Annotated in this window: 46 protein-coding genes (2 of these 46 only partly in view); 35 read left to right on the plus strand and 11 right to left on the minus strand. The window is 72.7% G+C overall.

The features are described from left to right. The 4 genes from ACFZCF_RS15435 to ACFZCF_RS15450 form a co-directional block, all read left to right on the plus strand. A protein-coding gene (locus ACFZCF_RS15435) for an ATP-binding cassette domain-containing protein (RefSeq protein WP_391286852.1) crosses the window boundary here: on the plus strand, positions 1-856 show its 3' portion. Its footprint begins 707 nt before the window's first position; only the last 856 of its 1,563 coding nucleotides appear in the window; its start codon lies off the left edge, out of view; the stop codon is at positions 854-856. Next, entirely contained in the window at positions 853-1,968 is a 1,116-nt protein-coding gene (locus tag ACFZCF_RS15440; RefSeq protein WP_391286853.1) for an ABC transporter permease, read from the plus strand. Before ACFZCF_RS15435 ends, ACFZCF_RS15440 begins: the two co-directional genes overlap by 4 nt. Next, complete coding sequence (yjfF, locus tag ACFZCF_RS15445) at positions 1,965-2,963, plus strand: galactofuranose ABC transporter, permease protein YjfF (protein WP_388447702.1); 999 nt, start codon at positions 1,965-1,967, stop codon at positions 2,961-2,963. Before ACFZCF_RS15440 ends, yjfF begins: the two co-directional genes overlap by 4 nt. A gap of 79 nt (positions 2,964-3,042) precedes the next feature. After that, positions 3,043-4,113, plus strand: a complete 1,071-nt coding sequence (locus ACFZCF_RS15450; protein WP_391286854.1) for a galactose-1-epimerase — start codon at positions 3,043-3,045, stop codon at positions 4,111-4,113. A 70-nt stretch (positions 4,114-4,183) separates the two neighbouring features. On the opposite strand, the gene mmsB is transcribed toward ACFZCF_RS15450, so the two are convergent. From mmsB to chvE, 3 genes are read right to left on the minus strand one after another with little or no spacing between them, the layout of a single operon-like run. Further along, a complete protein-coding gene (gene mmsB / locus ACFZCF_RS15455; protein ID WP_391286855.1) occupies positions 4,184-5,428 on the minus strand; it encodes a multiple monosaccharide ABC transporter permease in 1,245 nt (414 codons plus the stop codon). Next, positions 5,425-6,996, minus strand: coding sequence for a multiple monosaccharide ABC transporter ATP-binding protein (gene mmsA, locus ACFZCF_RS15460; protein ID WP_388448172.1), 1,572 nt, complete (start codon positions 6,994-6,996; stop codon positions 5,425-5,427). Before mmsA ends, mmsB begins: the two co-directional genes overlap by 4 nt. A gap of 14 nt (positions 6,997-7,010) precedes the next feature. Further along, positions 7,011-8,120 (minus strand): multiple monosaccharide ABC transporter substrate-binding protein, encoded by a 1,110-nt coding sequence (gene chvE / locus ACFZCF_RS15465; protein WP_391286856.1) that lies wholly within the window; start codon positions 8,118-8,120, stop codon positions 7,011-7,013. A gap of 220 nt (positions 8,121-8,340) precedes the next feature. Between chvE and ACFZCF_RS15470 the strand changes: the two genes are divergently transcribed. From ACFZCF_RS15470 to araD, 4 genes are all read left to right on the plus strand, one after another. Continuing rightward, positions 8,341-9,387: a LacI family DNA-binding transcriptional regulator gene (locus tag ACFZCF_RS15470; RefSeq protein ID WP_388447694.1), complete on the plus strand. Its 1,047-nt coding sequence runs from the start codon at positions 8,341-8,343 to the stop codon at positions 9,385-9,387. 1,362 nt (positions 9,388-10,749) lie between these two features. Next, positions 10,750-12,456, plus strand: coding sequence for a ribulokinase (gene araB, locus ACFZCF_RS15475; protein WP_391286857.1), 1,707 nt, complete (start codon positions 10,750-10,752; stop codon positions 12,454-12,456). Between the two features lie 45 nt (positions 12,457-12,501). Next, positions 12,502-14,010 (plus strand): L-arabinose isomerase, encoded by a 1,509-nt coding sequence (araA, locus tag ACFZCF_RS15480; RefSeq protein WP_391286858.1) that lies wholly within the window; start codon positions 12,502-12,504, stop codon positions 14,008-14,010. Positions 14,011-14,045: 35 nt separating this feature from the next. After that, positions 14,046-14,759: an L-ribulose-5-phosphate 4-epimerase AraD gene (gene araD / locus ACFZCF_RS15485; protein WP_391286859.1), complete on the plus strand. Its 714-nt coding sequence runs from the start codon at positions 14,046-14,048 to the stop codon at positions 14,757-14,759. A 64-nt stretch (positions 14,760-14,823) separates the two neighbouring features. Here the strand turns inward: araD and ACFZCF_RS15490 are convergent, their stop codons facing one another. From ACFZCF_RS15490 to ACFZCF_RS15500, 3 genes are all read right to left on the minus strand, one after another. Further along, a complete protein-coding gene (locus ACFZCF_RS15490) occupies positions 14,824-16,284 on the minus strand; it encodes an endo-1,4-beta-xylanase (RefSeq protein ID WP_391286860.1) in 1,461 nt (486 codons plus the stop codon). Between the two features lie 326 nt (positions 16,285-16,610). Next, complete coding sequence (locus tag ACFZCF_RS15495) at positions 16,611-18,125, minus strand: family 43 glycosylhydrolase (RefSeq protein ID WP_391286861.1); 1,515 nt, start codon at positions 18,123-18,125, stop codon at positions 16,611-16,613. A 425-nt stretch (positions 18,126-18,550) separates the two neighbouring features. After that, the gene (locus ACFZCF_RS15500) at positions 18,551-19,564 is read right to left on the minus strand and encodes a LacI family DNA-binding transcriptional regulator (RefSeq protein ID WP_388447683.1); all 1,014 of its coding nucleotides are present in this window, start codon (positions 19,562-19,564) and stop codon (positions 18,551-18,553) included. Between the two features lie 232 nt (positions 19,565-19,796). Here ACFZCF_RS15500 and ACFZCF_RS15505 point away from each other — a divergent pair, with 232 nt between their 5' ends. From ACFZCF_RS15505 to ACFZCF_RS15560, 12 genes are all read left to right on the plus strand, one after another. Continuing rightward, positions 19,797-21,086, plus strand: coding sequence for an extracellular solute-binding protein (locus ACFZCF_RS15505; protein ID WP_391286862.1), 1,290 nt, complete (start codon positions 19,797-19,799; stop codon positions 21,084-21,086). Between the two features lie 4 nt (positions 21,087-21,090). Then, the gene (locus ACFZCF_RS15510) at positions 21,091-22,071 is read left to right on the plus strand and encodes a carbohydrate ABC transporter permease (RefSeq protein WP_388447680.1); all 981 of its coding nucleotides are present in this window, start codon (positions 21,091-21,093) and stop codon (positions 22,069-22,071) included. Then, a complete protein-coding gene (locus ACFZCF_RS15515) occupies positions 22,068-22,898 on the plus strand; it encodes a carbohydrate ABC transporter permease (RefSeq protein WP_388447678.1) in 831 nt (276 codons plus the stop codon). Before ACFZCF_RS15510 ends, ACFZCF_RS15515 begins: the two co-directional genes overlap by 4 nt. 32 nt (positions 22,899-22,930) lie before the next feature. Then, positions 22,931-24,337 (plus strand): glycoside hydrolase, encoded by a 1,407-nt coding sequence (locus tag ACFZCF_RS15520; RefSeq protein ID WP_391286863.1) that lies wholly within the window; start codon positions 22,931-22,933, stop codon positions 24,335-24,337. 23 nt (positions 24,338-24,360) lie between these two features. Continuing rightward, positions 24,361-25,401, plus strand: a complete 1,041-nt coding sequence (locus ACFZCF_RS15525; RefSeq protein ID WP_391286864.1) for an endo-1,4-beta-xylanase — start codon at positions 24,361-24,363, stop codon at positions 25,399-25,401. Beyond that, positions 25,398-26,444 carry a Gfo/Idh/MocA family oxidoreductase gene (locus tag ACFZCF_RS15530; protein WP_391286865.1) on the plus strand — a complete coding sequence of 349 codons (1,047 nt, stop codon included), beginning with the start codon at positions 25,398-25,400 and terminating at the stop codon, positions 26,442-26,444. Before ACFZCF_RS15525 ends, ACFZCF_RS15530 begins: the two co-directional genes overlap by 4 nt. Next, positions 26,441-27,301: a DUF6807 family protein gene (locus ACFZCF_RS15535; RefSeq protein WP_391286866.1), complete on the plus strand. Its 861-nt coding sequence runs from the start codon at positions 26,441-26,443 to the stop codon at positions 27,299-27,301. The genes ACFZCF_RS15530 and ACFZCF_RS15535 overlap by 4 nt, the downstream gene beginning before the upstream one ends. Next, positions 27,298-28,062 carry a cupin domain-containing protein gene (locus ACFZCF_RS15540; RefSeq protein ID WP_391287091.1) on the plus strand — a complete coding sequence of 255 codons (765 nt, stop codon included), beginning with the start codon at positions 27,298-27,300 and terminating at the stop codon, positions 28,060-28,062. The genes ACFZCF_RS15535 and ACFZCF_RS15540 overlap by 4 nt, the downstream gene beginning before the upstream one ends. Beyond that, positions 28,059-29,534 (plus strand): non-reducing end alpha-L-arabinofuranosidase family hydrolase, encoded by a 1,476-nt coding sequence (locus tag ACFZCF_RS15545; RefSeq protein WP_391286867.1) that lies wholly within the window; start codon positions 28,059-28,061, stop codon positions 29,532-29,534. Before ACFZCF_RS15540 ends, ACFZCF_RS15545 begins: the two co-directional genes overlap by 4 nt. 197 nt (positions 29,535-29,731) lie before the next feature. Next, the gene (locus ACFZCF_RS15550; RefSeq protein WP_391286868.1) at positions 29,732-31,360 is read left to right on the plus strand and encodes a sigma-70 family RNA polymerase sigma factor; all 1,629 of its coding nucleotides are present in this window, start codon (positions 29,732-29,734) and stop codon (positions 31,358-31,360) included. Positions 31,361-31,576: 216 nt separating this feature from the next. Continuing rightward, positions 31,577-33,946 carry a non-reducing end alpha-L-arabinofuranosidase family hydrolase gene (locus ACFZCF_RS15555; protein ID WP_391286869.1) on the plus strand — a complete coding sequence of 790 codons (2,370 nt, stop codon included), beginning with the start codon at positions 31,577-31,579 and terminating at the stop codon, positions 33,944-33,946. Between the two features lie 38 nt (positions 33,947-33,984). Then, a complete protein-coding gene (locus ACFZCF_RS15560; protein ID WP_391286870.1) occupies positions 33,985-36,615 on the plus strand; it encodes an RICIN domain-containing protein in 2,631 nt (876 codons plus the stop codon). Between the two features lie 70 nt (positions 36,616-36,685). On the opposite strand, the gene ACFZCF_RS15565 is transcribed toward ACFZCF_RS15560, so the two are convergent. After that, positions 36,686-37,633, minus strand: coding sequence for a collagenase (locus ACFZCF_RS15565; protein ID WP_388447658.1), 948 nt, complete (start codon positions 37,631-37,633; stop codon positions 36,686-36,688). 64 nt (positions 37,634-37,697) lie between these two features. Here ACFZCF_RS15565 and ACFZCF_RS15570 point away from each other — a divergent pair, with 64 nt between their 5' ends. From ACFZCF_RS15570 to ACFZCF_RS15580, 3 genes are all read left to right on the plus strand, one after another. Continuing rightward, positions 37,698-37,910: a hypothetical protein gene (locus tag ACFZCF_RS15570; protein WP_388447656.1), complete on the plus strand. Its 213-nt coding sequence runs from the start codon at positions 37,698-37,700 to the stop codon at positions 37,908-37,910. Between the two features lie 121 nt (positions 37,911-38,031). Further along, positions 38,032-38,601: an EF-hand domain-containing protein gene (locus ACFZCF_RS15575; RefSeq protein WP_391286871.1), complete on the plus strand. Its 570-nt coding sequence runs from the start codon at positions 38,032-38,034 to the stop codon at positions 38,599-38,601. Between the two features lie 127 nt (positions 38,602-38,728). Then, on the plus strand, positions 38,729-39,655 hold the full coding sequence (locus ACFZCF_RS15580; protein ID WP_391286872.1) for a TIGR03564 family F420-dependent LLM class oxidoreductase: 927 nt from the start codon (positions 38,729-38,731) through the stop codon (positions 39,653-39,655). Between the two features lie 124 nt (positions 39,656-39,779). Here the strand turns inward: ACFZCF_RS15580 and ACFZCF_RS15585 are convergent, their stop codons facing one another. Both ACFZCF_RS15585 and ACFZCF_RS15590 read right to left on the minus strand, forming a co-directional pair. After that, positions 39,780-40,658 (minus strand): DUF1684 domain-containing protein, encoded by an 879-nt coding sequence (locus ACFZCF_RS15585; RefSeq protein ID WP_391286873.1) that lies wholly within the window; start codon positions 40,656-40,658, stop codon positions 39,780-39,782. 378 nt (positions 40,659-41,036) lie between these two features. Further along, positions 41,037-42,047 (minus strand): ABC transporter permease subunit, encoded by a 1,011-nt coding sequence (locus tag ACFZCF_RS15590; RefSeq protein WP_391286874.1) that lies wholly within the window; start codon positions 42,045-42,047, stop codon positions 41,037-41,039. A gap of 691 nt (positions 42,048-42,738) precedes the next feature. Here ACFZCF_RS15590 and ACFZCF_RS15595 point away from each other — a divergent pair. The 12 genes from ACFZCF_RS15595 to ACFZCF_RS15650 all read left to right on the plus strand — a co-directional run bounded on the left by ACFZCF_RS15595 (position 42,739) and on the right by ACFZCF_RS15650 (position 55,330). Further along, entirely contained in the window at positions 42,739-43,854 is a 1,116-nt protein-coding gene (locus ACFZCF_RS15595) for an LLM class flavin-dependent oxidoreductase (protein WP_388447646.1), read from the plus strand. After that, positions 43,854-44,369 carry a GNAT family N-acetyltransferase gene (locus tag ACFZCF_RS15600; RefSeq protein WP_391286875.1) on the plus strand — a complete coding sequence of 172 codons (516 nt, stop codon included), beginning with the start codon at positions 43,854-43,856 and terminating at the stop codon, positions 44,367-44,369. Before ACFZCF_RS15595 ends, ACFZCF_RS15600 begins: the two co-directional genes overlap by 1 nt. 62 nt (positions 44,370-44,431) lie before the next feature. Beyond that, entirely contained in the window at positions 44,432-45,328 is an 897-nt protein-coding gene (locus ACFZCF_RS15605) for a transporter substrate-binding domain-containing protein (protein WP_391287092.1), read from the plus strand. 19 nt (positions 45,329-45,347) lie between these two features. Continuing rightward, positions 45,348-46,409 carry an amino acid ABC transporter permease gene (locus ACFZCF_RS15610; RefSeq protein WP_388447642.1) on the plus strand — a complete coding sequence of 354 codons (1,062 nt, stop codon included), beginning with the start codon at positions 45,348-45,350 and terminating at the stop codon, positions 46,407-46,409. Further along, positions 46,406-47,212, plus strand: a complete 807-nt coding sequence (locus ACFZCF_RS15615) for an ATP-binding cassette domain-containing protein (RefSeq protein WP_391286876.1) — start codon at positions 46,406-46,408, stop codon at positions 47,210-47,212. Before ACFZCF_RS15610 ends, ACFZCF_RS15615 begins: the two co-directional genes overlap by 4 nt. Positions 47,213-47,285: 73 nt before the next feature. After that, positions 47,286-48,272 carry a transporter substrate-binding domain-containing protein gene (locus ACFZCF_RS15620; RefSeq protein WP_391286877.1) on the plus strand — a complete coding sequence of 329 codons (987 nt, stop codon included), beginning with the start codon at positions 47,286-47,288 and terminating at the stop codon, positions 48,270-48,272. Between the two features lie 94 nt (positions 48,273-48,366). After that, positions 48,367-48,933, plus strand: coding sequence for an NADPH-dependent FMN reductase (ssuE, locus tag ACFZCF_RS15625; RefSeq protein ID WP_391286878.1), 567 nt, complete (start codon positions 48,367-48,369; stop codon positions 48,931-48,933). A 121-nt stretch (positions 48,934-49,054) separates the two neighbouring features. Next, positions 49,055-50,173: an LLM class flavin-dependent oxidoreductase gene (locus tag ACFZCF_RS15630; RefSeq protein ID WP_391286879.1), complete on the plus strand. Its 1,119-nt coding sequence runs from the start codon at positions 49,055-49,057 to the stop codon at positions 50,171-50,173. A 265-nt stretch (positions 50,174-50,438) separates the two neighbouring features. Continuing rightward, positions 50,439-51,644, plus strand: coding sequence for an LLM class flavin-dependent oxidoreductase (locus tag ACFZCF_RS15635; RefSeq protein ID WP_391286880.1), 1,206 nt, complete (start codon positions 50,439-50,441; stop codon positions 51,642-51,644). Between the two features lie 20 nt (positions 51,645-51,664). Beyond that, the gene (locus tag ACFZCF_RS15640) at positions 51,665-53,062 is read left to right on the plus strand and encodes an NtaA/DmoA family FMN-dependent monooxygenase (protein ID WP_391286881.1); all 1,398 of its coding nucleotides are present in this window, start codon (positions 51,665-51,667) and stop codon (positions 53,060-53,062) included. After that, on the plus strand, positions 53,059-54,186 hold the full coding sequence (locus ACFZCF_RS15645) for an LLM class flavin-dependent oxidoreductase (protein WP_388447627.1): 1,128 nt from the start codon (positions 53,059-53,061) through the stop codon (positions 54,184-54,186). The genes ACFZCF_RS15640 and ACFZCF_RS15645 overlap by 4 nt, the downstream gene beginning before the upstream one ends. 16 nt (positions 54,187-54,202) lie before the next feature. After that, complete coding sequence (locus ACFZCF_RS15650) at positions 54,203-55,330, plus strand: LLM class flavin-dependent oxidoreductase (RefSeq protein WP_391286882.1); 1,128 nt, start codon at positions 54,203-54,205, stop codon at positions 55,328-55,330. 115 nt (positions 55,331-55,445) lie between these two features. Here the strand turns inward: ACFZCF_RS15650 and ACFZCF_RS15655 are convergent, their stop codons facing one another. Then, positions 55,446-56,357 (minus strand): ion channel, encoded by a 912-nt coding sequence (locus tag ACFZCF_RS15655; protein ID WP_391286883.1) that lies wholly within the window; start codon positions 56,355-56,357, stop codon positions 55,446-55,448. A gap of 15 nt (positions 56,358-56,372) precedes the next feature. After that, a protein-coding gene (locus tag ACFZCF_RS15660; protein ID WP_388447621.1) for a nicotinate phosphoribosyltransferase crosses the window boundary here: on the minus strand, positions 56,373-57,671 show its 3' portion. Its footprint extends 36 nt past the window's final position; the window shows 1,299 of its 1,335 coding nt (coding positions 37-1,335); its start codon lies off the right edge, out of view; the stop codon is at positions 56,373-56,375.

Consider the following 57,671-nt stretch of genomic DNA (forward strand, 5'->3'; position numbering starts at 1 on the left):
GATCGACGAGCTGACCCCCGTCACCCTGGTCCACCACATGGTCGGCAGCGAACTGAGAACCCTCGACGAACTCGCCGGGACCTCCCGCACCGACACCGCCGCCGCCCCCGAGGCCGCCGGAGCGCCCCTCCTCAGCGCCCGCGGACTCACCAGGTCCGGCTCCATCCAGCCGTACGACCTCGACGTCCACCGCGGTGAGGTCATCGGCCTGGCCGGACTCCTCGGATCCGGACGGACCGAGGCCGCCCGACTGCTCTTCGGAGCCGACCACGCCGACGGCGGCGAGCTGCGGATCCACGGGGAACGCGCGGTCCTGCGCTCCCCGCGGGCCGCGATCGCCCGCAAGATCGCCTTCTGCTCGGAGAACCGCAAGGCCGAGGGCCTGATCGGCGAACTCACCGTCCGCGAGAACATCGTGCTCGCCCTCCAGGCCGCACGCGGCTGGACCAGGCCCCTCTCCCGCGCCCGGCAGGACGAGATCGCCGCCCGGTGGACCGAGGTCCTCGACATCCGCCCGGCCGACCCCGAGGCCCAGGTCCGCAACCTCAGCGGCGGCAACCAGCAGAAGGTGCTGCTCGCCCGGTGGCTGCTCACCGACCCCGAACTGCTGATCCTGGACGAACCCACCCGCGGCATCGACATCGGCGCCAAGACGGAGATCCAGAGACTCGTCGGCCGTCTGGCCGCGGAGGGCACGGCGGTCCTCTTCATCTCCGCCGAACTCGAGGAAGTGCTGCGGCTGAGCCACCGGGTCGGCGTCCTGCGCGACCACCGGCTCGTCGCCACCCTCCCCAACGACACGACTCTGACGCCCGACCGGATCCTGGGCGCCATCGCCACCGGAGCCACCTCATGACACCACCTGACGACACCGGCGCCCGGGGGCGCCCCGGCCGGGCGGCCGGGGTCCGGCGGCTGACCGGGCACCGCCTGTTCTGGCCCGCCTCCGTCCTTGCCGCCCTGCTGCTGGGGAACGTCGCGCTCACCCACGACTTCTTCGCCGTCCGCGTCCAGAACGGACACCTGTACGGCAGCCTGATCGACATCCTCCAGTTCGGCGCCCCGCTGATCCTGGTCTCCGTCGGCATGACGCTCGTCATCGCCACCCGGGGCATCGACCTCTCGGTCGGCTCGACGGTCGCCATCGCCGGCGCGCTCGCCTGCGAGCACATCGCCACCGCCGAGAACCCCGGAAGCCTCTCCACCGTCCTGGCGGCGATCGTGCTCGCGGTCGGCGTGGCCGCCGCGATCGGCCTCCTGAACGGCTTCCTCGTCGCCCGGCTCGGAGTCCAGCCCATCGTCGCCACGCTGGTCCTCATGGTCGCCGGCCGCGGCGTGGCCCAGCTGATCACCGACGGCCAGATCATCAGCGTGTCCAGCGGCGCGTACAAGATGATCGGCGGCGGCTACTGGCTCACCCTCCCGTTCGCCGTCCTGCTCGCCGCGGCCCTCGTCGCCGTCGCCTCCCTCGTCACCCGCCGGACCGCGCTCGGCATGCTCATCGAATCGGTGGGCGGCAACCCCGTGGCGAGCCGGCTCGTCGGCATCCGCGCGGCCGGCCTCCTCGTCACGGTCTACGTCGTCTGCGCGGTCTGCGCCGCCGTCGCCGGCCTCATGATCAGCTCCAACGTGTCCAGCGCCGACGGCAACAACGCGGGCCTGTGGATCGAACTGGACGCCATCCTGGCCGTGGTCATCGGCGGGACCGCCCTCACGGGCGGCCGCTTCTCCCTCGGCGGCACGGTCCTCGGCGCGCTCGTCATCCAGACCCTCTCGACCACCATCTACACCCTCGGCGTGCCGCCGGAGACCACCCTCGTCTTCAAGGCCCTCGTCGTCATCGTCGTCTGCCTGGTCCAGTCGCCCGTCTTCCGCGCGCGACTCTCACGCCGTCGCCGTACGGCCGCCCCGGATCCCGCCTCGACCGCGGGCGACCTGACGGCCCGCCGGCAGGAGGTCCACCCGTGAGCACCCCCCTCGCCAAACCGCTCCACCGCTTCTCGGCACGGCACGCCGCCCGCCTGCCGCTGATGGTCACGGCCACCCTGCTGGTCGCGATGTTCTCGATCGGCTCCGTGCAGTACGAGGGCTTCTTCTCCGCGCAGGTCCTGCTCAACGTCCTGATCGACAACAGCTTCCTGCTCGTCGTCGCCATCGGCATGACCTTCGTCCTCCTCACCGGCGGAATCGACCTGTCGGTCGGCTCCATGGTGGCGCTGTCGACCATGCTGACGGCCTGGCTCGTCGAACAGAACGGCCTGCCGCTCGCCCTGGCGGTCCCCCTGGTCCTGCTGGTGGGGGCGGGGGGCGGCGCCCTCATGGGCTGGGTCATCCACACCTTCGAGATCCAGCCCTTCATCGTCACCCTCGCGGGCATGTTCCTCGCCCGCGGCCTCTGCTACACGATCAGCACCGAGTCCCTCTCCGTCACCGACCCGACGACCACCCGGATCGCCCAGACCCGGGTGCTCCTGCCCGGGGGCCTGTTCGTCTCGCCCGCCGTCGTCATCGCCCTGACCGTGCTGGCGCTCGCCTTCGTCGTCCTCCACCACACCCGCTTCGGCCGCACCGTCTACGCCCTGGGCGGCAGCGAGTCCTCCGCCCGCCTCATGGGCCTCCCCGTCGGACGCACCAAGATCGCGGTGTACGCGGTGAGCGGCCTCTGCTCCGCCCTCGGCGGCCTGCTGCTCACCTTCTACATGCTGTCCGGATACGCCCTGCACGCCGTCGGCATGGAACTCGACGCCATCGCCGCCGCCGTCATCGGCGGAACGCTCCTGACCGGTGGCTCCGGCTTCGTCCTGGGCACCGCGCTCGGCGTCACGGTCCTCGGACTCATCCAGACCGTCATCAGCTTCCAGGGCACGCTCAGTTCCTGGTGGACCCGCATCGTCATCGGCGGCCTGCTGTTCGTCTTCATCCTCCTCCAGCGCCTCTTCGGCGGAACCCGCCGGACGGCATAGACCCCGGGCCACGCAGGGGGCGGGGGTCCTCTCCCCGCCCCCTTTCCGGCTGCGCCCACCCCGCGACCAAGGAACCCCCATGAACCCAGCTCCGCCGTCACCCCTCACCGGAGTCCCGCCGGTCCGCCGCCCCGACCCCTACGCCGGAGAACGATGGACCTTCGGCTTCCCCGGCGGACTCACGGCGGAGGTGCACGCCCTCGGCGCCCGCCTCCACGGCCTGTGGGTGCCCGACCGAGACGGCACCGTGGCCGACGTCGTCCTCGCACCCCGCGACCCGCGCCACACGGCCACCACCGCCCGGTACTTCGGTGCCACCGTCGGCCGGTACGCCAACCGCATCGCCCACGGCCGGTTCTCCCTGGACGGGGCGCCGTACCAGCTCACCACGCAGGAGAACGGCCACTGCCTGCACGGCGGAACCGACGGCTTCGACACCCGCCTGTGGGAAGCCGAGAGCGTGCACACCCCGGAGTGGACCGGTGTGCTCCTGCGCCTCCGCAGCCCGGACGGCGACCAGGGCTTCCCGGGCAACCTGGACGCCACCGTCAGCTGCCTCATCGGCCGCGACGACGAACTCGCCTTCACGTACACGGCGTTCACCGACGCGCCCACCCCGGTCAACCTCACCAACCACGCCTACTTCAACCTCGAAGGCGAGGGCGCGGGCGACATCCTCGGCCACGAACTGGCCGTCCACGCCTCCCACTACACGCCGGTCGACGCGGACCTCATCCCCCGCGGGGACCACCGTCCCGTCGCCGGCACCGCCTTCGACCTCCGCAGGCCGCTCCGGATCGCCGACGCCCTGGCCCGCCCCGGCGCGGACGGCGGATACGACCACAACTTCGTGCTCGCACGGCGGCCCGCCGCCACCCCGCGTCGCGCCGCCGTCCTGTACGCGCCGGCCACCGGCCGCCGCATGGAGGTCCTGACCACCGAGCCCGGACTGCAGGTCTACACCGCGGGCCAGTTCGACGGCACGGTCCTCGGCAAGAGCGGTACGCCCTACCGGTCGGGCGCCGGCATCGCGCTGGAGACCCAGCACTTCCCCGACTCCCCGAACCGCCCCGGCGACCCGTCCCCGGTGCTGCGGCCGGGCGAGCGGTACGCGTCGAGGACGGTCCTCCGGTTCGGTACCCGGCACTGACCGCCTGCGTACGGACACGGCTGTGCCCGCCGGTTCCCCGCCGGCGGGCACAGCCGTGTCCCGGACCGCGTCAGGCGCCCGCCCTCCGCTTGTTCCACACGTCGAAGCCGACCGCCGCGAGCAGCACCAGGCCCTTGATGACCTGCTGCCAGTCGGTGCCGACCCCGACGAGGTTCATGCCGTTGTTCAGCACGCCGAGCACCAGGCCGCCGATGATGGCCCCCAGGACGGTCCCGACGCCCCCGCTCATCGACGCCCCGCCGATGAACGCGGCGGCGATGGCCTCCAGTTCGAAGTTCACGCCCGCCTTGGGCGAGGCCGCGTTGAAGCGGGCCGCGAAGACGAGGCCGGCGAGCGCCGCCAGCATCCCCATGTTCAGGAAGACCGCGAACGTCACCTTCCTGTCCTTGACCCCGGAGAGCTTCGCGGCGGGCAGGTTCCCGCCGATCGCGTACACGTGGCGGCCGATCACCGCGTTGCGCATCACGTACCCGAAGCCGACCAGCAGCACGGCCAGGATGAGGAGGACCACGGGTGCGCCCTTGTAGCTGGCCAGGAGAAGCGTGGTGACCAGGACCGCGGCGACCAGCGCGGTCACCTTCAGCGCGAACAGGCCCGCCGGGAGCGTCTCCAGGGCGAACTCCCGCTGACGGCGGCGGTCCCGCACCTCCTGGAGGACCACGTAGGCGATCAGGCCCAGGCCGAGGAGCAGCGTCAGGTTGTGGTAGTCGGTCCGCGGCCCGACCTCCGGCAGGAAGCCGTTCGCGATCTTCTGCAGTCCGTCCGGGAACGGCCCGAGGGTCTGACCCTTGAGGAAGATCTCCGTGAGCCCGCGGAACAGCAGCATCCCGGCGAGGGTGACGATGAACGACGGTATGCCGACGTACGCGATGAAGAAGCCCTGCAGCGCGCCGGCGGCCGCCCCGAGGAGCAGGGTGAGGAGCACCGCGACGGGCCAGGAGACGTGGTGCTCGACCATGAGCACCGCTCCGAGACCGCCCACCAGGGCCATCAGCGAGCCGACCGACAGGTCGATGTGCCCGGAGATGATGACGATCATCATGCCGATGGCCAGGATGAGGATGTAGCTGTTCTGGAGGACGAGGTTGGACACGTTGCGCGGCAGCAGGAGGTCGCCGCCTGTCCAGATCTGGAACAGCAGCACGATCAGGCCGAGCGCGAAGAGCATGCCGTACTGGCGCATGTTCCGGCGGACGCCGTCGAGGAGCACCCGGAGCAGGGGGGTGCCGGTGGACGGGGTCCCGCCGCCCGGGGGCGCGGGGGCGGTCGTCTTCGTGCCGGCTTCGGTGCTCATGCCTGGTGTCCTTCACTGGGGGCGGGGTCTGCGGTGACCGCCGACGGTGCGGGGGAGTCCTGCGTCATGTGCCGCATCAGCACTTCCTGGGTGGCGTCCGCGCGGGCGACCTCGCCGGTCAGCCGCCCGGCGGCCATGGTGTAGACGCGGTCGCACATGCCGAGCAGTTCGGGCAGTTCGGAGGAGATGAGGAGGATCGCCTTGCCTTCGGCGGCGAGCCGGTCGATCACGGTGTAGATCTCGTACTTGGCCCCGACGTCGACCCCGCGGGTGGGCTCGTCGAGGATGAGGACGTCCGGTCCGGCGAGGATCCACTTGCTGAGGACGACCTTCTGCTGGTTGCCGCCGGAGAGGCGGCCGACCGGTTCGAGGACGTTCGGGGCCTTGATGTTCATGGTCCGCCGGTAGCGTTCGGCCACCCTGCGTTCCTCGTGCCCGTCGACGAACCCGCGGCGGGCGAGGGCGCCGAGGGACGCCAGGGAGATGTTCCGGCTCACGGAGTCCCCGAGGTCGAGACCGTAGTGCTTGCGGTCCTCGGTGACGTACGCGATGCCGTGGGCGACCGCCTCGGGCACCGTGCGCGTCCGCACCTCGCGGCCGTCCTTGAGCACGGTGCCCCGCTCGTAGCGGCCGTAGGAACGACCGAAGACGCTCATGGCGAGCTCGGTCCGGCCGGCCCCCATGAGGCCGGCGACGCCGACGATCTCCCCCCGGCGCACCCGGAGCGAGACGCCGTCGACGACCTTGCGGCCGCGGTCGAGCGGGTGACGCACGGTCCAGTCCCGGATCTCCAGGACGGGAGCCGCGTCGGCCGGGCCGTCGTACGGCGTGCGGTCGGGGAAGCGGCTGTCGAGGTCCCGACCCACCATGCCGCGGATGATGCGCTCCTCGGTGGTGGCCGGGTCCCTGACGTCGAGGGTCTCGATGGACCGCCCGTCCCGCAGGACGGTGACGGAGTCGGCGATCCTGGCGATCTCGTTCAGCTTGTGCGAGATGAGGATCGAGGTGATGCCCTGGTCCTTCAGTTCCCCCATGAGCCGCAGCAGCTTCGCGCTGTCCTCGTCGTTGAGGGCGGCGGTGGGCTCGTCGAGGATCAGCAGGCGCACGTCCTTCGCGAGGGCCTTGGCGATCTCCACGAGCTGCTGCTTGCCCACGCCGATGTCGGCGACCCGGGTCTCGGGGTGCTCGTCGAGCCCGACCCGCCGGAGCAGCGCGGACGCGCGCCGCAGCACCTGGTGCCAGTCGACGACCCCGCGCCGGGACGGTTCGTTGCCGAGGAAGATGTTCTCGGCGATCGACAGGTGGGGGACGAGCGCCAGCTCCTGGTGGATGATGACGATGCCGCGGCGCTCGCTGGCCCTGATGTCCTTGAAACGGCACGGCTCGCCGTCGAAGAGGATCTCGCCCTCGTAGCTGCCGTGCGGGTGGACGCCGGAGAGGACCTTCATGAGGGTCGACTTCCCGGCGCCGTTCTCTCCGCACAGCGCGTGCACCTCGCCGCGCTCCACGGTCAGGGTCACCTCGGAGAGCGCCCGGACGCCGGGGAAGGTCTTGACGATGGACCGCATCTGGAGGAGGGCGGTCACTTCAGGGCCCCGGCGTTGATGTAGCCGGAGTCGACCAGCACCTTCCGGTAGTTCGACTTGTCGACGCTGACCGGTTCGAGGAGGCGGGCCGGAACCACCTTCTTGCCGTTGTCGTAGCTGGTCTCGTCGTTGACCTCGGGCTTCTTGCCGTCGAGGACGGCGGCCACCATGTCCGAGGCGACCTGCGCCAGCGCGCGGGTGTCCTTGTAGACGGTCTGCGTCTGCTCGCCCGCGATGATCGACTTCACGGAGGCGACCTCCGCGTCCTGGCCGGTGACGACCGGCAGCGGCTTGGCGGCGCTCCCGTAGTCGTCCGACTTCAGGGCGGACAGGATGCCGATGGAGATGCCGTCGTACGGGGAGAGGACGGCGTCGACGCGGGCCGTGGAGTACGCGGAGGTGAGCAGGTCGTCCATGCGCTTCTGCGCCGTCCCGCCGTCCCAGCGCAGGGTGGTGACCTGGTTGAGCTGGGTCTGCCGGGAGCGCACGACCAGCTGCTTCTTGTCGAGGTAGGGCTTCAGCACCTTCATGGCGCCGTTGAAGAAGTACTTGGTGTTGTTGTCGTCGTTGGAGCCGGCGAAGAGCTCGATGTTGAACGGGCCCTTCTTGGCGCCGGACGCGAGCCCCAGCTTGTCGACGATGTACGTGGCCTGGAGCTCGCCGACCTTCTCGTTGTCGAAGGAGGCGTAGTAGTCGATGTGGGGGGAACCCAGGATGAGCCGGTCGTAGGAGATCACCGGGATGTCGGCGTCCGCGGCCTGTTGCAGCACGTTGGACAGGGCCTCGCCGTTGATGGCGGCCACGACCAGGGCGTCGACCCCCTGGGTGATCATGTTCTCGATCTGGGCGACCTGCTGGTCGGGGTCGTCCTCGCCGTACTGCAGGGTCGTGGCGAAGCCGGCCTTCTTCAGGCTCTCCGTCATGTTGCGGCCGTCGGCGATCCACCGCTCGGAGGACTTGGTCGGCATGGCGATGCCGATGGTGCGCTCCTTCTTGTCCTTGGCCTCCTGGCTGCCGCCCTCGCCGGACTGCCCGCAGGCGGTCAGCAGCAGGGCGCAGCCGGTGGTCACGGCCAGGAGAGCGGATGCGGATCGGAACTTCTTCATGGGCGTACCCATCCCGTCGTCGAGGCGGCTCCGACCGGGGACGGGCTCGCCGGCAGCGCGGTCCCCGCACCACCGGGACGGCTCCGTTCCGGCTGGGTGGCCGGGGCGTCGGCGCCCCGGTCGAGACAGATTGTTAGCGCTCACAAAGGCGTGATACAAGAGGCGCTAAGGTTTTTCCCGTATCGATACACAGCCGTGAGCACCGAGAAGGGAGGCGAACGTGGCGCACCCCGCGGAAGACGTCCGCCCGCCGACGATGGCCGACGTCGCACGGGAGGCGGGGGTCTCCCACCAGACCGTCTCCCGGGTGCTGAGCGGCCACCCCAACGTGCGCGCGGCCACCCGCGAGCAGGTCACCGTGGCCATCGAGCGGCTCGGCTACCGCCGCAACTCCGCCGCGCGCGCCCTGGTCACGCGCCGCACCAGGACGCTCGGCGTCATCGCCGTCAACACCGCCCTGTACGGCCCCGCCAGCACCCTGACCGGCCTGGAGGAGGCAGCCCGCGAGGAGGGCTACCTCGTCTCGACCGTCAGCCTGCGCAGCGGAGGGGGACAGGGGCTCAGGGACGCCATCGACCACCTCGCCGCCTGGGGCGTCGAAGGCGTCGTCGCCATCACCCCGCAGCGCTCCCACGTGCAGGCCCTCGCCGAACTGGACGCGCCCTTCCCCGTGGTGACCGTGGAGGGCGGGCACCAGCTCGACCTGCCCGGCGTCTCCCTCGACCAGGAACTCGGCGCCCGCATGGTCACCGAGCACCTGCTCGCCGCCGGCCACGCCAACGTCTGGCACGTGGCGGGCCCCGGCGACTGGCTGGAGAGCGAGGCCCGCACCGCCGGCTGGCGCGCCGTCCTGGAGGAGAGCGGCATCCGCCCGCCGCGCGTCCTGACCGGCGACTGGAGCCCCCTGTCCGGGTACCGCGCCGGGCAGGAACTCGCGGGACTCGCCATGGCCCGCCGCGGGGCGACCCCGGTCACGGCCGTCTTCGTCGCCAACGACCAGATGGCGCTCGGCGTCCTGCGGGCCCTGCGCGAGGGCGGGATCCGCACCCCCGCCCAGGTGGCCGTCGCCGGCTTCGACGACATCCCCGAGGCCGAGTACTTCCCCCCGCCGCTGACGACGGTCCGGCAGGACTTCGCCGCCATCGGCCGCCGGAGCATCGGCCTCCTGGTCGACCACATCGAGGGACGCGCCACGAAGACCGAGCACCTCCTGGTGGAACCGCAGCTCATCATGCGCGCGAGCACGCGCCCACCGCACGAGGCCTGACACCGGCCACGGGTTCCCGCCGCCGCGCGGTGCCACGCCGCGCCGCCCGTGCTGCCGCACGCCCGCACGCGCGGTGGGTGGCGGGGCGGGTCGGGGCCCGTGCGGACGGACGGCGACGGCGCCCTTCGGGCGGAGGCGGTGCGGCCGGTGTCAGTGGCGGTGGCCGCTGGAGGCGGCGCGGCCGGTGTCGGTGACTGCTGGAGGCCGGCTGGCCGGTGTCGGTGCCCGCCCTGCGGGCTGTAGGGCGGGTGACGTCGGTCTGCTGCGGGCCGTGCGGCCGACGGCGGCGACGGCGCCCTTCGGGCGAAGGCGGTGCGGCCGGTGTCGGTAGCCGCTGGAGACCGGCTGGCCGGTGGCGGTGACCGCTGCGGGCCGTAGGGCGGGTGACGTCGGTCTGCTGCGGGCCGTGCGGCCGACGGCGCCCTTCCGGCGCAGGCGCTGCGGGCCGTGCGGCCGACGGCGGTGCCCGCCGAAGGCAGTGCGACCAGTCTCGGGCGTCCGCCGAAGGCCGTATGGCCAGTGGGCGGCGACCATCAGAGGTCGTACGACCGGTTGCGGCGGCCACCGAAGGCCGTGTGGTCAGTGGCGCGTGCACCAGGCGCGCGAACAGTGTCCGCGTCCATCAGAGGCGGTGCGGTCGGTGTCGGTGACTGCTGGAGACCGTGTGGTCAGTGGCGCGTGCACCAGGCGCGCGAACAGTGTCCGCGTCCATCAGAGGCTGTACGACCAGCGGCGGCGACCGCCGGAGGCCCTATGGCCAGTGGGTGGCCGCCAGAGGCCATGCGACCGGCGGCGCGTTCACCGGGCGTGCGACCGGTGCCCGTGTCCACTGGAGGCCGTGCCTCCGCGGTCCGCGTCAGCTGGAGGCCGTGCCTCCCTTGGTCCGCGTCGGCTGGAGGCCCTACGGCCAGTGGCGGCGGCCCCAGACGCCGTACAGGCGGTTTCGGCGACGCCGGAGTTCTCACGGCGGCCGGTCCCGTCCCCCGACGGCGGGCCGTACGGCCTCCGGCGTCCCGGGCCTGCGACGGGGCGCCGTGCGGCGGCCGCCCCGCGCCTCCGCACGCGCCCCCATCCCCTCGCCCGGCACCCCCGCCCCCTCGCCTCACCCACCTCTCCCTTGCCTCAGCCCGCCCCTTGCGTCACCCCGTCCCCCTCGCCTCATGCCCCCCCCCGCCCCCGGAACGCCGTTCGCGGCCCGTCGCCCTGCCGCGCCCAGCCGAGTGAGCGCTCACTTCCGGACCGGCCTTTCGCGCTCGATGTTCGACAGAACCGCTCCCACCCCTTGTTCAACTCAATTGTGAGCGTTAACAATCTGAGGGCTCCCCCCACTCGCCCCGCTCCCGACGAGAGAGACCCCGCATCGTGAGCTCACCCGTACTTCCCGGTCCCGTGGCCCGCCACCACCCCGAGGCATGCACCATCGGCGTCGACTTCGGCACGCTCTCCGGCCGCGCCGTCGTGGTGAGAGTCCGGGACGGCGCCGAACTCGGTGCGTCGGTCCACGAGTACCGCCACGCCGTCATCGAGGACCGCCTGCCCACCACGGGTGCCCCCCTGCCCCCCGACTGGGCCCTGCAGCACCCCGAGGACTGGCGCGACGTCCTGCGCACCGCCGTCCCCGCGGCGCTCGCCGACGCCGGAGTCGACCCCGCCGACGTCATCGGCATCGCCACCGACTTCACCGCCTGCACCGTCCTGCCCACCACCCAGGACGGCACCCCCCTCGCCCTGACGCCCGCCTGGGCCGACCGCCCGCACGCCTGGCCCAAACTGTGGAAGCACCACGCGGCCCAGGACCAGGCCGACCGCATCAACGCCCTCGCGCACGCCCGGGGCGAGAAGTGGATCGCACGGTACGGCGGGAAGATCTCCGCCGAGTGGCAGTACGCGAAGGCCCTGCAGGTCCTGGAGGAGGACCCCGCCGTCTACGCCGCTTGCGCCCGCTGGATCGAGGCGGCCGACTGGATCGTCTGGCAGCTCACCGGCAGCGAGTCCCGCAACACCTGCACCGCCGGCTACAAGGGCATCCACCAGGACGGCACGTACCCCTCGCCCGACTTCCTCGCCGGACTCCATCCGGACTTCGCCGACTTCCCCGCCACCCGCCTGGAGCACCCGCTCTCGCCGCTGGGCTCCCGCGTCGGTGGACTGAGCGCCACGGCCGCCCGCTGGACGGGCCTGCCCGAGGGCATCGCCGTCGCCGCCGGCAACGTCGACGCCCACGTCGCCGCACCCGCCGCGGGCGCCGTCGAGAACGGCCGGATGCTCGCCATCATGGGCACCTCCACCTGCCACGTCCTCAACGGCGCCACCCTCGCCGAGGTCCCCGGCATCTGCGGGGTCGTCGACGGCGGCATCGTGACGGGCGCCTACGGCTACGAGGCCGGTCAGAGCGCCGTCGGCGACATCTTCGCCTGGTGGCTCCGCCAGGGCGTCCCCGACCACTACCGCGCCGAGGCCGAGGCGGCCGGTGAGGACCTCCACCGGTTCCTCACCCGCAAGGCCGCCGCACAGCCGGTCGGCGCGCACGGCCTGGTCGCCCTGGACTGGATGAACGGCAACCGCTCCGTCCTGGTCGACCACCACCTCTCCGGCGTCATCGCCGGCCTCACCCTGGACACCCGGCCCGAGGACGTCTACCGGGCCCTGCTCGAAGCCACCGCCTACGGCACCCGGCTGATCGTCGAGACCTTCGAGAACGCCGGGATCCCCGTCGAGGAGTTCATCGTCACCGGAGGCCTGAGGAAGAACGCGCTGCTCATGCAGATCCACGCCGACGTCCTCCGCCGTCCCGTCTCCCTCGGCACCTCCGAACAGGGACCGGCGCTCGGCTCGGCCATCCACGCCGCCGTCGCCGCGGGCGCCCACCCCGACGTCCGCTCCGCCGCCTCCGCCATGGGCAGCGTCCAGCGCCACGCCTATCTGCCCGACCCCGCCAGGGCGGACGCCTACGACGCCCTGTTCCACGAGTACCGCGCCCTGCACGACCACTTCGGCACCGGCACGCACCTCCTCCACCGCCTGCGGCGGATCCGCAACGCCGCACGCGCCGCCGGCCCGACCGGCTGACCGCCCCGACCTCCCCGCCCCGCACCTCCGAGGAGCACACCCGACATGACGCCCGCCCAGCCCGACCGTGAGATCTGGTTCCTCACCGGCAGCCAGTCCCTCTACGGCGACGACACCCTCGCCCAGGTCGCCGACCAGTCCCGCGCCATCCGCGACACCCTCGCCGCCCAGCCGCAGCTGACCGTCCGCCTGGTGTGGAAACCGGTCCTCACCGACGCGGCCGCCATCCGCGCGATCTGCCTGGAGGCCGAGGCCGACGACCGCTGCATCGGCCTGATCGCCTGGATGCACACCTTCTCCCCGGCCAAGATGTGGATCGCCGGCCTCGACGCCCTGCGCAAGCCCCTGCTCCACCTGCACACCCAGGCCAACCGCCGGCTGCCCTGGTCCACCATCGACATGGACTTCATGAACCTGAACCAGGCCGCCCACGGCGACCGAGAGTTCGGTTTCGTCCAGACCCGCCTCGGTGTCCCGCGCAAGACCGTCGCCGGCCACGTCTCCACTCCCGAGGTCGTCGACCGCATCGCCGGCTGGGCCCGCGCCGCCGTCGGCCGCGCCGAACTCACCACCCTCAAGCTCGCCCGCTTCGGCGACAACATGCGGGACGTCGCCGTCACCGAGGGCGACAAGGTCGAGGCACAACTGCGGTTCGGCGTCTCGGTCAACACGTACGGCGTCAACGACCTCGTCGCGGCGGTCGACGCGGCCGACGAGTCCACCGTCACCGCCCTCGTCAAGGAGTACCAGGACCTCTACGCCCTCGCTCCCGAGCTGCGGCCCGGCGGCGAGCGCCACGCCTCCCTGCGCTACGCCGCCCGCATCGAGGCAGGCCTGCGCACCTTCCTCACCGACGGCGGGTTCCGCGCCTTCACCACCAACTTCGAGGACCTCGGCGGCCTGCGGCAGCTCCCCGGCCTCGCCGTGCAGCGCCTGATGGCGGACGGGTACGGCTTCGGCGGCGAAGGGGACTGGAAGACCTCCACCCTGCTGCGCACCCTCAAGGCGATGGCGCACGGCCTGCCCGGCGGCACCTCCTTCATGGAGGACTACACCTACGACCTCACGCCCGGCCAGGAGCTCATCCTCGGCGCCCACATGCTGGAGGTCTGCCCCTCCCTCACCACGGCGCGGCCCTCCTGCGAGATCCACCCGCTCGGCATCGGCGGACGCGAGGACCCGGTCCGTCTCGTCTTCGACGCGGACCCCGGACCGGCCGTCGTGGTCGGCCTCGCCGACATGGGCGACCGGTTCCGCCTCGTCGCCAACCACATCGACGTCGTCGCCCCGCCCGAGCCGCTGCCCCGGCTCCCCGTCGCCCGGGCCGTCTGGCGGCCGCGGCCCGACCTGCGTACCTCCACCGAGGCGTGGCTGACGGCCGGCGCGCCCCACCACACCGTCCTCACCACCGCCCTCGGCGGCGAGGAGCTCGACGACCTCGCCGAGATGCTGCGCACCGAACTCGCCGTCATCGACGAGGACACCACCGTCCGCCGCTTCGCCCGCGAGCTGCGCTGGAACCAGGCCTACCACCGTCTGGCGCAGAGCCTGTGACCGCGCCCACCGCCCCCGACAGGAGGGAGCCGACCGTGAGCACCGCCGTCTCCGAGGAGCTGCGCCGGGAGGTGCTGGAGGCCAACCTCCGCATCCCGCGGTCCGGTCTCGCCACCCTCACCTGGGGCAACGTGAGCGGAGTGGACCGGGGGGCCGGCGTCTTCGTCATCAAGCCCTCGGGCGTGTCCTACGACGTCCTGACCGCCGACGACCTGGTCGTCGTCTCGCTCGCCGACGGGAGCGTCGTGGAGGGCCGCCTGCGCCCGTCCACGGACACGGAGACCCACCGGAGCCTCTACCTGGCCTTCCCCTCCATCGGAGGCGTGACCCACACGCACTCCACCCACGCCGTCGCCTTCGCCCAGGCCCGGCGCTCGATTCCGGTGCTCGGCACGACCCACGCGGACACCTTCAACGGGCCCGTCCCCGTCACCGCGCCCCTCACCCCGGAGCAGTGCGCCACGGACTACGAGTACAACACCGGCCAGGTCATCGTGGACCTGCTCGACCGCGACGACACGAGGGCCCGCGAGGTCCCCGGCGCCCTGGTGGCCCACCACGGCCCCTTCACCTGGGGCGCCGACGCCACCGCGTCCCTGGAGCACGCCGTCATCTGCGAGGCGGTGGCCGAGATGGCCCTCCGCACGATGGCCCTGGGCACGGTCGAGCCCCCGCGGCACCTCCTGGACCGCCACTTCACGCGCAAGCACGGCCCGGATGCGTACTACGGCAACCCTTCCCCCGCCTGAACGCGCCGAGGGGAGCCAGGAACGTCCTGGCTCCCCTCCGTGGTGCGGGTGTCAGCGGATCCGGTCAGGCGCGGGTCCAGCGCTGGTTGGTGCCGTTCCAGCAGGAGTAGAGTTGGATCTGCGTGCCGTTGGCGGTGCCGCTCGCGGCTGCGTCGAGGCAGCGTCCGGACTGCACGCCGACGATGGAGCCGTCGGAGCCGAGACGCCACTTCTGGTTGTCACCGCCCCAGCAGGAGTAGATCTGCACCTTGGCGCCGTTGGCGGTGCCGGCGGCGTCCAGGCACTTGTCGCCGTAGACCCTGAGCTCGCCCGCGGCGGTGAGGGTCCACTGCTGGTTGGTCCGGCCGTTGCAGTCCCACAGCTGGACCTGGGTGCCGTCGGTGGTGACGGCGCCGGGCACGTCCACGCAACGGCCCGAGGCGACGCCCTTGATCGGACCGGAGCCGGGAGAGGGGGTGGGGGTCGGCGTCGGCGTCGGGTTCGGCGTGGAGGAGCCCGCGTTGAGGGCGTTGAGGACCGAGGTGTACGCGGGCTTCTTGCTGCCGTCGCCGTTGAAGAGCAGGGGCGTGTGCTCCGCCCGCCAGGAGTCGGTGTCGCGCACGCCCCAGACGGTGATGCCGAGGCAGCGCGGCACCGCCAGACAGTCGTTGGTCACGTTGGCGTACGTCGTGCCCGAGGCGCCCTGGATGTCGAGCTCGGTGATGGCGACGTCGACGCCGAGGGCGGCGAAGTTCTGCAGGGTGGTGCGGAAGTTGCTGTTGTACGGGCTGTCGTTGTTGAAGTGCGACTGGAAGCCGACGCAGTCGATGGGGACGCCGCGCTGCTTGAAGTCCCGGACCATGGAGTACATCGCCTGGGTCTTGGCCCAGGTCCAGTTCTCCACGTTGTAGTCGTTGTAGCAGAGCTTGGCGGCCGGGTCGGCCGCGCGGGCGGTGCGGAAGGCGACCTCGATCCAGTCGTTGCCGCTGCGCTGGAGGTTGGAGTCGCGCCGGGCGCCGGAAGTGCCGTCGGCGAAGGCCTCGTTGACGACGTCCCACTGGGTGATCTTGCCCTTGTAGTGGGTCATGACGCCGGTGATGTGGTTGTTCATGGCCTGGCGCAGCGCGCTGCCGCTCAGGTTCTGCATCCAGCCGGGCTGCTGGGAGTGCCAGGCCAGGGTGTGCCCGCGGACCTGCTTGCCGTTCTGCACCGCCCAGTTGTAGACGCGGTCGCCGGCGGTGAAGTCGAACCGGCCCTGCTGCGGTTCGGTGGCGTCGATCTTCATCTCGTTCTCGGCGGTCACCGAGTTGAACTCGCGGTTCGCGATCGTCGTGTACGTGGCGTCGCCGAGCCGCCCCGACGCGATGGCGGTTCCGAAGTACCGACCGCTCTGCGCCGCCGCGCTGCCCAGGGTGCTCTCGGCGGCCTGCGAGGGCTGCGGCGCGACCAGGACGGCGGCGGAACCGAGGACGCCGACGATGAGCGCCGCGCCCAGGCCGCCGATTCTCCGGCGGACCCCGGACGCGAGAAGAGTGGGTGAACGCATGTGCTGGACCTCCTGGGGGGAATGCGCGGAATGGTGCGAGCACGGCGCAGAGAATCCCCGTCCGCGCGTCCGCGCCCCTGCGAAAAGGGCGTGTGTCGACAGGACGCGGGATTCGAGGAACGACACCGTGGTGGCGGCGAAGAAAGTCGAGCCGCCTCGGAAATCAGTCTGGAAATACGGCAGGGGCATGTCAACGGTTTCGAGGATGTTTCGGAATTCCTGTGACGAAAGATTTCGCCGCACAGGACACGCGGAATCCTGGAGCGCGCCGAATGCTCACGGTCGGTGGGGAGAAATGCCCGCGAATGCGCCGACCGTCGGCGCCGCTACCGACCCGAAGAATTCCGCGGATGCGGATAGCTGAGGTCGAACCACGCGAAACGGGCGTCGCGGGTGGAAGGGCGCCCGTGCGACGTGGCGTAGAGACCGACCTGGACGCCGGTGAACAGCGGGATGAGGAAGTCGGCTTCGACCGTGGCCAGGTCCCGCCAGGCGCCGTCCGGTCCCGCGTGGGCGAAGGTGTGGGTGAGACCGCGGACCCGGACCCCCAGACGCACGGGGCCGGGGGACAGCCCGGTCCGGGCCAGGACGCCGGGGCCGCGCCGCAGGAGGAGGCCCTCCGCCGTGCGCACCAGGAGGAGGTGGGCGTCGTCGTCCAGGACGACGGCGAGGCCGGCCTCCTCGTGCGGCGCCGCGGGGGCGAAGTGCAGCTCGGTGGACGCGTCGCAGTCGGGCTGCTCCTGTGGCCGGACCAGGAGGGACGGGGTGCCGCGTTCGCCGAGGCGTTCCGGCCGGAGCCGGAGCCGGAGTCCGTCGCCGGTGGTCCAGAACGGCGTGCGCGGGGTGCGCAGGCAGCTCCAGTCCGCGGAGAGGACAGAGAAGTCGTCGTGGAGGGGAGGACGGGGAGGGACGTCTTCCAGGGTGACGGGGGAGAAGACCGGCCGGCCGTCGCGCCAGGTCACCTCGGCGAGGAAGGTCTCGCGTCCGAGGGCGGAGCCCGGGCGGACGCCGAGGAGGACGGCCCGCCAGTCGCCTTCGGGGGTCCGCACGAGGTCGGCGTGACCGGTGCAGGTGACCGGGCCCGCGGCGGGGGGCAGCACGGGATTGCCGGGGGCGCCCGCGTACGGGCCCGTGACGCGGGGAGCGCGGGCGGCGACGACGCTGTGGTCGGCCTCGGTGCCGCCTTCCGCGGTGAGGAGGAGGTAGGAGCCGTCGATCCGGTAGAGGTGCGGTGCCTCCGGCCATCGGGCGTCCGCCCGGCTTCCCGACCAGAGGACGTGTTCGGGGCCGGTGAGCCGCCGTTCGCGGGGGAGGTACTCGCGCATCCAGATCTCGGTGCGGCCGGCGGCCTCGTCCAGGACGCGGGCGGCGGTGAACCAGGCGCGGCCGCGGCCCTCGCCCTCTCCGCCCGTGCCCGCGCGGTCGCGGCGCGTGCCGTGGTCGCCGTCATCGCCGTCGTCGAAGAAGAGCGACGGGTCGAAGCCGTCCCCCTCCAGCCACCTCGGCTCCGACCACGGCCCCGCCGGGTCGGTCGCCGTGACGACGAAGTGGCCGGGGCCGTCCATCAGCGTGCAGACGAGGTGGAACTCCCCGTCGTGGTGGCGGATCGTGGGCGCGAACAGGCCGCGCGAGGGTCCGCACCCGTCGAGGTCGAGCTGGGACGGACGGTCGAGCGCGGAGCCGACGCGGCGCCAGTGCACGAGATCACGGCTGTGGAAGACGGGAAGGCCCGGGAACCACTCGAAGCTGGACGTCACCAGGTAGTAGTCCGACCCCACCCGGCAGACGGACGGGTCGGGCCGGAACCCCGGCAGCACGGGCTCGCCGAAGGACGCGCTCACGGGACGGGAACGACATCGGCCTTTGGGTGGCCGACCGGAGGGCCCGGGGGGACCGGCGGGTGATCGACCAGGGGCGGTGCGCAGGCCGGTCCGGGGCCGAGTCGGGGCCGGGCGGCGGAGCCCCGCGCGGGGCCGGGCCTGGAGGGTGCGCCGGCCGGTGCCGGGCCGAGCCGGGGCCGAACGGAGCCCCGCGCAGGGCCGGGCCTGGAGGGTGCGCAGTCCGGCGCGGGGCCGGGCCGGGGCCGAACGGAGCCTCGCGCGGGGCCGGGTCGGGGGCGGACGGGTGTCGGTGCGGGGCCGAACGCCGGTCGTACGGAGCCCGGCGTGGGGTCGGCCGGGGTGTCCGTGAGGGTGTGCGGAGCGAAGGCGCCACGCCCGGGCGGGGGCGGGAGGGGGGTGCGCCGGTGCTCGTTCAAGGGATGCTCCTAGGGACGAGGCGGGGCGGTGGAGAGCCGGACCTTGAGTTCGGTCGAGAGCTCCATCCGGGGGCTGACCAGGGGCTGGCCGTCCATGAGCTGGAAGAGGGTGCGGGCGGCGACCCGACCCATCTCCTCCAGCGGCTGACGCACCGTCGTCAGCGGCGGCGACAGCCAGTCGCACATCGGCAGGTCGTCGAAGCCGATCACACTGAGGTCCCGGGGGATGCTCAGTCCGCCCTGCCTCGCGGCCTCGTAGACGCCCATCGCCTGCTGGTCGCTGCCGGCGAAGACGGCGGTCGGCGGCTCGGGGAGGGCGAGCAGCTCCTGGGCGCACCGGAAGCCGCCCTCGTGCTGGAAGTCGCCGAAGCGGATCAGGTCGCGGTCGACGTCGACGCCGGCCCGCTCCAGAGCCGCCCGGTACCCGTCGATCCGGGCCTGGCTGCAGAGCATCTCCTTGCGTCCGCCGATCGCGGCGATCCGGCGGTGCCCGAGCTCCAGCAGGTGTTCGGTGGCGGCGAGGCCGCCGGCCCAGTTGGTCGCCCCGACGCTCGGCACGCCGTTGCCCGGCAGGTCGATCGGGTCGATGACGACCAGCGCGGCCCCGGTCCGCTCGACCTGGGCGCGCTGGGACGGGGTGACCGAGGCGGTGACGAGGATGACGCCGTCGCTGTGGTGCAGGGCCGGCAGGGCGGTCCAGCCGGTCGGCGAGGTCTCGCCGGGCGGGACGAGCGAGACGACGGTGGCGACGCTCCGCCGGGCGCACTCGGCCTCGACGCCCCGCAGGATCTCCACCGCCCACGCGCTGTCCAGACCGCCGATGATCAGGTCGACGAGACCCGATCTGCGGCCTCTGCCCTGCCGCCCGGGCGGGAGGTAGTTGTGCGCCTGCAGCAGCCCCTCGATCCGTTCGCGCGTCGAGGGGGCGACATCGGAGCGGCCGTTGATCACTTTGGACACGGTGGCCTGGGAAACCCCCGCCTCCGCGGCGATGACGGCCAGGGTCGGGCGCTGCTCGCTCAACTTCTCTCCTCTGCGCGGATGCCTTCGGCCGACGGGTATCGCAAACTTTCGATGAGTTTCCGGGCGGTTCGACGGCTTGTCAACCCTGCGAACAGCGGGGGGAAGCAAAGAAATTGGCACGGGGTCTTGACCGATTAGCCTTACGTTCCTAGTTTGTGGCAGCGCAGAATTCGAGAGTATTTCGAAAAAGTTTCGGCACGCCCGCCCCGGCATTCCCCGTCCCGGAGGTCCCATGGCCAGCACCCTCACGAGCCGACGTAGCTTCCTGGCGCTCACGGGCTTGACCGCCCTGTCCGTCTCCCTGACCGCGGCCTGCGGGGCCGACGGGACCGACGGCACGTCCGCCGACGGCAAGGTGTCGTTCGACTGGTGGAACATCGCCACCACCGAGCCCGGCAAGTCCCTCTTCCCGGAGATCTCCGCCGCGTACACGTCCGCTCACCCGAACGTCGCCATCCACACGACCTCGTTGGAGAACGAGGCGTTCAAGTCCAAGCTGACGGCGACCACTTCGTCCGGGAAGCTCCCGGACGTCTTCCAGACCTGGGGCGGCGGCGTGCTGCGGCAGCAGGTGGACGCGGGGCTCGTCGAGGACCTCACCGACGTCCTCGACTGGTCGTCCGAGCTCACCACGGTCTCGCTGGAGGCCTACCGGATCGAGGGCCGCACCTACGGGGTTCCGTACGACATCGGCATGGTCGGCTTCTGGTACAACAAGAAGCTCTTCGCCCGGGCCGGGATCACCGCGCCGCCCGCCACCTGGGCCGAGCTCCTCGACGCCGTCGGGAAGCTCAAGGCGGCCGGCATCACCCCGATCGCCCTCGCCGGCAAGGAGAAGTGGCCGGGCCACTACTACTGGGCCTACCTCGCGATGCGCGTCGCCGGCCTCCCGGCGCTGCAACAGGCCGCCACCGGCAAGGACTTCACCGGAGCCGGGTTCGTCCAGGCGGGCGTCCACCTCAAGGAGCTGGTCGACCTCCAGCCCTTCCAGCCGTCCTTCCTCGGCGCCGGCTACGCCACCCCCGGAGGCCAGGCGGCGACCATGGGCAACGGCAAGGCGGCCATGGAGCTGATGGGGCAGTGGGGCCCCTCGGTGCAGAAGGACGCCGGCGCCGACCTCGGAGCGGACCTCGGGTTCTTCCCCTTCCCCACGGTCGACGGAGGCGTCGGGAAGGCGACCGAGGTGTTCGGCGGCGGCGGCGGTTTCGCACTGCGCAAGGGGGCCCCGAAGGAGGCGCTGGACTTCCTCCGGTTCTTCGTCCTGGACAACCAGGCCAAGCTGCTCGCCTCCAACGGCTACCTGCCGGTGGTGAAGGGCGCGGAGAGCGGGCTCACCGACGCGAACAAGAAGGTGGTGGCCGCCAGCCTGGCCAAGGCGACGGGCTTCCAGCTCTTCCTCGACCAGGCCTATCCGCCGGCGGTCGGCCAGGAGGTCAACGACAGCGTCGCCGACCTCATCGCGGGCGAGAAGACGCCCGAGCAGGTCACCGCTTCGATCACCGAGGCTGCGAAGAGTGCCTAGCTCCGTGCCCACCCTGACGAAGGAGCGGACGGAGGACGCCGTGCCGGCACCCCGCCCGCCCGCCCCGGGCCGGCACTCGCCGCGCGGGTGGCGGGAATGGGCCTCGATCGCCTGGTTCCTCGTCCCGGCCCTGGTCCTCTTCCTCGTCTTCGTCCTCGCGCCGATCGTCGTCGCCGTCCTCACCGGCTTCTACAAGTGGGGCGGTATCGGCCCCCTGGACGACTTCGTCGGCTTCGCGAACTACACCAGGCTCTTCGACGACCGGGTCTTCCTCGGCGACCTGGGGCGCGGGCTGTACCTGATCGTCCTGTCGGTCACCGTGCAGCTGCCGTTCGCGCTGTTCACCGCGGTCCTGCTCAACCAGAGGCTGCGGGGCCGCGCCGTCTACCGGATGCTGTTCTTCGCCCCGTACATCCTGTCCGAGGTGGTCACGGCCGTCCTCTTCACGATGATCTTCCTGCCCGGCGCCGGCATGGCCGACCACCTCGCGGGCCTCCTCGGCCTGGAGGGGCTGCAGGGCAAGTGGCTCGCCGACCCGTCGACGGTCATGCCGACCCTCTTCGTGGTCATGATCTGGAAGTACTTCGGCTTCCACATGATGCTCTTCCTGGCCGGACTGCAGGGCATCCCCGCCGAGATCATGGAGGCCGCCTCCCTCGACGGCGCCGGCCCCTGGCAGCGCTTCCGGCACGTGACCCTGCCGCTGCTCGGTCCGACCGTCCGGATCAGCGTCTTCCTCTCGGTCATCGGCTCCATCCAGCTCTTCGACCTCGTCTGGGTGATGACCGCCGGCGGGCCCAACCACTCCTCCGAGACGATGGCGATCGCGATGTTCCAGTTCGGGTTCAAGCGCTACCAGGTCGGCTACGCCAGCGCCATCAGCGTGGTCCTCTTCATGATCAGCCTGGTCTTCTCCCTCTTCTACCAGCGCTACGTGCTCCGCCGCGACCTCGACGGGGCGGTCACCACGGGAGGCGGCCGGTGAACGCCCGTCGTACGGCCCGCGGCCTCTCGCTGCACGGCGTGATCTGGCTGATCGGCGCGTTCGTCGCCGTCCCGCTGGTCTACGCGGTGATCTCCGGGTTCAAGAGCACCGGCGAGCTCACCAGCAACCCGTTCGGGCTGCCGGACGAGTGGAAGGTCGGCAACTACACCGGCATCCTCGGCGACGGGATGTTCTGGCGGCAGATCGCCAACAGCGCGGGCATCGCGATCGGCACCACGTTCTGCACGGTGGCGGCCTCCGCGATGGCGGCGTTCGTCCTGGCCCGCTACGCCTTCCGCGGCCGGGAGCTGTTCTACGGGCTGTTCACGATCGGGCTGATGTTCCCGTTCGCCGTGGCCGTCCTTCCGCTCTTCCTCATGCTGCGCACCTTCGGCCTGCTCGACAACCCGCTCGGGGTCGTCCTGCCGCAGGCGGCCTTCGGGCTCCCGATGACGATCATCATCCTGCGCGGCTTCTTCCGGACCATCCCGGCGGAGATCGAGGAGGCCGCCGTCATGGACGGCTGCGGCAAGCTCCGCTTCTTCTGGAAGATCCTGCTGCCGATGGCACGGCCGGCGCTCGGCACGGTGTCCGTCCTGGCGATCGTCGCGAGCTGGAACAACTTCTTCCTGCCGCTGCTGGTGTTCAACGACCCGAAGTGGCAGACGATCCCGGTCGGCGTCCAGCAGTTCCAGGGCCAGTACTCGACCGACTACGCGCTCGTCCTCGCGTACATCGTGCTCGCCATGGTTCCCGCCCTCGCCTTCTACGCCGTCGCCGAACGGCAGCTGATCGGCGGCCTCACCGCCGGTGCCACCAAGGGCTGACCCGCTCCCCGTCCCCCCTCCCAGGAGACCCCGTGAAACGTCTGACCGCACTGACGACCGTCATATTGTTAGCGCTAACAACGCAGGCCGCGTCGGCCGACCCGCCGGCTCCCGCCGCCACCGCCCGCGCCACCGTCGACTTCCGCGGCGCGCTCCAGCCCATCGACGGATTCGGCTTCTCCATGGCCTTCCAGCGGGCCGACCTGCTGCACGGCGCCCGTGGCCTCGGCCCCGTGAAACGGCGCGAGGTGCTCGACCTGCTGCTCAGCAAGGAGAAGGGCGCCGGACTGTCCATCCTGCGCCTCGGCATCGGCTCCTCGACCGACCGGGTCTACGACCACATGCCGACGATCCTGCCGAAGGACCCCGGCGGTCCGGACGCCGCTCCGTCGTACGTCTGGGACGGCTGGGACGGCGGCCAGGTCTGGCTCGCCAAGGAGGCCAAGGCGTACGGCGTCGAGCGGTTCTTCGCCGACGCCTGGAGCGCACCCGCCTTCATGAAGACCAACGACAGCGAGAACGACGGCGGCGAGCTGCGGCCCGAATGGCGCCAGGCGTACGCGAACTACCTCGTCCAGTACGCGAAGTTCTACCAGCGGGAGGGCATCGGGATCACCGACCTGGGATTCACCAACGAACCCGACTGGACGGCGACGTACGCCTCCATGCGCTTCACCCCCCAGCAGGCCGTCGACTTCCTCAAGGTCCTCGGGCCGACCGTCCGCGCCTCCGGCCTGAAGACGCGACTGGTCTGCTGCGACGCCGCCGGCTGGGACCGGCAGGTCGCCTACACCGAGGCCATCGAGGCGGACCCCGCCGCCGACAAGGCCGTAACGACCGTCACCGGCCACCGCTACAGCGGCCCCACCACGGTCCCGCAGCCCACCGACAAGCACGTGTGGATGTCGGAGTGGTCACCCGACGGCACCACCTGGAACGAGAACTGGGACGACGGCAGCGGCTACGACGGCCTCGCCGTCGCCGCCGACATCCAGAACACCCTGACCGTCGGCAACGCCAACGCCTACGTCTACTGGACCGGCGCGTCCCTCGGGGCGACCCGGGGACTCATCCGGCTCGCCGACCCCGGCGACGACTACCGGGTGTCCAAGCGGTACTGGGCGCTGGCCGCCTTCAGCCGCTTCATCCGCCCCGGCGCCGTCCGCGTACCGGTCACCCACGCCGACCCGGCCCTCCAGGTCACGGCCTTCCGCAACACCGACGGAAGCCGCGTCATCGAGATCCTCAACACCGCCACCACCGAGACCTCCGCCGCCTTCACGCTGCGCGGCGGCCACGACCGCCACGACCGCCACCCCGACGCCTACGTCACCGACGAGACCCGCTCGATCACGCCCGCCGCGGTCGCCGCCACCCACGGCACCACCCTCACCGCCACGCTCGCGCCCCGCGCGCTCACCACCATCGTCCTCGACTGAACCCACCACCCCAGGAGCCCTCCATGCCCCTGTCCCGGCATCTCGTCGCCCTCTCCGCCGCCGTCTGCCTCGCGGCCGGCCTCGCCGCGACGCCCGCGACCGCCGAGCCCCGCCCGAAGACGCTCGCCGAACTCGCCAAGAAGCACCACAAATACTTCGGCTCCGCCACCGACAACCCCGAGTTCACGGACGCCGCCTACCTGAAGCTCCTCGGCAGCGAATTCGGCCAGACCACCCCCGGCAACGCCATGAAGTGGTACGCCACCGAACCCGAGCCCGGAGTCTTCGACTTCACCGCGGGCGACGAGGTCGTGGCGTTCGCCAAGGCCCACCACCAGAAGGTCCGCGGCCACACCCTCGTCTGGCACAGCCAGCTCCCCGCCTGGCTCACCGAGCGCACCTGGACCGCCGACGAACTGCGCGCCGTCCTCAAGAACCACATCCAGACCGTCGTCCGGCACTACAAGGGCCAGGTCATCCACTGGGACGTCGTCAACGAGGCCTTCAACGAGGACGGCACCTACCGCGAGTCGCTCTTCTACAAGACCCTCGGCCCCGGCTACATCGCCGACGCCCTGCGCTGGGCCCACGAGGTCGACTCGCACGCCAAGCTCTACCTCAACGACTACAACGTCGACGGGATCGGCCCCAAGAGCGACGCCTACCACGCCCTCATCAAGCAGCTGAAGGCCGACGGCGTCCCGGTGGAGGGCTTCGGCATCCAGGGCCACCTGGCGCTCCAGTACGGCTTCCCCGCCGACGTCCGCCAGAACATGCAGCGCTTCGCCGACCTCGGCGTCGAGGTCGCGGTCACCGAGCTCGACATCCGCATGAACCTGCCCGCCACCCCGGAGAAGCTCGCCACCCAGGCCACCTGGTACGCCGACTACGTCAAGGCCTGCCTGGAGGTCCGGAAGTGCGTCGGCGTCACCATCTGGGACTACACCGACAAGTACTCGTGGATCCCCTCCGTCTTCCCCGGTGAGGGCGCCGCCCTGCCCTACGACGAGAACCTGGCGCCCAAGCCCGCCTACCACGCGATCCGGAAGGTGCTCGGCGGATGATCAGGACGGCGATCGTCGGAACGGGCGGGATCGCCGGCATCTGCCACGTCCCGGCCCTCCGGGCACAGGCGCACCGCGCCGAGATCGTGGCGGCCGTCGACGTGGACGCCCTGCGCGCCGAGGCCTTCGCGGCCGAGCACGGCATCCCCGCCGTCCACACCGACCTCCGCACCATGCTCCGCGAGCAGCGGCCCGACGTCGTGCACCTGTGCACGCCGCCGTTCCTCCACGCCGAACAGGCCGTGGCCTGCCTGGAGTCGGGGGCGTGGGTGTGGTGCGAGAAGCCCGTGGCCCTGTCGCTGGCCGAGTTCGACCGGATCCAGGCCGCCGAGGGCCCCGCCGCCGCGGGAGCGGTGTTCCAGCACCGGTACGGCTCGGGCGCCCGGCACCTGCGCGACCGGATCGCCGCCGGAACCCTGGGCCGTCCCCTGGTCGCCCAGTGCGTCACCGCCTGGTACCGCGACGACGCCTACTACGACGTGCCCTGGCGCGGCACCTGGGGGAGCGAGGGCGGCGGCCCGACCCTGGGCCACGGCATCCACCAGATGGACCTGATGCTGGACGTCCTCGGACCGTGGGCCGAGGTCCGCGCGATGGCCGGCCGTCTGGAGCGCGACGTCCAGACCGAGGACGTCTCCGCGGCCCTGGTCCGCTTCGAGAACGGAGCCCTCACGACCGTCGTCAACAGCGTCCTCTCCCCGCGCGAGGAGAGCTACCTGCGCTTCGACCTCACCGACGCCACGGTCGAACTCCGGCACCTCTACGGCTACTCCAACGCGGACTGGACGTTCACCGCCAGGTCGCCGGGGGCGACGTGGGAGCCGCCCGACGACCTGCCCAGCTCGCACACCGCCCAGCTCGCCGCCTTCCTCGACGCGTACGAGGCGGGCACCAGGCCCGACCTCGGCCGCCCCACGATGGAACTGGTCACCGCCCTGTACAAGGCCGCGATCACCGGCCGCCCCGTCGGGCGCGGCGAGATCGACCCGGCCGACCCGTTCTACGGCTCCCTCCACGGCGGCCGCCCGGAGGTGTTCCGATGACGTTCGAACTCCGGGAGGAGAAAGACTCCTTGACCGTCGGGGCGCGCGGTGTCGACCTCTTCCGGTACGTGCACCAACCGGTCATGGACCCCTTCGAGGCGCCCAAGCCCTACCTGCATCCGGTCCGCACGCTCGCCGGCGACACGGTCACCGGATACCGGCCGCACGACCACCGGTGGCACAAGGGCGTCCAGTTCACGGCGTCGTGGGTGTCGGGCCAGAACTTCTGGGGCGGCGGCACCTACCTGCGGGGCCGGGGCTACGTGGACCTGCCGAACCTCGGCACCATGCGCAGCCTCGCCGTGTCCGCCGAGACGGAGCACGACCGCGCGCGGATCACCGAGGACCTGGCCTGGCACACCATGGCCGGGGAGCACTGGCTCGACGAACGCCGCACCCTGACCGCGTGCGACGTCGCGGCCGACTCCTGGACCCTGGAGGTCACCACCGCGCTCACCAACGTCCGCGACACCCCGCTGGTGTTCGGCAGCCCGGGCACCCAGGGCAGGGAACTCGCCGGATACACCGGCCTGTTCTGGCGGGGCCCGCGCGACTTCACCGGCGGCGAGGTGATCGGCCCCGCGATGGGGGAGGAGGGCGACTGGCTGGCCTTCGTCGGCAGGCACGACGAGGTCGACCGCGCCTCCACGCTCCTGTTCCTCGACGATCCCGCCGCCCCGGGCCGCTGGTTCGTCCGCAGCGAGCCCATCCCCGCCGTCAACCCGTCCCTGGCCTTCGACGAGGAACTGCCGCTGGCCCCGGGAGCCACCCTGGCGCGCCGCTACCGGATCGTCGTCGCCAGCGGCGCGTGGACCCCCGCCCGCCTCTCCCGCCACATCCAGGAACACCCGTGGTGAGCCCCCTCCCCGGCGCCGTGGGGGTCTCCGCGCTGACCGTGTACGACTGGGAGGCCGCCGACGGGCTGCGCGGCGGCACCCCCCACATGCACCTCGTCTGCTCGGAGGCGTACGTCGTCATCGCCGGCGAGGGCAGCGTCCAGACCCTCACCACCTCCGGCTTCGCCGACACGCCGCTGCGCCCCGGGGACGTCGTCCGGTTCACCCCCGGCACGATCCACCGTCTCGTCGACGCCGGCGGACTGCGCCTCGTGGTGCTCATGCAGAACAGCGGGCTCCCCGAGGCGGGCGACGCCGTCCTCACCTTCCCCCCGGCCGTCCTCGCCGACCCCGAGGCCTACCGGGCGGCGGCCACCCTGACCGGCGACCACGCCGCCGCGGCGCGCCGCCGCCGCGACCTGGCGGTCGAGGGCTTCCTGGCCCTGCGCGACGGCGGGCTGCCGGAGTTCCACGCCGCGGCCCACCGGCTGAAGCGGGACCTCCTGGACGTCTGGTGGGTCCGCTGGCGCGACGGCCCGCTGACGGCGACCCTCGCGACCGGCTCCCAACTGGCGGCACTCCGCGCCGGAGACCTCTCCCACCTCGACCACGGCGAGGTGGCCCGGCTGGAACGTCCGGAGGAACCGGGCTTCGGCATGTGCGGCCTCCTCCATCCCTACGCCGTCCCCGCCCCGGTCCCCGACCCCGACCCTCCGGCGCCGCCGCCGCGCGGCTCGTCGGACACACCCCAACCCCCTACCCCGAAGGAGATCTCCCGATGAGATTCCGCCGCCCGCCCCTGGTCCTGGGGCTCGTCCTCGCGGTCCTGTCGTCCCTGCTGCTGGGGGCCACCCTCCTCACGGCCCCGCCCGCCGTCGCGGCGACCGTCGACACCAACGCCTGGTACGTCCTGGTCAACCGCAACAGCGGCAAGGCCCTGGACGTCCACAACCTCGCGACCGGCGACGGCGCCCGCATCACCCAGTGGACCAGGAACGACCAGAACCAGCAGCAGTGGCAGTTCGTCGCCTCCGGCGACGGCTACTACCGCGTCAAGTCCCGTCACTCCGGCAAGGTCCTGGACGTCCACAACCTCTCCACCGCCAACGGCGGCGCGGTCGTCCAGTGGACCGACCTGAACGGCACCAACCAGCAGTGGCGGCTCGCCGACAGCCCGGACGGCCACGTCCGGCTCGTCGCCCGCCACAGCGGCAAGGCCCTGGAGGTCCAGGGCGCGTCCACCGCCGACGGCGCGAACGTCGTCCAGTACGACGACTGGGGCGGCGCCAACCAGCAGTGGCAGCTCGTCAAGGTCGCCGGCGGCGGCACCCCCGGCACCTGTGCCCTCCCCTCGACGTACCGCTGGTCGTCGACGGGCGCGCTGGCGCAGCCCAAGGCCGGATGGGCCTCGCTGAAGGACTTCACCGTCGCCCCCTACAACGGCCGGCACCTCGTCTACGCGACCACGCACGGAGCTGCCGGCACGGGCGCGGGCTGGGGCTCGATGAACTTCAGCCCGTTCACCAACTGGTCCGAGATGGCCTCGGCGTCCCAGAACACGATGTCGACGTCGGTCGTCGCCCCCACCCTCTTCTACTTCGCGCCGAAGAACATCTGGGTGCTCGCCTACCAGTGGGGCAGGACCGCCTTCTCGTACCGGACGTCGACCGACCCGACCAACCCGAACGGCTGGTCGGCGGAGCAGGAGCTCTTCTCCGGATCCATCACCGGCTCCGGCACGGGCCCCATCGACCAGACCCTGATCGCCGACGACCGGAACATGTACCTGTTCTTCGCCGGTGACAACGGCAGGATCTACCGGGCGAGCATGCCGATCGGGAACTTCCCGTCCAGCTTCGGCTCGTCGTACACGACGATCATGAGCGACACGACGAACAACCTGTTCGAGGCCCCGCAGGTCTACAAGCTCCAGGGCCAGGACCGCTACCTCATGATCGTCGAGGCGATCGGCTCCCAGGGCCGCTACTTCCGCTCGTTCACGGCCACCAGCCTGAACGGCACCTGGACGCCCCAGGCGGCCACCGAGAGCAACCCCTTCGCCGGCAAGGCCAACAGCGGCGCCACCTGGACCAACGACATCAGCCACGGCGAGCTGATCCGCACCAGCGCCGACCAGACCTTCACGGTCGACCCCTGCAACCTGCGCTTCCTCTACCAGGGCCGCGACCCCAACTCCGGCGGTGACTACGGCCAGTGGCCCTACCGCCCGGGCCTGCTGACGCTGCAGCGCTGACGCCCTCCGGCGGGACGGCCCCCGGCCGTCCCGCCGGGCCCACCACGGCCCGCGCCCTCTCCGCCGGAGAGGGCGCGGGCCCGATCCGACCGCGGCCGGCGGCCCGCCGAGCGGGGCACGGCGCCCGGCCGTATATCTTTGCCGACTTCAAGACATGCCGCCGTGCTCGGCGGATCGTTTCCCTGGAGAAGGCGGGAATGGGGCTCATCGACGTGGATCACGCGGAACTGGTCGTCGCGGCGCGGGCCGGTGACGACCGGGCGCGCGAGGAACTGATCGCCGCGTACCTGCCGCTCGTCTACAACATCGTCGGGCGGGCGCTGAACGGTCACGCCGACATCGACGACGTCGTCCAGGAGACCCTGCTGCGCGTGGTGCGCGACCTGCCCACCGTACGCGCCCCCGAGAGCTTCCGGTCCTGGATCGTGTCGATCACGCTCCGCCAGATCAACACGCACCTGCACCGCAAGCACGCCCTCGCCGAGCGCACCACGGTCATCGAGGAGGCGAGCCGGATACCCGACGCCGGCGCCGAACCCGTGGACGTCGCCCTCCTGCGCCTCCACGTCTCGGACGAGCGGCGACGGGTCGTCGAGGCCGCTCGGTGGCTCGACCCGGACCATCGCACGATGCTGTCGCTCTGGTGGCAGGAGTGCGCCGGTCTGCTGAGCCGCGAGGACATCGCCGCCGCGACCGGACTCACGGTCGCCCACGTCGGGGTCCGCCTGCAACGCATGCGCGAGCAGCTGGAACTGTGCCGGACGATCGTCGCCTCCCTGGAGGCCGACCCGCGCTGTCCGGGGTTCGAGGAGACCGTGACCGGGTGGGACGGCCTCCGCACCTCGGTCTGGCGCAAGCGGATGGCCCGGCACACCCGGGACTGCCCCGTCTGCGCGCCCGCGACGACCGGGCGGGTCCCGGCCGAACTCCTGCCCCTCGGCCTCGCGACGCTGGCCGTCCCGGCCGGACTGGTCTCCGCGCTCGTGGCCAAGGGCCTGCTGTCGGGCTCCGCCGCGAGCGCCGCCGGCCTGGCCACCGGGCCGGTCGCCGCCGCCGTCGGCACGGCGACGGGCGGAAGCGGAACGTACGGCACGCTCCTCGGCAAACTCCACGCGGTGACCGCTCACCCCCTGGTGGGCATCGCCGCCGGCGCCGTGCTCATCGCCGGGACCGCGGCCTACGTGACCTGGCCCGAACCCGCACCGCGCGGGCCCGCCGTGGCCGCAGCGCCCACGCCCGGCACCGCCGCGCCGGTCCCGACGCGCACCCCCGCGCCGCTCCCGACGCGCACGGCCACCGGTGTCCCCTCGCGCTCCGCCGCGCCGAGTCCCTCGGGCACCGCCGCTCCCGACGCGTCGGCCCCCGCGACTCCGTCCGCCGCCCCGGGCACGGTCCCGTTGGGCGCGCGGTCGCTGGAGTCCCTGGACCGACCCGGACTGTTCGTCACCTCCGCCGGTGACCTCGCCACGCTCGGACGGATCTCCGCGTCCAGCGGTGCGCAGGACCGGCGACGCGGCACCCTCACGGTCGTGGCCGGGCTGGCCGACGCACGCTGCGTCACCTTCCGTGCCGCGGACGGCCGGTATCTGCGCCACCACTACCTCCGGCTGCGGCTGAGCGCCGACGACGGCAGCGCGCTCTTCCGGGAGGACGCGACCTTCTGCCCGCGCCCCGGGGCCGCCCCGGGATCGGTGACCCTGCACGCGCACAACTACCCCGGCTCCGTCCTCCGCCACCGCGACGCGGGGATCTGGCTCGACGGGTCCGACGGCACGCCGGCCTTCGCCGGGCAGGCCTCCTTCCTCGTCCGCGGGCCCTGGTCCTGACATCCGCCCGGGGGGCGGGGCCCGGCCCGACGCCTCCTTCCGCCCGCGACGAGCGTCGGCGAAACGATTTTCCGGGGCGGCACGACTTTTCTGTTATGCGGCCGTGAGCCCGGCGGCCTCCACTTCAGGGGTGACCTTCCCCCACCTGCGTATCCCTGAAGAAAGGCCTCCCATGACGCTCCACACCCATGTGCACGGCGACAGCCGGAGCAAGGCGTGAAGGGCCTGCACCGGCTCCGCCGCCGTCGCCGGACGCTCGCGGCGGGCCTGGCCGCCGCCGCGGTGGTGGCCGGCGCCGTGACGACGCTCCTCCCCGGCGCCGCCGGAGCCGCGGGCCTCGGCACCCAGGCGGCGCCCTCGGGCCGGTACTTCGGCACGGCCGTGGCGGCCGGCAGGCTCGGCGACGCCGCGTACACCGCCATTGCGGACCGGGAGTTCACCATGATCACCCCGGAGAACGAGATGAAGTGGGACGTCGTCGAGCCGTCCCGCGGCACCTTCGTGTTCGGACCCGCGGACCGGATCGTCGACCGGGCCCTGGCCCGCGGCCAGCGCGTGCGCGGCCACACCACGGTCTGGCACTCGCAACTCCCCGCCTGGGTCGCTTCCCTCCGCGACCCGAAGGCGCTCCGCGGCGCGATGAACCACCACATCACCACGCAGCTGACCCACTACAGAGGCAAGGTCCACTCCTGGGACGTGGTGAACGAGGCGTTCGCCGACGGCGGCGGCGGCGGGCTCCGCGACTCCGTCTTCCGTAAGGTGCTGGGCGACGGCTTCATCGAGGAGGCGTTCCGCACCGCCCGTGCGGCCGCCCCCTCGGCCAAGCTCTGCTACAACGACTACAACATCGAGAACTGGTCCGACGCCAAGACCCAGGGCGTCTACCGCATGGTCAAGGACTTCAGGTCCCGTGGCGTGCCCCTCGACTGCGTCGGGTTCCAGAGCCACTTCGGGGCGAGCGGCCCCCCGGCGAGCTTCCGGACCACCCTCGCGGCCTTCGCGGCCCTGGGCGTCGACGTCCAGATCACCGAGCTGGACATCGCCCAGGCGGCACCCGCCCACTACGCGGACGCGGTCGGCGCCTGCCTGTCCGTGGCCCGGTGCACCGGGATCACGGTCTGGGGCGTCCGCGACAGCGACTCCTGGCGCAAGGGAGAGAGCCCCCTGCTGTTCGACGGCGGCGGCAGGCCCAAGCCCGCGTACGCCGCCGTCATGCGGGCCCTCGGCTCCGGCGCCGGCACCACCCCGGCCGAGCCGGCCGCCGGCACCGGGGAGATCAAGGGCGTCGCCTCGGGACGCTGCCTCGACGTCCCCGGCTCCGCCACCGCCGACGGCACACGGGTACGCCTGTGGGACTGCGGCGGACAGGCGAACCAGCGCTGGACCCGCACCGCCGCCAAACAGCTGAAGGTCCACGGGGAGAAGTGCCTGGACGCCAAGGGCAGGGGCACCGGCAACGGCACGCCGGTGATCGTCTGGGAGTGCAACGGCGGAGCCAACCAGCAGTGGGACGTCCACGCCGACGGCACGATCACCGGTGTCCAGTCCGGGCTCTGCCTCGACGCCGTCGGCGCGGCCACCGCGAACGGCACCACGATCCAGCTGCACACCTGCGCGCCCGTCGGCAACCAGAAGTGGACCGCCCCCTCCTCGACGGGCGGTGCGAGCACCTGCGCCCTCCCGTCGACGTACCGGTGGAGCTCGACGGGGCCCCTCGCCCAGCCGTCGCACGGGTGGGCCGCGGTGAAGGACTTCACTCACGTCGCGGTGGGCGGCAAGCACCTGGTCTACGCGTCGAGCGCGTCGGGGACCTCGTACGGCTCGATGGCGTTCAAGCCCTTCGCGAACTGGTCGGAGATGGCCACGGCCGGCCAGACGGGGATGAGCCGGAACGCGGTCGCGCCCACCCTCTTCTACTTCGCTCCCAAGAAGGTCTGGGTCCTCGCCTACCAATGGGGCGCGTGGCCCTTCGCCTACCGCACGTCCAGCGACCCCACCGACCCCGAGGGCTGGTCCGCGCCGCGGCCGCTGTTCACCGGCACGATCCCCCGCACGGAGTCCGGCACCGGTCCGATCGACCAGACCCTGATCGCCGACGACCGGAACATGTACCTGTTCTTCGCCGGTGACAACGGCAGGATCTACCGGGCGAGCATGCCGATCGGGAACTTCCCGTCCAGCTTCGGCTCGTCGTACACGACGGTCCTGAGCGACACGACGAAGAACCTGTTCGAGGCGCCGCAGGTCTACAAGGTCAAGGGCCAGGAGCAGTACCTCATGATCGTCGAGGCGCGGGGCGCCGACGAGCGGCGCTACTTCCGCTCCTTCACCGCCGCCGGCCTCGGCGGCCCGTGGACCCCGCAGGCCGCCACCGAGGGCAACCCGTTCGCCGGCAAGGCCAACAGCGGCGCCACCTGGACCGACGACATCAGCCACGGCGACCTGGTCCGCAGCAACCCCGACCAGACCATGACGATCGACCCCTGCAACCTGCAATTCCTGTACCAGGGCAAGTCCCCGCGGGCGAGCGGCCCCTACGACCGGCTCCCGTACCGGCCGGGGCTCCTCACCCTGCGCCGCTGACCCGCCCGAACCACAGTCGCACAAGGAGCACACCCCCCATGAACAACCCCACGAACGGCGCGCGCCGTGGGCGTCACCGGCGTAGCTGGAGCGCCACCGCCCTGCTGATCGGCGTGCCCACCGCCGTCGTGCCGTACCTCCTGTTCTCCCAGGACGACTCGCAGGCCGCGACGGTCGACGCCAACGCCTTCTACCGGCTGGTCTCCGTGCGCAGCGGCAAGGTCCTGGACGTCGACGGCTTCTCCACCGCCGACGGCACCCGCGTCCAGCAGTGGACCGACCAGAACACCGCCAACCAGCAGTGGAGGCTCCGCCCCACCGGGGACGGCCACTACGAGCTGGTGAACCGCAACAGCGGCAAGGTGCTGGGCATCGCGGGCGGTTCCACCGCACCGGCGGCCGCCGCCGAGCAGCAGACCGACAGCTCCTCCGCCGCCCAGGAGTGGCGGATCGACGTCGTGCCCGGCTCCGGCGCCGTCACCTTCACCTCCCGCGCGAGCGGCCTCGTCCTGGACGTCGCCGGCGGCTCCAGGGCCCAGGGCGCGGCGGTCATCCAGTACCCCGGCCGGGGCGGCGACAACCAGCGGTGGACGCTGGTGAAGGTGCCCGATGCCGCCGGGACGTCCGCGTCCGGGCCGTACAGGTGGCGGAACGCCCAGGTGGTCGGCGGCGGTTACGTCACCGGCCTGGTGTTCAACCCCCGCGAGAAGGGGCTGTTGTACGCGCGCACCGACATGGGCGGGGCCTACCGGTGGGACCCCGCGGCCGAGCAGTGGATCCCGCTGACCGACTGGGTCGGCGAGAAGGACTGGAACCTGCTGGGCATCGACGCCGTGGCCACCGACCCGGTGGACCCGAACCGCCTCTACCTCGCGTCCGGCACCTACACCAACGACTGGGCCGGCAACGGAGCGATCCTCCGCTCCACCGACCGGGGCCGCACCTTCCAGCGCACCGACCTCCCCTTCAAGCTGGGTGGCAACGAGGACGGCCGCGGGGCGGGCGAACGCCTGGTGATCGACCCCGCGAACCCCCGGACCCTGCTCCTCGGCACCCGGAAGAACGGCCTGTGGCGCAGTACCGACAGCGGAGCGACGTGGCGCCAGGTCTCTTCGTTCCCCGTCAAGGACGGGGCGGGCAGCGGCGCGGGGATCTCCTTCGTCACGTACGGCCCGGCCGGCAGCGGCACGGTCTACGTCGGCGTCGCCGACCGCTCGACCTCCTTGTACCGGTCCACCGACGGCGGCAGCACCTGGCAGGCCGTCCCGGGGCAGCCCACCGGCCAGCTGCCCCAGCACGGCGTCCTGTCCGGCGACGGCTCGCTGTATCTGACGTACACCGACGCCCTCGGACCCAACGGGGTGACCGCGGGCTCGGTCCGGAAGTACACGCCGAAGAGCGGGAGCTGGAAGGACATCTCCCCCTCCCGGGGCGGCTACGGGTTCTCCGGTCTGGCCGTCGACCCGTCCCGTCCCTCCACGGTGATGGTCACCACCCTCGGCCGCTGGTGGCCCGAGGACGAGATCTACCGCAGCACCGACGGCGGTGCGACGTGGCGGGCACTGGCCGGAAGAACGGTGCGGAACGCCTCGGCGGCTCCGTACGTCGGCACCCACACCGGGCACTGGATGACCGCCCTCGCCATCGACCCCTTCGACTCCGGGCACGTGCTGTACGGCACGGGCAACGGCATCTGGCGCAGCGAGGACGCGACGGCCACCGACAGCGGCGGCACGAGCCACTGGACCGGGGGCGCGCGCGGCCTGGAGGAGACGGCGCTGATGGACGCGGTCGCCCCGCCCGGCGGCGCCGCCGTCGTCACCGCGATGGGCGACCAGGGCGGCTTCCGCCACGACGACCTGACCAAGGTGCCCGCCGGGCGGCTGAGCGACCCGATGATGACCAACAGCACCGACATCGACTTCGCCCAGGCCGACCCGTCGCTGATGGTCCGCGTCGGCCGGGGCGGCGCACAGGACGGCGCCTATTCCACCGACGGCGGCACCAGTTGGACCGGCTTCAGGGCGGAGCCGGTGCCCGGCGCCCGGGACGGTCGCGTCGCCCTGGCGGCGGACGGCTCCGCCATCGTCTGGACGCAGGCCGGCCAGGCCCCGTACCGCTCGGCCGACAAGGGCGCGAGCTGGTCGAAGGTCCGCGGCCTCGGCACCGACGCCGCGGTCGTCGCCGACCGCTCCTCGGCCCGTACGTTCTACTCGCTGTCCGGCGGCACGCTCCACGCCAGCACCGACGGCGGAGCGACCTTCACCGCCCGGGCGACCGGACTGCCCGCGGCCGGCCGGCTGACGGCCGTCCCCGGCATGGCGGGCCACCTGTGGATCGCGGGCGGCGGCCGGGGGCTGCTGCACTCCAGCGACGGCGGCCGCACGTTCACCCGGCTCTCCACGGTGGCCTCCGCCTCCGCGGTGGGCTTCGGCAGGCCCGCCCCCGGCGCCTCCTACCAGGCCCTCTACCTGATCGGAACGGTCGAGGGCGTCACCGGCGTCTTCCGCTCCACCGACAAGGGCGCCACCTGGCTCCGCGTCAACGACGACGCGCACCAGTGGGGCAGCATCGGCGGGGTCGGCGTGATCACCGGCGACCCCGACACCTTCGGGCGCGTCTACGTGGGCACCAACGGCCGCGGCCTGCAGTACGGCGATCCCTCCTGACCCACCCCCGAACGGGGCCGCGGGCACGAATCCCGCGGCCCCGACGGCGGCGGCCCGCCCGGAGGGGCGATCAGCCGCGGGCGGCCACCTCCGTCAGCCAGGCCTGCCAGTCGGCCTCGTGGTCCAGGCCGGTGAGGAAGGCGCGCGCGGCGGCCCAGTTCCCGGTGCGGTAGTGGCCGAGGACGGTGGCGACGTCGGCCGGGTGCCGCTCGACCATGTAACGGGCCGCGAGGTACCCCCAGTTGTAGGTGCGGTTGACGTCGCTGCCGGCGTAGGTGGTGTCGAACAGGGTGCGCAGGGCGTACGTGTGCTTGCCGGCCTCGGCCAGCGCGTTGGTGTAGGGGACGCCGCGGTACGCGTAGGAGACGTACTCGGCGATGCCCTCGCCCCACCAGACGGTGGGGGTGGTCTGGCTGTCGGCGAAGTCGCCGTGGAGGTCGTAGCGGCCGTCGAGGTAGTGGGTGTACTCGTGGTTGAGGTTCCAGATCTGCCAGCCGGGGCTCACGTCGGTGCGCTCGTAGCATATGAACCGGGGCTGGTTTCCGGTCCTGGAGGGGTCGCCCTCCAGGTACATGCCGCCGTTGTCGGTGTCGATGCCGTAGATCCGGCCGGCGTACGCCTTGTAGTCCGCGCTGGAGTTGAAGACGTCGACTTCGAGCTTGGTGTTGTAGTCGTCCGCGACGGGGCCCGGGTCCTTGACCACGTCGTGGAAGAAGGCGTCCTGGCCGGCCAGGCTCGCGCAGGTGGCGGCCAGTTGGGCGGCGGTCATCTCCTGGGCGCGGATCCGTAGCGCCGGGCCGCAGTCGTGGACGAGGGGCAGGATCCGGGCTTCGAGTCTGCCGCCGCCGGCCGCGGTCAGGCCGGCCGCGTTCTTGCCGGTGCCGTGGGCGGGGCGCTGCCCCGCGTCGGCGAAGACGTGGTCCGGGGCGGGCTCGCCCCGACCGGTCGGGGCGGCGTGGGCGGCGGTGGGGGTGGCGGCTGCGATCAGCAGGGCGGCGGCGAGGACCAAGGCGCGCAAAGTCGGCTCCTGGAGGGGGAGTTGGGGGACCGTTCCGGTGACGGGATGGGGAGTAAAATGGCACATGTCACATGCCTTATCAAGGGTGTGCGCGGGATCGGGAGCGCGGCCGCCCCCACCTCGGCGGGCTCCTGCCCGCCCTGCCCGCCGCCCCCTCTGGGCCCTGTGCCGTGTGCTCCAGCCCGGCGAGTGGGCGACCTTCGCCGGCTGCGCGACGGACGGCAACCACGTCACCGGGCTGCGGACGTGCGACCCGGCCGTCACCACCGGTGGCTGATTCGGCCGCGACCGCCGGTGGCTGATCCGGCCAGGGCGTTTCCTTCCGGGCGTCGCCTCGTTGCCCCGCGTGGCAGGCGCACCCGGCGTCTGCCCCAGGACCCGCGGGACGAGGAGTGGTGATGACCGGTCGGGACTTTCTGACGGCGAAGATCGAGCGTGGTTTCGACCAGCTCGACGTGAACGGCAACGGCGTGCTGACGGAGGACGACCACGTGGTGATGGGTCGCCGGGTGGCGTCCTCCCTCGGGCACGCCGAGGACTCGCCGGAGGCGCGCCGGATCGTCGACGCCTACCTGGGCATCTGGCGGGAGGTGCACCTGCCGTTCCTGCCGGCCGGAGGGGACGGGATCCCGCGGGAGCAGTTCGTCGCCTCGACCCGGGCGCTGGCCGACCACCCCGACGTCGCCGAGGCCACGCTCGGCGGAATCGCCGAGACCTACCTCCAGATCGCGGACATCGACCGGGACGGGCGCGTGAGCCCCGCCGAGTTCCTCGCCTTCCAGCGGGGGCACTTCCCGGAATTCACCGAGGAGGACGCCGCCGAGGCGTTCCGCCACCTCGACACCGACGGCGACGGCACGCTGTCGCCCGCCGAATTCACCAGCGCGGTCGTGGAGTTCTGGACCAGCACGGACCCCGGAGCGGCCGGCAACTGGTGGATGGGCCGGCCGGTCGAGGCCGGGAACTGAGCCGGCCGTCCCCGCCCCTGTGCGGTCGGGCCCGAAGCGGAAGCGCGGACGCCCGGAGGCGGTGACGGCACGCCGGCGCCCCCGTGGTGCGGGAATTCCCGCACCACGGGACCCTGTTGGGGCAGACATGAAACTCGGAGCGACGCTCAGCTCGACCTCTCGACAGCTTCCCCTGGACGACACCGTCGCCCTCGCGCGCGAGGCGCGGGACGCCGGTCTCCACTCGGCGTGGTTCGGTCAGTCCTTTGCGTACGACTCGCCCTCGCTGGCCGCGATCGTCGGCCGCGAGGCACCGGGCCTTCAGGTGGGGACGGCCGCGCTCCCGATCTTCGGCCGCCATCCCCTGCTCGTCTCCAGCCAGGCGCAGACGGCGCAGGCCGCCACCGCCGGCCGCTACCACCTCGGGCTCGCCCTCGGCACCCGGCACCTCACCGAAGGCGCGTTCGGACTGCCGTACCAGCGGCCCATCGGACTGCTCAGGGAGTTCCTCACCGCCCTGCGGCCCCTCCTCGAAACGGGCCGGGCCGACTTCCACGGCGAGCTCCTGACCGCGACGACGCCCTACCCGGCGACCGTGCCGGGAGACCTGCCGCCGGTCCCGGTGCTCGTCGCGGCCATGGGGCCGCAGGCCCTGCGCGTCAGCGGCGAACTCGCCGACGGGATCCTGCCGTTCCTGGCCGGCCCGCGTGCCCTCGCCGAGCACATCGTGCCGGCCGTGACCGCCGCGGCGGACGCGGCGGGCAGGCCCGCGCCCAGGATCGTGGCGCTCGTGCCCGGCGCGGTGACGGCCGACGCCGACGGCGTGCGGCGGCGCGCGGCGGACGTGCTCGCGCTCTACGAGCGGGTTCCGTCCTACCAGCGCGTCATCGAGCTCTCCGGCGTCGACCGGGCCGCCGACCTGGCCGTCCTCGGTGACGAGGAGACCGTGGCCGCCGAGGTCGGCCGCTACCGTGACGCGGGCGCGACGGAGGTGGTGTTCACCGCCACGGACCTGAGCGGCGAGGACGACCGCCGCCGCACCTGGAAGCTGCTCGGCGAGCTCTCGCGGGCCTGAACCCCGCTCCCGCCCGCGAGCCTCCGCCACGGACGGCGACCGCGACGGAGGCGGCGGCGCGGTCGCCGTCCGTGACGAGGGGCGGCGTGGACAGGACCGGGGGGCCGGCCTGATCCGACAGGCCCTAGGAGACCGGGCCGCGCTCGCGGGGGATCCTCTCGCCCGCCTCGATCGCGACGGGCAGCCGGTTCTCGGCCGGCGGCAGCGGGCAGGTCGCGAAGTCGGTGTAGGCGCAGGGCAGATTGGTGGCGCGGTTGAAGTCGAGCACCACCGTGCCGTCGGGCCCGGGAGCGGCGATGGCGAGCCCGCGGTTGGCCGCGTACGTGGTGACCCCGGAGGTCTCGTCGGTGAACAGCACGGTGAGGCTCCCCGGCGTCTGCCCGTTGAACGCGGTCAGGCTCAACTCCCGCCCGTCCAGGCGGAAGACGACGCGGCCCGGAGCGTCGTACACGTGGTGAAGACCCTCGACGGCGGCGCCCACCGTGGTCGGGCGCGGCTCGTCGAAGGGCTCGTAGCGGCCCGTGACCACCCAGCTCGGGTCGGGCTCGTACGCGGGCGTGCCGGTGAACGCGACCCGCAGCGGATGGTCGGGGTGCCGCGGCCGGACCACGTCCTGGCCGCCGGGCTTGGCGACCTCGATCACCGTGTCGCCCCAGACGGCGTCGACGCCGCCGCGCTCCGGGACGACGCCGAAGCGGTGCCGCCCCCGCACCACGGAACCGTCCACGACGAGTTCCGTCCCCTCGTCGAGCTCGACCACGACGCCTTCGGGCCCCGTCGACCAGCTTCCCGGTATGCCGGGGAAGCTCTGGGGTTCGGCGGAGAGCCAGTGCAGACCGGTGACCGCGAGGAAGCCGTGCTCCGACGCGAGCCGGGCGTCCTTGTCCCGGTGCCACTCCCGCCATTCCGCGGCGAAGGCCTCGGGATCGGGGAGGGTGGCGGCGCCGTCGGGGACGTCGGGTTCGACGGACGCGCGGGTGTCGGGGATGTCGTGGACGCTCATGCGTCTCCTCCTGGTGCGGTGGTGGGTGGGGTGTGCGCGCCCCCATGTGCGCCGCCGGGAAGCGGCGGGCTCCGTACGGGGGCCGGGCGCGGGCGGGAGGTGAACGGATCGCGGGCGGCGGAACGAGCCCGTCGGGGGCGCCCAGGAGCCCTGGGGCGGGTGCGCCGGGGTCCGGAACGCCGGGACGAGGCCTCGGGTCAGCCGGAACAGGCCATGGTCGTGACGCGCACGTAGTCCACGTGTCGACGCGTCACAAGAAGGCTCACGGCTTCAGGAGAACACAACTCCGGTGCGCGGCGCCAGTGTTCCCCCAGGGCGCCGGCTTCGACGATGACGGTCGATGCCGGGCGGGTTCGATCGGCCCGCCGCGTTTCCGCGTCATCCACGGCGGGGCGTCACCGTCGCCGACCGGGCCCGCAGGGCGGCCAGCCGGGACCGGAGTCGCTGGACGGGTGTGGGCGGCAGCGCGCGGGCGGAGCCCCGGGCGTAGTGGCGCTCGACGTAGAACTGGCCGGCGCTGAGCACGGTGGTGACGGCGATGTACCAGAGGGTGGCCACCATCAGCAGCGGGATCACCTGGTACGTCTGGTTGTAGACCAGCTGCACCGAGTAGAGCAGGTCGTGCACCGCCAGGACGCTGACGATGCTGGTGCCCTTCAGGGTGCCGATCAGCATGTTCCCCGCGGTCGGGACGATGGAGCGCATCGCCTGCGGGACGACGATCCGACGGAGGGTGCGCCGCCGGCCGATGCCGAGGGCCTGCGCGGCCTCCGTCTGTCCGACGTCCACCGAGAGGATGCCGCCGCGCACCACCTCGGCTGCGTACGCCGCCTCGTGCAGGGTCAGGCCGATGACCGCGGTGAGCGTCGGGCCCAGCAGGTTGACCGTGGTGACGGTGACGAACTCGGGCCCGAAGGGGACGCCGAGACCGAGCGTCGGGTACAGCGCGCCGATGTTGAACCAGAACAGCAGCTGCACCAGCAGCGGAGTGGACCGGAAGATCCACACGTATCCCCAACTCAGCGCGCGCAGCACCGGGTTGGCGGACAGCCGCATCACGGCCAGGGGTGTGCCGAGCAGGAAGCCCAGCACCATCACCACGGCGGTCAGCCACAGGGTCAGCAGCAGCCCGTCGAGCACGGCGGCGGTGGTGAAGTGGCGGCCGACCACCTCCCACTGGAAGGCGCGGTTGCGGACGACGGAGTGGACCGCCATCGCGAGGAGCAGCAGTGCGGCGGCGGCCGTCAGCGCGCGGCCGGTGTGCCGGCGCGGCACGATCCGCGGGAGATCGGCCTCGGGTCCCGGGCCGTCGACGGTGCTCGGGTGTCGTGGACGCGGCCCGGCCGCGGGGACGCGGGAAGGGACATGGACGTCGGAGGGCGAAGCCATCGGAGGGCTCTCCAGGTGAGGGAGCGCGGGCGGCGGCGGCCGCCCGGGGCGCACGGACAAGGACTCCGGCCGGGCGCTGGGCGGCGGCCGGTCTTCGGCGTGGTCACACGCGCCGCGTCCCTCAACGCGGCCGGCACGGCGCCACGTCGAGGCGGAGCCGGTCCGGCCCCGATCGTACGGGCGCACCGCGCGCGGATGTCAACCTCACCGCCCGGTGAACCGCCCACCCCCGTCCGGGATCCGGCCCGTGGTTGACGAGAAGCACCATGTCCTGCTCAAGTGGTCGCATGAATGCCGAGCAGCGCCTGGTCACCCGTGACCACATCGACTTCGGTCGGGTGTGGTCCGCGGCGTGTTGCGCCTGACGCGGCAGCGGGTCGTCCCCTCGGCCCTTCCCTCCCTCGGTGACCCGTCGCGGGCCGAGTTCCTTCCCTCGTAGCAGCGCCGTACGCGCCTTCCCGCCCCGTGCCGGGACCGCGTACGGACGATCCCGCGGGAACGGGCACGCGCTGCCGCCGCCCTCCCTCCTCCGAGGCTTCCGCCCCGGCGTCGTCACACCTGTCCCGCCCCGTTCCCGAGCGCCCTGAAGCACCGTCACCCCGACGGCGCCGCAGGCCGCTCCGCTCCGCCGCGCCCGTCGCGCCGCCACCGCGGCGCCGCGGCCGGAGGACCCGAGGAAAGGCCCTCTCCCATGCCCGTGGAGTTCCTTGGCATCGCCGCCACCCACGACGGCTCCGAAACCACCCCGCGCTCCGGCCCCGCCTTCGACAAGGAGTACACGCTCAGGCTCGCCCGTGCCCACGAGGAACACGGCTGGGACCGGGTGCTGTTCGCCTACGGCTCCGGATCGCCCGACCCCGCACCGGCCGCCGCGTACGTCGCGAGCAGGCTGGACCGACTCGGGATCCTGCTCGCCCACCGGCCCAACGTCTCCTACCCCACCTTCGCCGCCAAGACCTTCGCCACCCTCGACCTGATCAGCGAAGGCCGACTGGCCGTCCACTTCATCACCGGCGGCAACGACCACGAGCAGCGCCGCGAGGGCGACACCCTCACCAAGGACGAGCGCTACGCCCGCACCCGCGAGTACATCCGGATCGTCAAGAAGATCTGGACCACCCGCGAGCCCTTCGACCACGAGGGCGCCCACTACCGCTTCCACGACTTCGTCAGCGACGTCTTCCCGCACCGACAGCCCCGCCCCGCCGTCTCCTTCGGCGGCTCGTCGCCGGCCGCGTACGCGACCGGCGGCGCCGAGGCCGACGTCTACTGCCTGTGGGGCGAGCCCCTGGCCAGGACCGCCGAGCAGATCGAGGCCGTGAAGGCGGCCGCGAAGGCCGCGGGCCGCACCGACGTCCCCCGCATCCAGGTCGCGTTCCGCCCGATCATCGCCCCGACCGAGGAACTGGCCTGGGAGAAGGCGCACCGCACGCTCGGCGCGATCCGGGAGCGGCGGGCGGCCCTCGTACGACACCACCGCGGGGACGCCCCGGAGAACACCGGCTCCCAGCGGCTGATCGCCATCGCCGAGGCGGGGGAGCGCTACGACCGCGCCCTGTGGACCCCCACCGCCGCCGCGACCGGCGGAGCCGGCAACTCCAACGCCCTCGTCGGCACCCCTGAGACGGTCGCCCGGGCGCTCCTCGACTACTACGACCTCGGCGTCGACATCATTTCCGCGCGTGGCTACGACCTGCTGGGCGACGCGATCGACTTCGGCCGGCACGTGATCCCGATCGTCCGCGAGGAGGTCGCCCGGCGCGACGCCGAGCGGGCGGAGCGCGGCACCCTCGCGGGGGTGAGGTGATGACCCGCGCCCCGGAACTGACGGTCGTCCACGTCCCCGTCTCCGACCCCCTGGTCCGGCCCCTGCTGCGCGAGCTCGGCGACGAGTACTCCCGGCGGTACGGCAGGGACGCGCACGCCGAGATCTCCCGCTATCCCGACGAGGAGTTCACCGCTCCGCACGGAGGCGTCCTGCTCCTGCTCCTGGAACACGGCGTGCCGGTCGCGGGCGGCGCCTTCCGCCGGTACGACGCGGCCACGGCCGAGCTGAAGCGGATCTGGACGCACTCCGCCCACCGGCGGCGCGGCCTCGCCCGCCGCGTCGTCGCCGAACTGGAGCACGAGGCGCGGGCCCGGGGCTACCGGCGCATCCGCCTGACCACCGGCCCGCGCCAGCCCGAGGCCCGCGGCCTCTACCTCGCCACCGGCTACACCCCGCTGTTCGACACGCGGGCCGACCCCGAGACGCTCGGCCTGCTGCCCTTCGAGAAGCACCTGCCCTCACCCGCATCCCGCAGAGAGGCGGCCCGTCCGTGAGCACCCGTCACCTCGGCACACGACTGCGCCTCGCGGCCGCGGCCACCGCCCTGCTGCCGCTCATGGCGGCGCTCACCTCCTGCGGCTCCGGCGACACCCCCGGCACGACACCGGCCGGGGCCCGGGTCTCCGCCGCGCCGACGGACGACCCCGTCGCCGCCGTGCGCAAGGTGGACTCCGTCGCCGCCCTGCTGCCCGCCGACGTGCGCCGGGCGGGCACGCTGCGGATCGGCAGCTCGATCGGCTTCCCGCCCGGGGCCTACTACCCGGACGGGCCGGGCAAGCCGCCCGCGGGCCAGGACATCGACCTCGCCGACGCCGTGGCCAAGGTCCTCGGCGTCCGGCTGGAGCGCCAGGACGCGTCCTTCGAGACGATCCTGCCGGCCCTCGCCAGCGGCAAGTACGACGTCGGCACCGGCAACTTCGGCGTCACCCGCGAACGCCTGAAGAGCGTCGACTTCGTCACCTACATCAACGACGGCCAGGGCTTCGCGGTGAAGAAGGGCGACACCACCCTCACGACGAAGGTCACCGACCTCACCCAGCTGTGCGGGCTGACGGTCGGCACCGGCGCCGGCACCACCTTCGAGGCGACCCTCACCGCGAAGAAGGGCGTGTGCGCCGAGGCCGGCAAGGAACCGTACGACGTCAAGGTCTACTCGGAGAACGGGGCGACGCTCACCGCGCTCCAGCAGGGCCGGATCGACGTCGTCATGTCGACCATCAACGGCCTGCGCCACCAGGCGGCGCAGCCCGCCGCGCAGACCGCCTTCCTCGGCGAGTTCCACCGCCTCGACGTCGGCTTCGCCTTCCGGAAGGGCTCCCCGCTCACCCCGGCGTTCCAGGCCGCCGTCAACGAGCTGATCAAGGACGGCACGTACGCCCGGATCCTCGAGAAGTGGGGCACCACCGCCTCCGCGATCGACGCGTCCCGGATCAACCCCACCGAGCACCGATAAGAGGGGAGCAGGAAACCCGATGGCCCTCGTCACCGACCCCACCGCCGTACCACCGGGCGGGCCGGCCTCCCCGGCCCCCGCACCACCGGGCCCGCCGTCCCCGGACGCCGGCCCCGGAGCACACCCCGCACCACCCGACCCGCGGCCCGTCACGGTCGTCCCCGTCCGCCACTACGCCCGCTGGGCGGCGGCCGCCGCCGTGATCGTGCTCGTCTCCCAGTTCGCGCACGGCCTGGCCACCAACCCCGTCTGGGAATGGGACGTCTTCCGCTCCTACTTCCTCTCCGAGACGATCGTCCAGGCCGTGTGGGTGACCCTCCAGCTCACCGCGTACGCCACCGTGCTCGGCTTCCTCCTCGGCACCGTCCTGGCGTTCATGAGGCTGTCGAGCAGCCCCGTGCTGCAGACCGTCGCCTGGTCCTACATCTGGGTCTTCCGGTCCATACCGATGATCGTCCAGCTGGTGTTCTGGTTCAACCTCAGCGCGTTGTACGAGGAGTTGGGCGTCGGCGTCCCCTTCGGCCCCGTCCTCTGGTCCGTCGACAGCAACAGCCTCATCGGCACCATCGGCGCCGCCGTCATCGGCCTGACCCTCCATCAGGCCGCCTACGCGGCCGAGATCGTCCGCGGCGGGGTCATCGCCGTCGACCACGGCCAGCAGGAGGCCGCCGCGGCGCTCGGCATCCCCCGGCTGCGGCAGATCCGCCGGATCGTCCTGCCCCAGGCCATGCGCGCCATCCTGCCCACGGCCGGCAACGAGATCATCGGCCTGCTCAAGGGCACCTCGGTCGTGTACGTGATGTCCATCGGAGAGCTCTTCTACCAGGTGCAGGTGATCTACGGCCGCAACGGCCGGGTGATCCCCCTGCTGCTCGTCGCCACCGCCTGGTACGTGGTCCTCACCACCCTCCTGTCGGTCGCGCAGTACTACGTGGAGCGCCGCTACGCCCGGGGCGCCGACCGCACCCCGCCACCCACGCCGCTCCAGCGCGCCCGGCGCTCCGTCCGTGCCCTGCGCGCCGCGGCCGCGCGGCGCGACCGGCCCGTCGTACCCCTCACACCCCTGGGAGAAAGCCGATGAGCGACACCACCGCGACCGCGGAGGACGCGCGACCGGCCGACGGTGCCGTGATGGTGGACGTCCGCGGCGTCCACAAGAGCTTCGGCCACCTGCCGGTGCTGCGCGGGGTCGACCTCCAGGTCCGCGCCGGCGAGGTCACCGTCATCCTCGGCCCCTCCGGATCAGGGAAGTCCACCCTGCTGCGCACCATCAACCACCTGGAGAAGGTCGACCGCGGCTGGATCGGCATCGACGGCGAGCTCATCGGATACCGCCGCTCCGGCGACAAGCTCCACGAGCTCAGGGAGAGGGACGTCCTGAAGCAGCGCACCCACATCGGGTTCGTCTTCCAGAACTTCAACCTCTTCCCGCACCTCACCGTGCTCGACAACCTCGTCGAGGCACCGGTCTCCGCGCTCCGCCGCCCCCGCAGGGAGGCGGAGCGAACCGCCCGACGCCTCCTCGACCGGGTCGGCCTCGCCGACAAGGCCGACGCCTATCCGCGGCAGCTGTCCGGAGGACAGCAGCAGCGCGTGGCCATCGCGCGCGCCCTCGCCCTCGAACCCAAGGTGCTGCTCTTCGACGAGCCCACCTCGGCACTCGACCCCGAACTCGTCGGCGAGGTCCTCGACGTCATCAAGGACCTGGCCCGCAGCGGAACCACCATGATCGTCGTCACGCACGAGATCGGCTTCGCCCGCGAGGTCGCCGACACCGTGGTGTTCATGGACGACGGCGCCGTCGTGGAACAGGGCCCGCCCGCGGCCGTCCTCGACGCCCCGCGGCACGAACGCACCCGCGCCTTCCTCTCCAAGGTCCTCTGACCCCCGCGTCCCCTCGCCGCACCCCGCCACCGAACCCTCCGCCCCCTCCCTCACCCTGAGCCAGGAGCAGAACATGTCCCTCTCGACCAGCCGCCGCACCACCACCGCCGCCGCACTGGGGCTGACCGCCGCCCTCGTCCTCGCCGCCTGCGGCAACCCCTCCGACGGCGCCACGACCGAGGTCGCGGCCGCGTCGGGCGGCACGGTCAAGATCAACCTGAGCCCTGACCAGAACCGCGTCACCACGGACAAGGTCGACTCCATAGCGGCCCGGGTCCCGGAGGAGATCCGCCGAAGAGGCACCCTGGAGATCGTCGACTCCTCCGGCTCCGCCGCACCGCTCACCTTCTTCGCCACCGACGACAAGACCGTCATCGGCGTCGAGCCCGACATCGCCTACCTGGTCGCCGACGTCCTCGGCCTGAAGCCACACATCAACACGGTCTCCTGGGAGAACATCTTCGTCGGCCTGGACAGCGGCAAGTACGACGTCGGCTTCAGCAACATCACCGTCACCGAGGAGCGCAAGGAGAAGTACGACTTCGCCACCTACCGCGAGGACAACCTCGGCTTCGAGGCGAAGAAGGGCAGCGGCCTGCGGATCGACGGGCCCGAGGACGTCGCGGGCAAGGCCGTCGCCGTCAGCAGCGGAACCAACCAGGAGAAGCTCCTCGTCGAGTGGAGCAAGGAGAACGAGAAGGCCGGCCGCGAGCCGGTGGACATCAAGTACTACCAGAACGACAGCGACACCTACCTCGCCCTCCAGTCCGGCCGCATCGACGTCTACCTCGGCCCCAACCCGACCACCGCCTACCACGCGGCCACCACCGGCAGGACCGAGGTGGTCGGCACGTACTCCGGCGCGGGCTCCACCCTCCAGGGCCTCATCGCGGCCACCACCAAGAAGGGCAGCGGGCTGGCCGAACCGCTCGCCGCCGCCCTCGACCACGTCGTCGAGAACGGCACGTACGCCCAGGTGCTCCAGCGCTGGGGCCTCTCCGACGAGGCCGTGACCACGTCCGTGGTCAACCCGCCCGGCCTGCCCAAGACCGCCGAGTAGCCGCCCGCGGGAAGCGGGGCCGCGGCCCGACCCGGCCCGCGGCCCCCGCCGTCCCGCCCGCCCCGCGACGACCCACGCTCCCGAAGGATCCGCCATGGCCACCGTCCTGTCCGTCTCCGGAAGCCCCTCCGCCACCTCTCGCACCGCCCGGCTGCTGCGCCACCTGGACCGGCGGCTCGCGGCCCAGGGACACGAGGTGATCCCCCTGGACGTCCGCACCCTCCCCGCGGACGCCCTCCTCGGCGCCGACTTCCGTCACCCGGCGATCGTCGAGGCGGCCGGCCTCTTCGCCCGCGCCGACGGGGTCGTGATCGGCACCCCCGTCTACAAGGCCGCCTACTCCGGCCTCCTGAAGTCCCTGCTGGACCTGCTGCCGCAGTACGGCCTCGTCGGCAAGACCGTCCTCCCGCTGGCGACCGGCGGGACCACCGCGCACGTCCTCGCCATCGACTACGCCCTGCGCCCCGTGCTCAGCTCCATGGGCGCCGCGCACATCGTCCAGGGCTGGTTCACGCTCGACAAGGACATCGAGGTGGGCCAGGACGGCTCCCTGACCGTCTCCCCGGGCGCGGCCGAGGCCCTCGCGCAGGTCGTGGACCAGTTCTCCGCGGCGCTCGGCAGCCGTACGGCCGTGACGGCGGTCGCCGGTCGCGCGGCCTGACCGCCCCCGGCCGCCTCTCCGTCCCGATGCCGCCCCCTTCCCTGTCCCTGTCCCCGTCCCTTTTCCCGTCCTGGTCCCCGTCCCGGTCCGGGTCGTCGGCGAGCGAGAGGCGTGCGTCCCCGTGAGCATCACCTTCCACTGGTTCCTGCCGACCAACGGCGACAGCCGCCATGTCGTGGGCGGCGGCCACGGCACCCCGGTCACCGGGACCGGAGGCGACCGGCCGCCGAGCGTCGGCTACCTCACCCAGATCGCCCGCGCCGCCGAGGACCTCGGCTTCACCGGCGTGCTGACCCCCACGGGTGCCTGGTGCGAGGACGCCTGGCTGACCACCGCCATGATCAGCGGACACACCGAGCGCCTGAGGTTCCTGGTCGCCTTCCGGCCGGGCTTCGTCTCGCCGACCCTCGCCGCGCAGATGGCGTCCACCTTCCAGCGGCAGACCGGCGGCCGGCTGCTGCTCAACGTGGTCACCGGCGGGGAGAGCGCCGAGCAGCGCGCGTACGGCGACTTCCTCGACAAGGACGCCCGTTACGCCCGCACCGACGAGTTCCTCGGGATCGTCCGCGCGCTGTGGGACGGCCGGACCGTGGATCTCGCGGGCGAGCACCTCCGGGTCGAGGGCGCCCGGCTCGCCCGGGTGCCCGATCCGCTGCCGGAGGTCTACTTCGCCGGCTCCTCGCCCGCCGCGGGCCGGGTCGCCGCCCGTCACGCGGACGTGTACCTCACCTGGGGCGAGCCGCCCGCCGCCGTCGCCGCCAAGATCGCGTGGATCCGGGCCCTGGCGGAGAAGGAGGGGAGGGCCCTCCGCTTCGGGATCCGCCTCCACGTCATCACCCGCGACACCTCCGAGCAGGCCTGGGCCGAGGCGCGCCGGCTCCTCGACGGCTTCGACCCCGAGACCGTCGCCGCGGTACAGGCGGGGCTCGCCCGCAGCGAGTCGGAGGGGCAGCGACGCATGCTCGCCCTGCACGGCGGCGGGCGCGACGGCCTGGAGATCCACCCCAACCTGTGGGCCGGGATCGGTCTGGTGCGCGGCGGAGCCGGTACGGCCCTGGTCGGCAGCCACGCCGAGGTGGCCGAGCGCATCACCGAGTACCACCGGCTCGGCATCGACGAGTTCGTGCTCTCCGGCTACCCGCACCTGGAGGAGGCGTACTGGTTCGGCGAGAACGTCCTGCCGCGCCTCGTCGCCCGGCCGCCCGCGCCGGACTCCGCACCGAAGCCGGTCGCGCGATGACGCGGGCGGGCGGGAAGGGTGCGGGCCGCCACCGCGCGGCGCCCGTCCCACGGGACCGCGACGCGCTCTCCACCTCCGCCGGTCCGGCCCTTCCCAGGATTCCGGGACACACCGTCCGAGAGCCCGCCGTGCCGGAGCCGCCGGCCGGCACCCTCTGTCGATCCCGATCCCGATCCCGATCCCCGATCCCGATCCGCTCCCCGTCGTCGAGCCCCCGTACGAGCGCCGATGACCGCCCCACGGTCGACCAGGAAGGCCTTCTCCCTTGTCCGCACATGCCCCGCTCCATCTCGCCGTCGCGCTGGACGGCACCGGCTGGCACCCCGCCGCGTGGCGCGAACCGACCGCCCGGCCCCGCGACCTGTTCACCGCCGCCTACTGGACCGGCCTCGTGACCGAGGCCGAACGCGGCCTGCTCGACTTCGTGACGTTCGAGGACGCCCTCGGCCTCCAGACCTCGCACCCCACCGAGCCCGACGGCCGCACCGACCGGGTCCGGGGCCGGCTCGACGCCGTCCTCGTCGCCGCCCGCGTCGCGCCTCGGACCCGGCACATCGGACTGGTGCCGACCGTGGTCGTCACCCACACCGAGCCGTTCCACCTCTCCAAGGCCATCGCCACCCTGGATCACGTCAGCGCCGGCCGCGCCGGCCTGCGCGTCCGGGTGACGGCCCGACCGGACGAGGCCGCGCACTTCGGCCGCCGCACCTTCCCGGCCACCCGCGCGGAGGACCGGGACACCCCGGCCGTACGCGACCTGACCGCCGAACTCCTCGGCGAGGCCGCCGACTACGTCGAGGTCGTGCGCCGCCTCTGGGACAGCTGGGAGGACGACGCGGAGATCCGGGACGTCGCCACCGGCCGCTTCGTCGACCGCGACAAGCTCCACCACATCGACTTCCAGGGCAGGCACTTCAGCGTCAGAGGCCCCTCGATCACCCCTCGGCCCCCGCAGGGCCAGCCGCTCGTCACCGCGCTCGCCGACGACACCGTGCCGTACCGGCTGGTGGGCCGTTCGGCCGACGTCGGGTACGTCACCCCGCGGGACACCGGCCACGCCCGCGCCGTCGTCGCCGAGATCCGTGCCGCCCAGGCCGCCGCGGGCAGGGCGGGGGAGCCGCTGCACGTCTTCGGCGACCTCGTGGTGTTCCTGGACGACGACGCCGCGGCGGCGGAGGACCGCAAGGCCCGCCTGGACGGCCTCGCCGGCCACCCCTACACCAGTGACGCCGAGGTGTTCACCGGTACTCCCGATCAACTGGCGGATCACCTCCAGGAGTTGCAGGAGTCGGGGCTCAGCGGCTTCCGGCTCCGGCCGGGAGTGATCGGCCACGACCTGGAACGGATCACCCGGGGCCTGGTGCCCGCACTCCAACGCCGGGGCGCCTTCCGGCACGCCTACGAGGCGGACACCCTCCGGGGTCTGCTCGGGCTCGCCCGCCCCGCCAACCGCTACGCCGCCGTCCTCTGAGCCGCAGGAGCCGTACCGCCATGACCGACCCGACCACGGGCAAGCCCTTGAAGCAGATCCACCTCGCGGCCCACTTCCCCGGCGTCAACAACACCACCGTGTGGAGCGACCCGCGGGCCGGCAGCCACATCGAGTTCGACTCCTTCGCGCACTTCGCGCGCACCGCCGAACGCGCCAAGTTCGACTTCCTGTTCCTCGCCGAGGGGCTGAGGCTGCGCGAACAGGGCGGCCGGATCCACGACCTGGACGTGGTGGGGCGGCCCGACACCTTCACCGTCCTCTCCGCGCTCGCCGCCGTCACCGACCGACTCGGGCTCGCCGGCACCATCAACTCCACCTTCAACGAGCCCTACGAGGTGGCCCGCCAGTTCGCCGGCCTCGACCACCTGTCGGACGGACGCGCCGCCTGGAACGTCGTCACCTCCTGGGACGCCTTCACCGGCGAGAACTTCCGGCGCGGCGGCTTCCTCCCGGAGGACCAGCGCTACTCCCGGGCCAGGGAGTTCCTGTCCGCCGCCACCGCGCTGTTCGACTCCTGGCGGGGCGACGAGATCGTCGCCGACCAGGAGTCCGGCCTCTTCCTCGGCGACGCGCGCGCCGGAGCCTTCGCCCACCGGGGACGGCACTTCGACATCGCCGGCCGGTTCGACGTCCCGCGCAGCCCGCAGGGCCGTCCGGTGATCTTCCAGGCCGGCGACTCCGACGAGGGCCGCGAGTTCGCCGCGGCCGACGCCGACGCCATCTTCAGCCGGCACAGCACCCTGGAGGCCGGCCGCGCCTTCTACTCCGACGTCAAGGGACGCCTCGCCCGCTACGGCCGCACTCCCGACCAGCTCCTCATCCTGCCCGCGGCGACCTTCGTGCTCGGCGACACCGACGCCGAGGCCGAGGAGCTGGCCCGCGAGGTACGGCGCCGACAGGTCAGCGGCCGGACCGCGCTCACGTACCTCGAACACGTCTGGAACCGGGACCTCTCCGCGTACGACCCCGACGGCCCGCTCCCCGACATCGACCCGGACCCGGGCGAGAACACCGTCGTCCGCGGCCGCGCCGACGTCCGGAGGTTCCGCGACCGGCTGGCCGTCGCCAGGCGGTGGCGCGAGCGCGCGGTCGCGGAGAAGCTGTCGATCCGCGAGCTGGTCATCGAGACCACGGGACGCCAGTCGTTCATCGGCTCCCCGGCCACCGTCGCCGACGCCCTCGACCACTTCGTCCAGACGGACGCCGCCGACGGCTTCATCCTGGTCCCGCACCTCACCCCCGGCGGCCTCGACGAGTTCGCCGACACCGTCGTCCCGCTGCTCCAGGAACGCGGGGTCTTCCGCCGCGACTACACGGGCACCACGCTCCGCGACCACCTCGGACTGGCCCACCCCGACGCCCGCGCAGACGCGGAGACCCGGCGGGCGGCCTCGTGAGGTTCCTCGCCATCACCCTCATCGCCCACACCCCCGACCCCGTGACCGGAGCGCGGAAGACCACCGGCGAGCGCTTCCGCGAGGTGATCGAGGACGCGCTGCTGGCGGAGGAGCTCGGATTCGACGGCTTCGGCGTCGGCGAACGCCACGAGCGGCCGTTCCTCTCCTCCTCCCCGCCGGTCGTGCTCGCCCACCTCGCCGCGCTGACCTCCCGCATCCGGCTGTTCACCGCCGTCACCACGCTCAGCCTGCTCGACCCGGTCCGCGCCTACGAGGACTACGCGACCCTGGACCACCTGTCCGCCGGCCGGCTCGACCTGATCATCGGCAAGGGCAACGGCACCGCCCAGCGCGAGCTGTTCCACGTCACGCCCGAGGACCAGTGGGAGCGCAACGCCGAGAGCCACGACCTGTTCCGCCGCATCTGGCGGCAGGGCAGGGTGAGCGCCACCCCGCGCTTCCGCCCGGCGCTGACCGACGCCGAGGTGTGGCCGAGGCCGTTCCAGCAGCCCATCCGGATCTGGCACGGCAGCGCCACCAGCCGGGAGTCGGTCGACCTGGCCGCGCGCCACGGGGATCCGCTCTTCTCGGCCAACGTCACGCACCCGATCGAGCCGTACGCGGCCCTCATCCGCCACTACCGGGAGCGCTGGGAGCACTACGGCCACGATCCGGCCCTGGCCGCGGTCGGCGCCGGCACGGCCGGCCACTACGCGGCACGCACCTCGCAGGAGGCCGTCGCCGCTTTCCGGCCGGTGTTCGAAGGGCGGCTCGCGCTCCAGAAGAGCCAGGGACTGGAGCCGGTGTTCACCACCCTGGAGGACTACGTCGAACGCAGCTCGGCGCTGATCGGCAGCCCGCAGCAGATCATCGACAAGGTGCACCGCTACCACGAGCGGTTCGGACATACCGTGCTCCACCTGCCCGTCGACGCGAGCGGTCTCACCCGCGACCGGCACCGCGCCTCCCTCGAACTCTTCCAGTCCGAGATCGCGCCGGTGCTGCGACGCGAGATCCCCGATCCGCCGTTCCCCTGGGCCCCGGTCACCGCCGCACCCGGTGCCGATGCCATTGCCGATCCCGGTCCCCTGCCCGTACCGGCGCCCGTGCCCACCGACCGCTGAGGAGCACCACCCCACCATGCCCGGCATCCCCCTCGGAGTCCTCGACCTCGTCCCGATCCCGTCCGGCTCCACCGCCGCCCAGGCGCTGCGCAACACCGTCGATCTGGCCCGGCAGACCGAACGGTTCGGCTACGCCCGCTACTGGTTCGCCGAGCACCACCTCAACCCGGGGGTCGCCGGATCCTCTCCCGCCGTGGTGCTGGCCCTGACCGCCTCCGCGACCTCCACGATCAGGATCGGCTCCGGCGCCGTGCAACTCGGACACCGCACCGCCCTGTCCACCGTCGAGGAGTTCGGGCTCATCGACGCCCTGCACCCCGGGCGGCTCGACCTCGGCCTCGGCCGCTCCGGCGGCCGCCCCGCCGGGGGGACCGCGGAGGCCCGGCCGACGGTCACCCCGGTCGTCGAAGGACGCGCGCCCAACGGCCTGCGGATCCCGCCCCGGTTCTCCCCGGAGCACCTGATCGGATCCCCCCGCTTCCGGCTCCAGCAACGGCTCCTGCGCCAGCCGGGTGCCCGCCCCCAGGAGTACGCCGAGCAGGTCGCCGACGTCCTCGCGCTGCTGCGCGGCGACTACCGCGCCGCCGACGGGACCGAGGCGCACGCCGTCCCCGGCGAGGGCGCGGACGTCGAGGTGTGGATCCTCGGCAGCAGCGGCGGCGAGAGCGCCGACGTCGCCGGCCGCAACGGCCTGCGCTTCACCGCCAACTACCACGTCAGCCCCGCCACCGTGCTGGAGGCGGCGGACGGCTACCGCGCCGCGTTCCAGCCCTCCGACCACCTCGACAAGCCCTACGTCAGCGTCTCCGCCGACGTCGTCGTCGCCGGGGACGACGCGACCGCCCGTGAGCTGGCCACCGGCTACGCCCCGTGGGTCCGCAGCATCCGCACCGCCGAGGGCGCCATCCCCTTCCCGACCCCGGCCCAGGCCCGGGCCCACTCCTGGACCGCGGCGGACCGGGCCCTGGTCGCCGACCGCGTCGACACCCAGTTCGTCGGCTCGCCGGGGCGGGTCGCGGACCAGCTCGAACAACTCCAGGAGGCCACCGGCGCCGACGAACTGGTCATCACCACCGTCACCCACGACCACGCCGACCGGGTCCGCTCCTACCGTCTCCTCGCCGAGGAATGGCAACGGCGCTGAGCCGACCGCGAGGACCACGGCCCCGGCACGGCCGCGGAGCTCCGGCCCGGCCGGATCCGCGCCGGAGCCCGTCGAGTCCCCCGGCCGCACCACCGCGTCGCCGGAGCGGGCGGGCTCAGGACCGCCCGTCCCCGCCGGCGGCGGGAGGGCCGTCCGGCTCCCACGGCTGTCCGTGGTCGCGGGCGAAGGCCGCGAAGATCCGGTCGGGGCCACCGCCCGTGCGCAGGAAACGCTCGTCGAGCACGCCGGCGAGGTCGGCCAGCGCCCTGTCCAGGACCGAGGCGGAGAGTCGCACGTCCGGATGGTCCGCCTCCGACGCACGCGCGGCGAGCCCCAGCGCGTAGCCCAGCTGCCGGGGCAGGGCCGTGTGCTCGTCGGCGTCGTGGAAGTAGTACGACTCGGCGTACTGCATGAAGTCGACGGTGACGGTGGCCAGGCCGGAGGCGAGCCCGTCGAGCATCGCCGCACCGCCCCCGGAGTCGAGGGTCCGGGTCGTGGTCGCACTGCGGCGCAGGTGCGAGAGGCGCAGCGCGAGGGTCCTGCGGCGGGCGAGGGCCGGGTAGATGCCGAGGATCCACGCGACGGTCGCGGACAGCAGGACGAAGCCCACGAGGGCCTCCATCGGGGCCAGCACGCGCAGCCATCCCGTCGTCGGAGCGATGTCGCCGAGACCGAGCGTGGCCAGGGTGACGAGGGAGACGTACAGGGCGTCCACCGGGCCCGCGTGCTCGCCGGGGGCGAGCTCCGACGCGTACGAGAAGCCGTCCGGCATGTGGGGCCAGTAGACGAGCGCCCAGCCCACCGCCACCGTCAGGGCCCACACGGCGACGACCGCGACCATGCCGAGCGGCCCGGCGAGCCCGGCCGGCCGCCGACGCGAGCCGCGGTGGGCCGACACGCGCCAGACGGTCCGCATGACGAGCCTGCTCAGACCGCCGTGACGGGTCGGATGCCACAGCGTGTGGAAGAGGTCCCGGAGGATGACGAGGACCAGCAGGGCCCCCAACGGCGTCACCAGCCAGGCCATCGCGCCTCCCCTCCGCTACGGCCCCGCACCGGTCCGGGCGGCGAGCCGGTGCCGGACCACGGCCGTCAGCGCCGACAGCCGCGTCGACGCCGAGGGGACCGGCGGGACCGGGCCGTCGATGCTCCGCGCCGCCTCCGGAAGCGCCGCGAGGTCCGCCTCGAAGCGGGCCCGGGCCGCCGCGAGGGTGTCCGGGGGCCCGGTGCGGAGCCCGCCGCGCATCACGGTCCGCAGCAGCGGCTCCGTGCCCTCGGGTGGCTCCTCGTTCGCCAGGCCGACGACGTCGCGCACCCCCGGCCCGCGGAAGACCTGCTTCGGGCCCGGGGAAGAGACCTTGGCGGCGGACAGCTTCATCACGGGTCTCCCGTCGTACTCGACCAGCTTGTACGCGGCGTCCAGATACGGCGCGTCGGAGGCCGTACCGACCTTCGTCCCGACGGCGTACGCGTCGATCGGCGCGCCCTCCCGCACCAGCCGGTCCACCCCGTACTCGTCCAGGCCGCCGCTCGCGATGATCCGGACGTCCGCCAGCCCGGCCGCGTCGAGCGTGGCACGGGCCCGGCGGGCCAGCGCCCCGAGATCACCGCTGTCCAGCCGGATCGCGCACCCCTCGGCGAGTCCGAGGTCCGCGAACACGCGTGCCGCGGTCGCGACCCCGCGCCCGGTGTCGTAGGTGTCGACCAGGAACGTCACCGGGCCGGGGTGGGTGCGGGCGAAGGCGCGGAACGCCCGCTCCTCCGAGGGGAAGCACTCGACGTACGAGTGGGCCATCGTGCCCGCCGCCGGGATGCCGTACCGGCAGGCGGCGGCGACGTTGCTGGTGCCCGCGAACCCGACCAAGGCGCACAGCCGGGCCGCCTGCGCCCCGGCCTGGGGGCCGTGCGTCCTGCGGAGCGAGAAGTCCACCAGCGGGCGCCCGGCGGCGGCGAGCACGCACCGGGCGGCCTTGGAGGCGACCGCCGTCTGGTGGCAGAGCAGCGACAGCAGGTACGTCTCCACCAGCTGCGCCTGAGGGAGCGGGGCGGTGACCTCCAGGAGCGGCTCTCCGGCGAGGACGATCCGCCCCTCCGGCACGGCCCGGACCTCTCCGTCGAAGGAGAGCCCCCGCAGCGGTGCGAGGTCCGCGACGGGTCGGCGCAGCGCCTTCGCGAACTCCTCGACGTCCGCGTCGCCGACCCGGAACCGGGCGAGGTGGTCGAGGGCCGGCTCCAGACCGGCGGCCACCAGGAAACCGCGGCCCGGTGGCAGATCCCGCACGAACAGGCTGAACGTGGCCGGCGCCCGCATGTCCTCCCGCAGGTACGAGAGCGCCATGGT

This window comes from Streptomyces sp. NPDC007945 (genome assembly GCF_042958885.1).
In the GTDB taxonomy this organism is placed as follows: Bacteria; Actinomycetota; Actinomycetes; order Streptomycetales; family Streptomycetaceae; genus Streptomyces.

Coding starts and splice junctions, on each gene's coding strand:
- ACFZCF_RS15655 (WP_391286883.1), bottom strand. CDS start 56,357: ATGGCCTGGCTGGTGACGCCGTTGGGGGCCCTGCTGGTCCTCGTCATC.
- ACFZCF_RS15575 (WP_391286871.1), top strand. CDS start 38,032: ATGACCGGTCGGGACTTTCTGACGGCGAAGATCGAGCGTGGTTTCGAC.
- ACFZCF_RS15585 (WP_391286873.1), bottom strand. CDS start 40,658: ATGAGCGTCCACGACATCCCCGACACCCGCGCGTCCGTCGAACCCGAC.
- ACFZCF_RS15545 (WP_391286867.1), top strand. CDS start 28,059: ATGAGATTCCGCCGCCCGCCCCTGGTCCTGGGGCTCGTCCTCGCGGTC.
- ACFZCF_RS15570 (WP_388447656.1), top strand. CDS start 37,698: ATGTCACATGCCTTATCAAGGGTGTGCGCGGGATCGGGAGCGCGGCCG.
- araA (WP_391286858.1), top strand. CDS start 12,502: ATGACGCCCGCCCAGCCCGACCGTGAGATCTGGTTCCTCACCGGCAGC.
- ACFZCF_RS15505 (WP_391286862.1), top strand. CDS start 19,797: ATGGCCAGCACCCTCACGAGCCGACGTAGCTTCCTGGCGCTCACGGGC.
- ACFZCF_RS15450 (WP_391286854.1), top strand. CDS start 3,043: ATGAACCCAGCTCCGCCGTCACCCCTCACCGGAGTCCCGCCGGTCCGC.
- chvE (WP_391286856.1), bottom strand. CDS start 8,120: ATGAAGAAGTTCCGATCCGCATCCGCTCTCCTGGCCGTGACCACCGGC.
- ACFZCF_RS15590 (WP_391286874.1), bottom strand. CDS start 42,047: ATGGCTTCGCCCTCCGACGTCCATGTCCCTTCCCGCGTCCCCGCGGCC.
- ssuE (WP_391286878.1), top strand. CDS start 48,367: ATGGCCACCGTCCTGTCCGTCTCCGGAAGCCCCTCCGCCACCTCTCGC.
- ACFZCF_RS15640 (WP_391286881.1), top strand. CDS start 51,665: ATGACCGACCCGACCACGGGCAAGCCCTTGAAGCAGATCCACCTCGCG.
- ACFZCF_RS15550 (WP_391286868.1), top strand. CDS start 29,732: ATGGGGCTCATCGACGTGGATCACGCGGAACTGGTCGTCGCGGCGCGG.
- ACFZCF_RS15615 (WP_391286876.1), top strand. CDS start 46,406: ATGAGCGACACCACCGCGACCGCGGAGGACGCGCGACCGGCCGACGGT.
- ACFZCF_RS15650 (WP_391286882.1), top strand. CDS start 54,203: ATGCCCGGCATCCCCCTCGGAGTCCTCGACCTCGTCCCGATCCCGTCC.
- mmsA (WP_388448172.1), bottom strand. CDS start 6,996: ATGCGGTCCATCGTCAAGACCTTCCCCGGCGTCCGGGCGCTCTCCGAG.
- ACFZCF_RS15525 (WP_391286864.1), top strand. CDS start 24,361: ATGCCCCTGTCCCGGCATCTCGTCGCCCTCTCCGCCGCCGTCTGCCTC.
- ACFZCF_RS15610 (WP_388447642.1), top strand. CDS start 45,348: ATGGCCCTCGTCACCGACCCCACCGCCGTACCACCGGGCGGGCCGGCC.
- ACFZCF_RS15605 (WP_391287092.1), top strand. CDS start 44,432: ATGGCGGCGCTCACCTCCTGCGGCTCCGGCGACACCCCCGGCACGACA.
- ACFZCF_RS15560 (WP_391286870.1), top strand. CDS start 33,985: ATGAACAACCCCACGAACGGCGCGCGCCGTGGGCGTCACCGGCGTAGC.
- mmsB (WP_391286855.1), bottom strand. CDS start 5,428: ATGAGCACCGAAGCCGGCACGAAGACGACCGCCCCCGCGCCCCCGGGC.
- ACFZCF_RS15580 (WP_391286872.1), top strand. CDS start 38,729: ATGAAACTCGGAGCGACGCTCAGCTCGACCTCTCGACAGCTTCCCCTG.
- ACFZCF_RS15530 (WP_391286865.1), top strand. CDS start 25,398: ATGATCAGGACGGCGATCGTCGGAACGGGCGGGATCGCCGGCATCTGC.
- ACFZCF_RS15595 (WP_388447646.1), top strand. CDS start 42,739: ATGCCCGTGGAGTTCCTTGGCATCGCCGCCACCCACGACGGCTCCGAA.
- ACFZCF_RS15535 (WP_391286866.1), top strand. CDS start 26,441: ATGACGTTCGAACTCCGGGAGGAGAAAGACTCCTTGACCGTCGGGGCG.
- ACFZCF_RS15600 (WP_391286875.1), top strand. CDS start 43,854: ATGACCCGCGCCCCGGAACTGACGGTCGTCCACGTCCCCGTCTCCGAC.
- ACFZCF_RS15620 (WP_391286877.1), top strand. CDS start 47,286: ATGTCCCTCTCGACCAGCCGCCGCACCACCACCGCCGCCGCACTGGGG.
- ACFZCF_RS15440 (WP_391286853.1), top strand. CDS start 853: ATGACACCACCTGACGACACCGGCGCCCGGGGGCGCCCCGGCCGGGCG.
- ACFZCF_RS15490 (WP_391286860.1), bottom strand. CDS start 16,284: ATGCGTTCACCCACTCTTCTCGCGTCCGGGGTCCGCCGGAGAATCGGC.